This window comes from Pseudomonas sp. Hp2 (assembly GCF_006386585.1).
In the GTDB taxonomy this organism is placed as follows: domain Bacteria; phylum Pseudomonadota; class Gammaproteobacteria; order Xanthomonadales; family Xanthomonadaceae; genus Pseudomonas_S; species Pseudomonas_S boreopolis.
This window is the reverse complement of the sequence record NZ_VAHJ01000001.1, coordinates 1,141,111-1,198,781: the sequence shown is the minus strand read 5'-3', so window position 1 is coordinate 1,198,781 and position 57,671 is coordinate 1,141,111. Positions and strand designations below refer to the sequence as shown.

The window sequence follows — 57,671 nt, the reverse complement described above, 5'->3', positions numbered from 1 at the left end:
CTGGTAGTCGTTGAAGTCGTGCGCCGGGGTGACCTTGACCACGCCGGTGCCGAACTCGCGGTCCACGTAGTCGTCGGCGATCACCGGGATCTCGCGCCCGGTCAGCGGCAGCGTCACGGTCTTGCCGATCAGGTGGGCATAGCGCTCGTCGTCCGGATGCACCATCACCGCGGTGTCGCCGAGCATGGTTTCCGGGCGCGTGGTGGCCACGACCAGCTCGCCGCCGCCGTCGGACAACGGATAGCGGATCGACCACAGGAAGCCGTCTTCCTCGACGTTCTCCACCTCCAGGTCCGAGATCGCGGTCTGCAGCACCGGATCCCAGTTGACCAGGCGCTGGCCGCGGTAGATCAGTCCCTGCTCGTGCCAGCGCACGAACGCCTCGGTCACCGCCGCCGACGGCTGGGGATCCATCGTGAAGGTGCTGCGCGACCAGTCGGCCGACGTGCCCAGGCGCCGCATCTGCCGCTCGATGGTGTCGCCGGAATGCTGCTTCCATTCCCACACCTTGGCGATGAAGCCCTCGCGGCCCAGCGAATCGCGGGTCTCGCCCTTGCCCTCGGCGGCGAGATTGCGGCTGACCACCATCTCGGTGGCGATGCCGGCATGGTCGGTGCCGACCTGCCACAGCGTGTCGTAGCCGCGCATGCGGTGGTAGCGCACCAGCGCGTCCATCAGGGTCTGCTGGAAGGCATGGCCCATGTGCAGCGTGCCGGTCACGTTCGGCGGCGGCAGCAGGATCGTGTACGGCTCGCCCTTGCCTGACGGCTTGAAGCGGCCGGCGGCCTCCCACTCTGCGTACAGGCGCGATTCGAAGGACTTGGGTTCGTAGCTGGGGGCTAGGGAAGTCATTGGGGCGGGATCGGGGATTCGGGATTGGGGATTCGCAGGAGCGGGATGTCGGGACGAGGGGACGCTTCTGCGAATCCCGAATCTCCAATCCCGAATCCCCGCTTCTCGGCTACATGTCGTACTTGTTCACGTCGAGGCCGCGCGCCTTGTACTGCTTCCAGCGCTCGCGCAGCGGTTCGCGCGCGGCCGGGTCGGCGGGCACCACTTCCAGCACGCGCTCGCAGGCGCCTTCCCAGGCGGCGTCGCGCAGGTTGATCACCAGCGGGCGCGAGGGCGTGTCGCTGTCGGGCGTGGCGATCAGCACCGGGGTGATGTCGTCGTCCTCGTCGCTGCCGGCGATCTGGTGCGGGATGTAGGCATCGTCGTCGAACGCCCACAGCAGGTCGTCCAGTTCCTCGGCCTGGGCCTGGTCGCGGGCCAGGACCAGGGTCGGTTGGCCGCTGTCGTAGGCCTTGCGCGCCAGCTCGCAGACCAGCCGCAGCGGTTCGGCGAGGAAGCGCGGCTTGGCGATCAGGTAGAAGTCGGCGCGGGGCATGGAAGAAGCCGTGATTCGTGATTGGGGATTCGTGATTCGCAAAAGCGGTTCACGGCCAGCAGCGAGTGACAGGGGCGATGGGCATGGTGCTTTTACGAATCACCCATCACGAATCACCCATCACGCCGCGCCGCCCGCGGCGCGGTCCAGCAGCCACTGCGTCAGCAGGCCCACCGGCCGGCCGGTGGCCATGCCGCGCTTGCCCTCGTCGCTGGCGCTGCCGGCGATGTCCAGGTGCGCCCAGCGCTGGCCTTCGGTGAAGCGCGACAGGAAGCAGCCGGCGGTGATCGCGCCGCCCCAGCGGCCGCCGATGTTGTAGACGTCGGCGAAGGTCGAGTCCAGCAGGCCCTGGTACTCGTCCCACAGCGGCAGGCGCCAGGCGCGGTCGAACACGTGCTCGCCGGCGGCCAGCAGTTCCTCGGCCAGGTCGTCGTGCTTGCTCATCAGGCCGGTGGCCTGGTGGCCGAGCGCGACCATGCAGGCGCCGGTCAGCGTCGCCACGTCGACCAGCGCGGCCGGCTCGAAGCGTTCGGCGTAGGTCAGCGCGTCGCACAGGATCAGGCGGCCCTCGGCGTCGGTGTTGCCGACCTCGATGGTCTTGCCCGACATGCTGGTGATCACGTCGGACGGACGGTAGGCATTGCCGTCGATCGCGTTCTCCACCGCCGGCACCACCACCACCAGATTGAGCGGCAGGCGCGCCTTGACCGCGGCGACGAAGGTGCCGATCACGGTGGCGCCGCCGCACATGTCGTACTTCATCTCCTCGATGCCGCCCTGCGTCTTGAGGTTGACGCCGCCGGTGTCGAAGGTGATGCCCTTGCCGACCAGCACGTAGGGCTTGGCGTCGCCGCCGCCGTTCCACTTCAGCACCACCAGGCGCGGGCGGTTGGCCGAGCCGCGCGCGACGGAGAGCAGCGAGCCCATGCCGAGCGCCTCCATCTGCTGCTCGTCGAGGATCTCCGACTCGGCGCCCTCGTGCGCGGCCGCGAAGGCCTGCGCCTGCGTGGCCAAGTAGGCCGGGGTGCAGATGTTCGGCGGCAGGTTGCCCAGCTCGCGGGCGAACTCCACGCCCTCGGCGATCGCGATGCCCTGCGCCAGCGCCGTGGCATCGTCGCCGGCGAGCGCGAATTCGGCCAGTGCGCGCTCCTCCGGCTTGCGCTTGCCGAGCGTGGCGGTGTAGCGGTAGGCCGCGTGGTCGGCGGCGGCGACGGCCTGGCGGACGTTCCAGGCGGCGTCGCGGCCCTTGACGGCCAGCTCGGTCAAGGTCAGCAGCGCCTTGGCGACCGGGGTGCTCTTGAGCGCGCGCACCGCGTCGCCGACCGCCTTCAGGTATTGCGGCACGCCGAACTTGGCGGCGTCGCCCAGCCCGATCACCAGCACGCGCGGGGCGCCGACGTTCGGCAGGTCGTGCAGCAGGGTGCTGGCGCCGGTCTTGCAGGCGAGATCGCCGCGCGCGGACAGCGCCTTGATGCGGCCCCCGCTGGCGGCATCGAGCGCCTGTCCCGCCGGCGACAACGTGCCGTCGGCGAACGCGCCGACCACGACGCAGTCGAATTCCGCGCTGGCGGGGGCGGCTTGGTTCAGGGTGAATTGCAGGGCCATTGATCAGATTCCGTCGGCAAGTACGTACAATCGCGGACCGTCTACGCCGGGCGTGGCAGGCTGCCCGGTACCGCGAACGAATCAGAGAGTTTAAATCAACCCCACCCCATGCCGAAGCTCGATCGATACCTGCTGAGCGATTTCACCCAGAGCTTCCTGGCCACCCTGATCGTCCTGCTGGTGGTCAGCGTCGGCGGCGTGCTGGTGGACATCCTGGGCAAGATCGCCGACGGCGGCATCCCGGCGCGGCTGCTGCTGTCCCAGCTCGGCCTGCAGTTCGTGAGCTACCTGCCGCTGATCCTGCCGCTGGCGCTGATGCTGGGCCTGCTGCTGGCGCTGGCGAGGCTGTACCGGGACTCGGAAATGGCGGTGCTGACCTCGATCGGCGTCGGCCCGCGCCGGCTGCTGCGGCCGATCCTGATGCTGGTGCTGCCGCTGGTGCTGGTCACCGGCCTCTGCTCGCTCTGGCTGGGGCCATGGGCCAGCGCCACCTCGGCCAGGATGATCGAGGACGCCAACCGCAGCGTGGTGATCGCCGGGCTGGAGCCGGGCCAGTTCACGTCGTTGTCGGGCGGGGGCGTGGTCTACCTGAATACGGTATCCCAGGACGGCAAGCAGCTCGGCAAGGTGTTCATGCAGCGCGAGAAGGACGGCCGCCTGGACGTGGTCACCGCCGAGCGCGGCGAGGTCTACCTGGAGGGCCGCAGCCACCGCTTCCTGCGCCTGCACGACGGCTACCGGGTCGAGGGGCCGGCCGGCGAGGCCGGGCTGGACTACCGGTTGATACGGTTCGCGGTCAGCGAGTCGGCCCTGCCCGACAGCGCCGGCAGCCAGGACGCGAACGATCCCGAGATCATGTCCACCCCGCGCCTGGTCGCCGACCCGCGGCCGGAAGCCAAGGCCCAGCTGCACCTGCGCATCGCGCCGCCGCTGCTGGCGCTGGCGTTCGCCCTGATGACCCTGCCGCTGTCGCGCAGCGCCCCGCGGCAGCAGCGCTACGGGCGGATGATGCTGGCGTTCCTCGGCTACGTGGTCGGCAGCAACCTGTCCACGATCGGCGCGCGCTGGATCGCCGACGGGCGCATTCCCGCCGGGGCCGGCCTGTGGTGGCTCACGTTGCCGCTGCTGGCGCTGGCGATCTGGCTGTATGCCCGTGATGGCCGGCTGGGCCGCCCGCGGAGCGCCGCATGAAGCTGCTGCCGCGCATCCACGATATCTACGTCGGCCGCGCCGTGCTGACCACGGTGCTGCTCACCTGGGCGGTGCTGGTGGGCCTGTTCGTGATGATGGGCGTGTCCGACCAGTTCAAGGACATCGGCAAGGGCAGCTACACCTTCGCCCATGCCGTCGCCTACGTCGCCTATGGCGTGCCGCGCAACGCCTACAACCTGTTCCCCACCGCGGCGGTGATCGGCGCGTTGATGGGCCTGGGGCAGATGGCGGCGACCTCGGAACTGACCGCGCTGCGCGCGCTGGGCCTGTCGCGGCGCCGGCTCGGGTTGTCGGTGGCGGCGACCATCGCGATCCTGACCGCCGCGATGGTGGTCAACGGCGAGACGCTGGCGCCGTGGGCGCAGAACCAGGCCGACGTGCTCAAGGCCAATGCCAAGTACAACACCAACATGGCCACGGCGCGCTATTCCGGGCTGTGGGCGCGCGAGGGCGACACCTTCCTCAATGCCCAGGGCGGCGAGGAGAAGCTGGGCGAATCCGGTGGCACTTCGCTGCAGTTGCACGACGTGAGGCTGTACCAGGTCGGCGACGACGGGCGGCTGGAGACGCTGACCTATGCCGTCAGCGCCGAGCACGTGTCCTCCGGCTGGGTGCTGCACGGCGTGCGCCGGGATACCTTCGAGCCCCGTTCGGTCAAGCGCGAGACGTTCGAGCGGCTGCCGTGGAACTCGCGCCTGGACCCGGCGGCGCTGGCGGCGGGCCTGTCGCGGCCGCGCAACCTGTCCGTGCGCGAGCTGCACGACAGCATCGAGTACCGCCAGCGCAACGGTCTGGATGCGCGCGATTACGAGGACCAGTACTGGAGCCGCTGGTTCTATCCGGCCAACGTACTGGCGCTGTGCCTGGCGGCGGTGCCGTTCGCGTTCGGCTCGCTGCGCAGCGGCGGCATGGGCAAGCGGCTGTTCCTGGGCGTGCTGTTCGCGCTGGGTTTCTGGCTGCTGCAGCTGTTCTTCGGGCGCATGGCGGGCGCGTTGAAACTCGACTACCGCATCGCCTACGCGCTGTCGCCGGTGATGATGCTGCTGATTTCCGGCTGGCTGTTCCGGCGGCGCAGCAGTTGACCCGGGGGCAGGGGCCTGCAGGTCCCTGCCTCGTGCGGACCTAGGGGCGCTTCTGCCTGGGTCTGCGGACCAGCCTGGTCCCGCTCGCGCGGTCGTGCCAGGCCAGCCGTTCCCGGTCCAGCCAGGCCCACCAGAACCCCAGTCCGCCGGCGAGCAGCGACAGCGTGCCGACCAGGTAGCGCAGCCACAGCGCCTTCCAGGCCACCGGACCCGCGCGCTTCCCGTCGACCAGGTGCAACCGCCATGGCCGCATGCCGAGCGTCTGCCCGCCGCGGCGCCAGCTGATCGTCGCGTACAGGCCCGTGACCAGCCAGCAGCTTGCCCACAGCAGCCAGCTCAGCAGCGAGAACGGCGCGATGTTCTGGTGCGGATCGTGGTGGCCGAGGAAGGTGTAGCCGAGCGTGAACGGCACCGCGACCAGCATCCACAACGCGACGACCGGCCACGCGTCGTAGGCCAGTGCGAGCAGGCGCCAGCCGACCAGGCTGCGGGGGCGTTCGGGGAGATCGGGCGATGAGGTGGTCTGCATGCGGTGCGCAGCATACCGGCAGCTCGCGCCCGCGCGTGCGGCGCCGCGGGAGCGCGGGTCGCCGCGGCGGGTCGCGCATCCCGCGATTGCCAAGCGCACGGCCCGCTCTAAGCTGTGCGCATGACCGCATCGACCCCGGCCGAGCGCCGCCAGTTCGCCTCGCAGTTGCCCGAATTGCGCGATGAGGACGCGCGCGCGATCCAGCGCTTCCTGGACGCCATCTGGGCCGAGCAGGGGCTGGCCCGGCAGACCCTGGACAGCTACCGGCGCGACCTGGAGGGCTTCGCGCGCTGGGCGAGCTGGCGCGCTTGCGAGCCACTGGCTCGCGCGCCGGCGAGCGCCCGGCCAGGGATGGCCGGGCCGGCGTGTCCGCAAGCCGAGGAGGTCGCGCCAGGGACGGCCTCGGGAACGGGCGTGCTGGCCGGCGCCGATCGCGCCCTGCTGTCGGCCTACCTGGCCTGGCGCTTCGAGCAACGTTATTCGCCCAAGAGCAATGCGCGCCTGCTGTCCTCGCTGCGCGCGTTCTTCGGCCGGCAGCTGCTGCACGGGGAGCGCGGCGACGATCCGACCGCGCTGCTGGAACCGCCCAAGCTGCCGCGTTCGCTGCCCAAGGCCCTCACCGAGAGCCAGGTCGACGCGCTGCTGGCGGCGCCGGACATCGCCACGCCCCTGGGCCTGCGCGACCGGGCCATGCTGGAACTGATGTACGCCGCCGGCTTGCGCGTGAGCGAGCTGGTCGAACTGCCGGCAGGCGCGGTCAACCTGCGGCAGGGGGCGCTGCGGGTCACCGGCAAGGGCAGCAAGGACCGGTTGGTGCCGCTGGGCGAGGAATCCCAGCACTGGCTGCAGCGCTACCTGGACGGCGCGCGGCCGGCGCTGGCGGCGGGCAGGCCGGTGCCGCCGATGGACAACAAGCAGGTGCCGCTGTTCATCGACGCCGCGCGGCACGCGTTGACCCGGCAGGCGTTCTGGGCGCTGGTGAAACGCTATGCCGCGGCCGCCGGCATCGACCCGGCCAAGATCAGCCCGCACGGGCTGCGGCACAGCTTCGCCACCCACCTGCTCAATCGCGGCGCCGACCTGCGCGCGCTGCAGATGCTGCTCGGCCACAGCTCGCTGTCGACCACCCAGATCTACACGCTGGTGGCGCGCGAGCACCTGCAGAACCTGCATCGCCGTCACCACCCGCGCGGATAGGGCCGGCGCCCGGGGCCGCGCTTCATCGTCGCTGTGCGAGAATCGGCCCAACCGTCGCTTCCGGATGCACGAATGCTTCGTTTCGCCATCGCCGCACTGCTGGGTGCCCTGAGCCTGTCCGCCTGCGCCCAGTCCTCGGCGCCTGCCCCGGCCCCCGCCAAGGGGACCGCCACCGCCAAACCGGCCGCCGCCCCGGTCGCCCCGGCTGGCCCGGCCGACCAGAAGGTGCGCGCCGCGCTGACCACGCTGGACCCGGATTTCAAGCCCGATTACATCGGTGCCGCGCCGTTCCCTGGGTTCCGCGAGGTGGTGGTGGGCGGCCAGGTGCTGTACGTGTCCGACGACGGCCGCTACCTGATGCAGGCGCAGCCGTTCGACATCCAGAACAAGCAGTTCGCCGCCAGCGAAGGCCTGCTCGCCTATCGCCGCAAGCAGCTGGAGGCCATCCCGAAGGCCGACCGCATCGTGTTCGCGCCGCCGAACCCGAAGTACACGATCAGCGTCTTCACCGACATCGAGTGCGGCTACTGCCGCAAGCTGCACAGCGAGATCGCCGAGCTCAACAAGCAGGGCATCGCGGTGGAGTACCTGGCATTCCCGCGCATGGGCCTGGGCAGCCAGGACTACAAGGACATGGTCTCGGTCTGGTGCGCGGCCGACCGCAAGCAGGCGCTGACCGCCGCCAAGCAGGGCCAGCCGGTCTCGGCGCGCAGCTGCAAGAACCCGGTGACGATGGAATACGACCTGGGCCAGCGCCTGGGCGTGAACGGCACCCCGGCGATCTTCGCCCCGGACGGCACCCAGCTGGGCGGCTACCTGCCGCCGGCGCAGCTGCGCGCGGCGCTGGACAAGCGGGCGGCGGCGAGCGCGGGCGGCGGCCGCTGATCCGTGCTTTTCCCTTCTCCCGCGGGAGAAGGGGCTCGAAGGGCGGTGCGGGTACGGCCGAAGCCTCGCGTAGCTTGGACGTGGCCCAGGGGCTCCGCCCCCGGGCCCCCACGCCCCAACCCCGCTCCCGGAAGGGAGAGGGGTTTCGAAGCTTCGGGGAGAGGGGCTCAAGGCGAGGGGCGTGGCTGACTCCGGTACAATAGCCGGCCCGTTACCTCCACGGTTTCCCGGATGATCGTCCTCGAGGGCGCAACCGCCCTGTCGCCGTTCCGTCTCGCCCGGCTCGAATCCCGCCTGCAGTCCGTCGTTCCCGACCTGCGCATCGCCGGCGCCTGGCACGTCTACTTCATCGATCCCGAGCCCGGCCGGACGCCCGGGCTGGACACGCTGCGCCGCATCCTGCAGGCGGAAGGCGAGCCGGTCGTTCCCGCGGATGCGGCGCAGTCGCGCTTCGTGGTGCCGCGGCTGGGCACGCTGTCGCCCTGGTCGAGCAAGGCCACCGAGCTGGTGCGCGGCGCCGGCCAGCCGATCAAGCGCGTCGAACGCGGCATGCGCGTCGACCTGCTGGGCTGGCCCGCCGGTGCGGCCGAGCAGGCTGCGCTCGGCAAGTTGCTGCACGATCCGATGACCCAGTCGCTGCTGGACAGCGCGGACGCGGCGCAGGCGCTGTTCACCGCGCTGCCGCGCGGCACGGTGGAGCGCATCCCGCTGGTGGAACTGGAGCGGGCCAACGCCCGCCTCGGCCTGGCGCTGGCGGCCGACGAGATCGAGTACCTGCGCGCGCGCTACGCCGAGCTGGGGCGCGATCCGTCCGACGTCGAGCTGATGATGTTCGCGCAGGCCAATTCCGAGCACTGCCGGCACAAGATCTTCAACGCCAGCTGGACCATCGACGGCAAGGACCAGGACCGGTCCCTGTTCCGGATGATCAAGCACACCCACCAGCAGACCCCGCAGCACACGCTCAGCGCCTACAGCGACAACGCGGCGGTGATCGAGGGCCATCCGGCGGCGCGCTACCGCCCCGATCCGAAGACCGGCCGCTATCGCAGCGAGGCGGTGGTGCCGAGCGCGTTCCAGATCAAGGTCGAGACCCACAACCACCCGACCGCGATCGCGCCGTTCCCGGGCGCCTCCACCGGCGCGGGCGGCGAGATCCGCGACGAGGGCGCGACCGGCCGCGGCGGCAAGCCCAAGGCCGGCCTGACCGGGTTCAGCGTCTCGCACCTGCGCATCCCGACCCTGCCGCAGCCCTGGGAGGCGCCGCGCGCGCTGAACCCGCGCATGGCGTCGGCGCTGGACATCATGCTCGACGGCCCGCTCGGCGGCGCCGCATTCAACAACGAGTTCGGCCGGCCGAACCTGCTCGGCTACTTCCGCAGCTTCGAGCTGGCCGAGGACGGCATCGCCCGCGCCTACGACAAGCCGATCATGCTGGCCGGCGGCCTGGGCGCGATCGATCGCGTGCAGGTGGACAAGATCAAGCTGCAGCCGGGCGACGCGGTGATCGTGCTCGGCGGCCCGGCGATGCTGATCGGCCTGGGCGGCGGCGCGGCCAGCTCGGTGGCCTCCGGCGAGAGCACCGAGGACCTGGACTTCGCCAGCGTGCAGCGCGACAACCCGGAAATGGAGCGGCGCTGCCAGGAAGTCATCGACCGCTGCGTGGCGCTGGGCGCGGACAACCCGATCCACTTCTTCCACGACGTGGGCGCCGGCGGCCTGTCCAACGCGATCCCCGAGCTGCTGCACGACTCCGGCGTGGGCGGCGTGATCGACCTGGCCAGGGTGCCGACCGACGACCCGTCGCTGTCGCCGCTGGAACTGTGGTGCAACGAATCGCAGGAGCGCTACGTGCTCGGCGTGCCGGCCGACCGGCTCGAGGAGTTCGCGGCGATCTGCGCGCGCGAGCGCTGCCCGTTCGCCGCGGTCGGCGTGGCCACGGCCGAGGAGCGGCTGGTGGTGGGGTATGGGGCGACGGTCGAATCCGTCTACGGCAACGGCCCCGCGTCCGGCACACCCGGCCCGGCGAAGCTCGCCGGGCGTCCGGATGAGCCACGCGGCAATGCTCACCCCATCGACCTGCCCATGGACGTGCTCTTCGGCAAGCCGCCGAAGATGCACCGCGATACCGCGCATCCGCCGGCGCCGCGTTGGCCTGCGCTGGATACGTCCGGGCTCGACCTGCACCAGGCCGGCCTGAGGGTGCTGGCGCACCCGACCGTCGCCGCCAAGAGCTTCCTGGTGACCATCGGCGACCGCAGCGTCGGCGGCCTGACCGCGCGCGAACAGATGATCGGCCCGTGGCAGCTGCCGCTGGCCGATTGCGCGATCACCCTGGCCGGCTTCGACACCTTCGCCGGCGAGGCGATGGCGATCGGCGAGCGCACGCCCCTGGCGCTGCTGAACTCGGCCGCCGCCGCGCGCATGGCGGTGGGCGAGGCGATCACCAACCTGTGCGCCGCCCCGGTCGAGGCGCTGGACACGGTCAAGCTGTCGGCCAACTGGATGGCCGCAGCCAGCCATCCCGGCGAGGACGCGCTGCTGTTCGACGCGGTCAAGGCGGTGGGCATGGAACTGTGCCCGGCGCTGGACGTGAGCATCCCGGTCGGCAAGGATTCGCTGTCGATGCAGGCGCAATGGCAGGCCGATGGCGTCGCGCACAAGTCGGTCTCGCCGGTTTCGCTGGTGATCTCGGCCTTCGCCCCGGTCGCCGACGCGCGCCGCCAGCTGGTGCCGCTGCTGGATCGCGAGGAAGACAGCGAGCTGTGGCTGATCGGCCTGGGCGGCGGCAAGCAGCGCCTGGGCGGCTCGGTGCTGGCGCAGGTGCATGCCGGCGACGAGGCGCTGCCGGCGTTCGGCGGCGACGTGCCGGACCTGGACGATCCGCAGCGCCTGCGCGCGTTCTTCGAGCTGATCCGCGACGCGCGCGAGGCCGGGCTGTTGCTGGCCTACCACGACCGCAGCGACGGCGGCGCCTTCGCGGCGATGTGCGAGATGGCGTTCGCGTCCCGGCGCGGCCTGGACATCGTGCTGGACGGCTGGGGCGACGACGCCTTCCGCAGCCTGTTCAACGAGGAACTCGGCGCGATCGTGCAGATCGCCGCCGAGGACCGCGCCGCGTTCGCCGACCTGGTCGAGCGCCACGCCCTGACCGAATGCGCGCAGCGCATCGCTCGTCCGGTGGCCGCCCCGCGCATCCGCGTCGGCGCCGAGGGCAAGACCCTGGCCGAGTGGAGCTGGCAGGAACTGTTCGACGCCTGGTGGTCGGTGACGCATGCGATGCAGAAGCTGCGCGACAACCCGGAGAGCGCCGACGAGGAGCGCGAGGTCGCGCGCGACTTCAACGCGCCCGGGCTGAAGCCGAAGCTGGCCTTCGACCCGGCCGAGGACGTCGCGGCGCCGTACATGGATGTACAAGTGCCGCGAGCGCAGGATGCGCAAGAGCGGCCGCCGTACATCGCCACCGGCGTGCGGCCGAAGGTCGCGATCCTGCGCGAGCAGGGCGTCAACAGCCACATCGAGATGGCCAACGCCTTCGAGCGTGCCGGTTTCGACAGTTTCGACGTGCACATGAGCGACCTGATCGCAGGCCGCGTGGACCTGCGCGACTTCCGCGGCCTGGCCGCGTGCGGCGGCTTCAGCTACGGCGACGTGCTCGGGGCCGGGCGCGGCTGGGCGACCTCGATCCTGGAGCGCCCGGCGCTGCGCGATGCGTTCGCCGGGTTCTTCGCGCGCGCCGACACGTTCTCGCTGGGCGTGTGCAACGGCTGCCAGATGCTGAGCCAGCTCAAGGACATCATCCCGGGCGCGGAGCACTGGCCGCGCTTCCTGCGCAACCGCAGCGAACAGTTCGAGGCGCGCACCTCGCTGCTGGAAGTGGTGGAGTCGCCGTCGATCTTCCTGCGCGGCATGGCCGGCTCGCGGATCCCGGTGGCGGTGGCGCACGGCGAGGGCCGCGCCGAGTTCGACAACGCCGTCGACCAGGCCGCCGCGCGCGTGGCGCTGCGGTTCGTCGATGGCGAGGGCAACGTCGCCACCCGCTATCCGCTCAACCCGAACGGTTCGCCCGACGGCATCACCGGCCTGACCACGGACGATGGCCGCGCCACGATCCTGATGCCGCACCCGGAACGCACCCCGCGCAGCATCAACCTGAGCTGGTCGCCGGCCGGCTGGGGCGAGGATTCGCCCTGGTTGCGGATCTTCCGCAACGCGCGGGTCTGGTGCGGCTGATCGTCCCGGATCGCCGTTCCATCCGCCACGAAAGCCCGCCGTCCCGGCGGGCTTTTTTTGTGCGCCGCATGGCAGGAATGGGCTGTTCGTGTCTTAGGTGATTGTTTTGATTGAAATTACCGGGAAGTTGCCGTTTTTGCATAAATCGTTGATTTTTCTCGTTTTTATTGAGAAATCCGTCAAAAACTTGACGCGACTTTTTGCCGCTGTTAACACTGGGACCACGCCGCACGGTTTGCTTCTGTTCATTTTTTGACGGAGTTCGCAAAAGACGTCCAGCTTTGGCAAAGACAAGCGAACGGGCCGTGCCGCCGGACAACCTCAGGGGGATCGCATGGCTGGAAGTTGCCGTGCGGTGGTGAGTTTTTCACCAAAAAAACCAGCCTATTCGAAGGAGCAAGACGTCGATGAATCGGATTTATCGCAAGGTCTGGAACGCATCGCTGGGTCTGTGGACCGTGGCCTCGGAACTGGCCAGCGGCGACAGCAGGGGACAGGTGGCACAAGGGGGGACGACGCGCCGCGGTCGCCTGGTACTGCCCGCGGCGGTGGCCGCGGTGCTCGCCACGGGGACGCCCGGCGCGGCCATGGCGCAATCGGTCGAAGTCGGCGGCAACCAGAACTGCGTCGTGCTCGGCGGCAGCATCATCGACAGCTGCGTGGTGGACGGTAGCGCCAACGCCTCCGGCAAGAACGCGGTGGCCATCGGTGCCGGCAGCCAGGCCACTGGCGAGCACAGCGTCGCCACCGGTACCGGCGCGGTCGCCAGCGGGGCCGCGGCGGCGGCCGTGGGCGCGCTGAGCCAGGCATCCGGCACCGAATCCACCGCGCACGGCTACTACAGCACCGCCTCGGGCGAACTCAGCACCGCGATCGGCGCGGAGAGCATCGCCGCCGGCACCAGCGCGGCGGCATTCGGCTTCGGCGCGCAGGCGGGCGCGAACTACGCCACCGCGCTGGGCGGCTATGCCAGCGCGGGCGGCTTCAACAGCACCGCGGTAGGCAACTTCAGCACCGCATCCGGCTCGGGCGCGGTCGCGCTGGGCGGCGACGCGGCCGCCTCCGGGGACTACAGCACCGCGTCGGGCCAGGGCAGCATCGCCAGCGGCTACAACAGCGTCGCGGTCGGCGGTGCGCTGGCCGGCTTCCTGCCGACCGAGGCTTCCGGCGACTACTCCACCGCGGTGGGCGGTGCGGCCTGGACGCCGGGCGCCAACAGCACGGCAGTCGGCAACTACAGCACCGCGTATGCCGACGACACCGTCGCGCTGGGCGCCGATGCCACCGCCGAAGCGGTGGGGAGCGTCGCGCTGGGGCAGGGTTCCCATGCCGATCGCGCGAACACGGTCTCGGTCGGTGCGGCGGGTGCGGAGCGCCAGGTCACCAACGTAGCGGCCGGCACGGAAGCGACCGATGCGGTGAACGTGGCGCAGTTGGACGAAGTGGCGGCGGTGGCGCAGGCCACCGACAAATACTTCAAGGCCAGCGGCAGTGCCGACAGCGATGCCGGTGCCTATGTGGAAGGCGACAACGCGACCGCGGCGGGCGAGGCGAGCAACGCGATCGGTGCGGGCGCGTCGGCCTACGGCAGCGGGGCGAACGCACTGGCCGAGGGCGCCACCGCGGTCGGCCTGGATGCGCTGGCCAGTGGCGCCAACGCCGCGGCGCTGGGCAGCAACGCGCAGGCGCTGGGCGAGAACAGCAGTGCGATCGGCAATGGCGCCGTCGCCACCGAGGTCGGCGCGACCGCGACCGGCGCCGGTGCGCAGGCGGCTTCGACCTACACCACGGCGATCGGCAACGAGGCCACGGCCAGCGACAACCAGGCCACGGCGGTGGGCTTCCGCAGCGCGGCCTCGGGGATCGGTTCGACCTCGCTGGGCGGCTACAGCGAAGCGACCGGCTACCTGTCCTCGGCGCTGGGTTACGGTGCGGTGGCATCGAGCGACTACGCCACCGCGGTCGGCGTCGCGGCCACGGCCGGCGGCGCGAGCAGCGTGGCGGTGGGCGAGTTCAGCGAGGCCACGGGCGACGAGAGCGTGGTGGTCGGCGGTTCCGCGCTTGGGCTGATCTCGGCACGCGCCAGCGGCATCGGCGCGGCGGCGGTGGGCGCGGGCGCCTGGGCGACCGGCGACTACACCACGGCGATCGGCTGGAATTCCTATGCCAGCGGCGCCGATGCCACCGCGCTGGGCGAAAGCGCCTTCGCGCTGCAGCAGGATGCGACCGCGCTGGGCAGCAACAGCCGCGCCTCGGCCGCGAACGCGGTCGCGCTCGGCGCCAACTCGGTGGCGAGCCGTGCCGACACGGTGTCGGTTGGCGCAGCCGGTGCGGAACGGCAAATCACCAACGTCGCGGCGGGCACGGAAGCGACCGATGCCGTGAACGTGGCGCAGTTGGACGAAGTGGCGGCGGTGGCGCAGACCACCGATAAGTACTTCAAGGCCAGCGGCAGTGCCGGTAGCGACGCCGGTGCCTACGTCGAGGGCGACGACGCGACTGCGGCCGGCGAGGCGAGCAACGCGATCGGCATCGGCGCGTCCGCGCTCGGCAGCGGCGCCAATGCGCTGGCCGACGGCGCCACCGCGGTCGGCTACAACGCGCTGGCATCGGGACAGAACAGCGCCGCGTTCGGCCAGAACGCCCAGGCCACCGGGCCGGCCGCGGTCGCGGTCGGCGGCAATGCGGTCGACGAGAATGGCGATCCGCTGATCACCAACGGCGGCGTGCCGGTGGAGACCGGCGCGACCAGCGCGGGCGTCGGCGGCACCGCGGTCGGCGCGAGCGCGGATGCGTCGGGCTTCGCCGCGTCGGCCTACGGCGTCGGCGCATATGCGTCCGGGGCGCAAGCCTCGGCGTTCGGCGCGGTCGCCAATGCGATCGGCGATTTCAGCACCGCGGTGGGCACGCAAAGCACCGCGACCGGCACCAGCAGCGTCGCGCTGGGCGGGCCGGTCGACCTGATCCCGGGCCTGGGCCTGTACGTGTCCACCCAGGCCAGCGGCGAAGCGTCGGCCGCGCTCGGTGCCGGTGCGATCGCTTCCGGCGACTACAGCACCGCGACCGGCACGCTGACCGAGGCGTCCGGCCTGGAAGCGACCGCGCTGGGCTACTTCGCCTACGCGCCGGGGGCGGGCGCCAGCGCCTTGGGCGCCGAGTCCTGGGCCAGCGGTGAGATGAGCACGGCGGTGGGCTTCTACAGCACCGCGCGTGGGGCCAACTCGGTCGCGCTCGGCGCCAATTCGGTGGCCGATCGCGCGAACACGGTCTCGGTCGGTGCGGCGGGTGCGGAGCGCCAGGTCACCAACGTGGCGGCCGGCACGGAAGCGACCGATGCGGTGAACGTGGCGCAGTTGGACGAAGTGGCGGCGGTGGCGCAGGCCACCGACAAATACTTCAAGGCCAGCGGCAGTGCCGACAGCGATGCCGGTGCCTATGTCGAAGGCGACAACGCGACCGCGGCGGGCGAGGCGAGCAACGCGATCGGTGCGGGCGCGTCGGCCTACGGCAGCGGGGCGAACGCACTGGCCGACGGCGCCACCGCGGTCGGCCTGGATGCGCTGGCCAGCGGCGCCAACGCCGCGGCGCTGGGCAGCAACGCGCAGGCGCTGGGCGAGAACAGCAGTGCGATCGGCAATGGCGCCGTCGCCACCGAGGTCGGCGCGACCGCGACCGGCGCCGGTGCACAGGCGGCTTCGACCTACACCACCGCGCTCGGCAACGAGGCCACGGCCAGCGACAACCAGGCCACGGCGGTGGGCTTCCGCAGCGCGGCCTCGGGGATCGGTTCGACCTCGCTGGGCGGCTACAGCGAAGCGACCGGCTACCTGTCCTCGGCGCTGGGTTACGGTGCGGTGGCATCGAGCGACTACGCCACCGCGGTCGGCGTGGCGGCGACCGCAGGCGGCGCGAGCAGCGTGGCGGTGGGCGAGTTCAGCGAGGCCACGGGCGACGAGAGCGTGGTGGTCGGCGGTTCCGCGCTCGGATTGGTCTCGGCACGCGCCAGCGGCATCGGCGCGGCGGCGGTGGGCGCGGGCGCCTGGGCGACCGGCGACTACACCACGGCGATCGGCTGGAATTCCTATGCCAGCGGCGCCGATGCCACCGCGCTGGGCGCCAACGCCAGCGCGGCCGCGGCCAATTCGGTCGCGCTGGGTACCGGTTCGCGCGCGACGGTGGCGGATACGGTATCGGTCGGCAGCGGCGACGGTGCCGGCGGCCCGGCCACGCGCCGGGTCACCAACGTCGGCGACGCGGTGGACGCCAGCGATGCGGTCACCAAGCGCCAGCTCGATGCGGTCGCCACGACCGCGCAGGCCACCAGCAACGGCTTCCAGGCCAATGGCGCCGACGTCGCCGTCGCCAGCGGCACCGACAGCACCGCCGCGGGTGCCGGCGCCGTGGCCAGCGCCGCGCGCAGCACCGCGGTCGGCGCCGACAGCACCGCGTCCGGCATCGGCGGCAGCGCATTCGGCGTCGGCAGTACCGCGGTCGGCAACAACGGTACCGCGATCGGCCGGCAGACCAGCGTGCTCGGCGAGAACGGCGCGGCCGTGGGCTACAACGCGTTCGTCAACCGCGGCGGCAAGAACGGCGTGGCGCTCGGCGCGAATGCCGGTGCCAGCGGCGCCGATTCGGTCGCGCTGGGTTCCGGCGCGCGCACCTACGAAGCCAACGTGGTGTCGGTGGGCAACGGGACCGGCAACGGCGGCCCGGCCACGCGCCGCATCGTCAACGTGGGCGCCGGCAACCTCGCGGCCGGCAGCACCGATGCGATCAACGGCGGGCAGCTGTTCCAGTCGCTCGGCAACGTCGCCAGCTTCCTCGGCGGCGGCGCCGCGCTGGGCGCACAGGGCGTGTTCGTCGCGCCGACCTACGTGATCCAGGGCGCGAGCTACAACAATGTGGGCGCCGCGTTGACCGCGCTGGACCGCAAGGTCAGCGAACTGGATACGCGCACCGCGTCGGGCAGCGGCGCACCGGCACCATCGCCGCGCGCGCGGATCGCGTCGGTGGAGGCACCGGTCGAGACCGCGCAGGTGGCCAGCGTGCAGGCCACGGCGGATGCCGCATCGCCGTCGACTGGCAGTAGTGCCGCCACGTCCACCGCCCTGGGCACGGCCGCGCAGGCCAACGACGCGACCGGCACCGCGATCGGCGGCAACGCCTACGCGCACGGGCCCAACGACACCGCGATCGGCAGCAATGCGCGCGTCAACGCCGACGGCAGTACCGCGGTGGGCGCCAATGCCGGCATCGCGGCGGCGGCGACCAATGCGGTGGCGGTGGGCGAGAGCGCCAGCGTGAGCGCGGCCTCCGGGACCGCGCTCGGGCAGGGCACGTCGGTGACCGCGCAGGGGGCGGTGGCGCTGGGCCAGGGCTCGGTCGCCGACCGCGCCAACACGGTCTCGGTCGGCAGCGCCGGCAACGAGCGCCAGATCGCCAACGTCGCCGCCGGGACGCGCTCCACCGACGCGGTCAACAAGGCGCAGCTGGACAGCGGCATCGCCAGCGCCAACAGCTACACCGACAGCCGCTTCGCCGCGATGGCCGACACCTTCGAGAGCTACAAGGGCGAGATCGACGACCGCTTCCGTCGCCAGGACCGCCGCATCGATCGCCAGGGCGCGATGAACGCGGCGATGCTGAACATGGCGACGAGCGCGGCGGGCATCCGCACCGACAACCGGGTCGGCGTCGGCGTGGGCTTCCAGAGCGGCGAGTCGGCGCTGTCGGTCGGCTACCAGCGTGCGCTCAGCGAACGCGCCACGATCACCCTGGGCGGTGCGTTCAGCGGCGACGACAAGTCGGTAGGCGTCGGCGCCGGTTTCGGCTGGTGAGACACCGGGCGGCCACGCTGTGGCCGCCCGCCTCGTAGTGGCCTGTGAGGACAGGCGGCAATCCCGGCGGGGCCGGCCGGGAGGCGCATGGAAGTGAATGGCCTGGAAAACGACGACGGATCCACGAAAAACACGAGAGGACTTCAACGTGATCGACAAGCACAAGCCCCGTCCCAACGCTCTTGCCTGCGCGCTGCTGGCCGCGGCGCTGGGCGCCTCCGGCGCGCACGCCGCCGAACCGAAGCTGCTGGTCAAGGAACCCGCCAAGGCGGCGCCCGCCGGCGCCGAGGCCGCCAGCCGCATCGTGGTCCGCTACCGCGATGGCAGTTCCGCCGCCGCCAGCGCGGCGAACAAGCTTTCGGTGGTGCAATCGGCGGTGACCCGCGCCGGCGTCAAGGCCACCGCGGCCGGCCGCGCGGCCGCGGTGGCGCCGAAGGCCAGCTACGTGCGCCGGCTCGGCGTCGGCGCCGACCTGCTCAAGCTGTCGGGCAAGCTCGATCGCGCGCAACTGGACAAGCTGGTGGCCGAGCTGGCCGCCGATCCGGCGGTCGAATACGCGGTGGTCGACGCCAAGCTGCAGCGCGCGGACATCCGCCCGGCCACCGACGCGACGGCGCAGCTGGTGCCGAACGACCCGTACTACGCCAACTACCAGTGGCACTACAGCAGCCCGACCGGCGGCATCAACGCGCCCGCGGCCTGGGACGTCTCGCAGGGCGAGGGCGTGGTGGTGGCGGTGCTCGACACCGGCATCCTCTACGACCATCCGGATTTCGCCGGCACCACCATCCTGGAAGGCTACGACTTCATCTCCGACGCGGCGACCTCGCGCCGCCCGACCGACGCGCGCGTGCCCGGCGCGCTCGACTACGGCGACTGGGTCGAGAACGACAACGAGTGCTACGACGGCTCGGTGGCCGAGGACAGTTCCTGGCACGGCACGCACGTGGCCGGCACCGTCGCCGAGACCACCAACAACGGCGTCGGCATGGCCGGCGTGGCGCACAAGGCCACGGTGCTGCCGGTACGCGTGCTCGGCAAGTGCGGCGGCTACCTGTCCGACATCACCGACGCGATCACCTGGGCCTCGGGCGGCCACGTCGACGGCGTGCCGGACAACCCGACCCCGGCCGAGGTGATCAACATGAGCCTCGGCGGCGGCAGCCCGTGCGACACGCTGTACCAGACCGCGATCAACGGCGCGGTCTCGCGCGGCACCACCGTGGTGGTCGCGGCCGGCAACGACGCCAGCAACGCCTCCAACTTCCGCCCGGCCAGCTGCGACAACGTGATCGCGGTCGGCGCCACTCGCATCACCGGCGGCATCGCCTACTACTCCAACTACGGCGCCAAGGTGGACCTGGCCGCGCCGGGCGGCGGCGGCAGCGTGGACGGCAATCCGGGCGGCTACGTCTGGCAGGCGGGCTACAGTGGCGCGACCACGCCGACTTCCGGCAGCTACACCTACATGGGCATGGGCGGCACCTCGATGGCCTCGCCGCACGTGGCCGCGACGGTGGCGCTGGTGCAGAGCGCGGTGGTCGCCGCCGGCGGCGCGCCGCTCACGCCGGCCGCGATGGAGACGCTGCTGAAGCAGACGGCGCGGCCGTTCCCGGTGGCGATCCCCAGCAGCACGCCGATCGGCACCGGCATCGTCGATGCCAAGGCCGCCCTGGACAAGGCCCTGGAAGCGCCGTGCGATCCCGGCACGGAGAACTGCGGCCCCTCGGCCACGCCGCTGACCAACAAGGTCGCGATCGGCGGGCTGGCCGGCGCGGCCGGCAGCGAGGCGCTGTACAGCTTCAAGGCCGACGCCGGCAAGGTGCTGAGCATCCAGACCTACGGCGGCACCGGCAACGTCTCGCTGTACGTCAAGTTCGAGGCCGAGCCCAGCGCCAGCAGCTATGACGCCAAGTCCGCGCGCGGCGGCAACAGCGAGACCGTGCGCGTCAACAAGCCGCAGGCCGGCACCTACTACATCAAGGTGGTGGGCGAGGCGGCCTATTCGGGGGTGAGCATCGTCGCGCGCCAGTGACGCATTCATCGTCCGCGGAAAACCCCGGCCCGTGCCGGGGTTTTCCGTTTCTTGACGGTGCTCACCGCGCCGGGCGCGCGGGCCGCCGCGCCGAACTGCTAAAGTCCGCGCTTCACCGTGGGAGAGATGTGTGAACGCGCTTGCGGCGGGACGGATCGAAGAAGGTGGCGCCGAGTCGCGCGTGATCGAGCGGCTGTTGGAACGGCGCAAGCTCAAGGAGGGCGACCTGGCGCGCGCGCGCCAGCTGCAGGCCGAGTCGGACCTGGGCCTGCTCGCGCTGCTGGGCCGGTTGGGCCTGGTGTCCGAACGCGACCATGCCGAAGCCTGCGCCGAGGTGCTGGACCTGCCCCTGTTGGACGCACGGCAGCTGCCCGACACCCCGCCGGAGTCGCTGCCCGAGATCCAGGCGCTGTCGCCGCGCTTCCTGAAGCAGTTCCACGTCTGCCCGCTCGGCGAGCAGGGCGGCAGCATCGAGCTGTGGAGCGCCGATCCCTACGACGGCTACGCGACCGAGGCGGTGCGGCTGGCGACCGGATGCCAGGTGCGCCTGCGCGTGGGCCTGCGCTCGGAGATCGACGACGCGATCGAGCGCTGGTTCGGCCAGGGCCGCAGCGCGATGGGCGCGATCGTCGAGACCGCCGACGGCGATGCCGGCAACACCGACGACATCGAGACGCTGCGCGACCTCGCCTCGGAAGCGCCGGTGATCCGCCTGGTGAACCTGGTGATCCAGCGCGCGGTCGAGCTGCGCGCCTCGGACATCCACGTCGAGCCGTTCGAGAACCGGCTGAAGGTGCGCTACCGCGTCGACGGCGTGCTGGTCGAGGGCGAGAGCCCGCCGGCCAAGCTGACCGCGGCGGTGATCAGCCGCATCAAGATCATGGCCCGGCTCAACATCGCCGAGCGGCGCCTGCCGCAGGACGGGCGCATCCAGCTGCGCGTGCAGGGCAAGGAGCTGGACCTGCGCGTGAGCACGGTGCCGACCGCGCACGGCGAGAGCGTGGTGATGCGCCTGCTCGACCGCGAGACGGTGGTGTTCGACTTCCACCGGCTCGGCTTCACCGACGAGTTCCTGCCGCAGTTCCGCAAGGTGCTGGAGCTGCCGCACGGCATCCTGCTGGTGACCGGCCCGACCGGCTCGGGCAAGACCACCACGCTGTACACCGCGCTGAGCCAGCTCAACACCTCCGACGTGAAGATCATCACCGTGGAGGACCCGGTCGAGTACCAGATCGAGGGCATCAACCAGATCCAGGCCAAGCCGCAGATCGGCCTGGACTTCGCCAACGCGCTGCGCTCGATCGTGCGCCAGGACCCGGACATCATCATGATCGGCGAGATGCGCGACCTGGAGACCGCGCGCATCGCGATCCAATCGGCACTGACCGGCCACCTGGTGCTGTCCACGCTGCACACCAACAACGCCGCCGGCGGCATCACCCGCCTGCTGGACATGGGCGTTGAGGACTACCTGCTGACTTCCACCGTCAACGGCATCCTCGCCCAGCGCCTGGTGCGCCGGCTGGAGCCGTCGCACGCGGAGAGGTACCCGGCCTCGCCGGAGGAGATCGAGAAGTTCGGCCTGCGCCGGCTGCAGCCGCAGGGCGAGATCTTCCTGTACCGCCCGCGGCCGTCGGCCGCGGCGCCGACCGGCTACCTGGGCCGCACCACCATCGTCGAGTTCCTGGTGATGAACGACGAGCTGCGCCGCGCGGTGATGCGCCGCGCCGGCATGGGCGAGATCGAGCAGCTCGCGCGCGCCGCCGGCATGCGCACGATGTTCGAGGACGGCCTGGCCAAGGCGTTGCGCGGGGAGACCACGATCGAGGAAGTGCTGCGGGTGACGGAGGAGGGGTGAGGATGCGGTTGCTTCCCGATGTCCGCTGTGGAAGTCGCTGGAGCCCTGCGCAGGCGGGTACCCTGCGACCCGGAATTTCGCAAGGGAGTGCGATCCATGGAGAAACAACCGGCGACCTACATCCTCGCCAGTGGACGCAACGGCACCCTGTATGTGGGCGTCACGTCGAATCTGGTTGCCAGGATCTGGCAACACAAGCAGCATTCGGTGGAGGGATTCACGCGGCACCACAGCGTGGACATTCTCGTCTGGTACGAGCTTCAACCGACGATGGAAGCCGCCATCGTGCAGGAGAAACGACTCAAGCGGTGGAACCGCGCATGGAAAGTCCGGTTGATCGAAGAGCGCAATCCCTACTGGCGCGACCTGTGGCCGGAGATCGCGGGCTGACAGGTCGACGCGATACTTCTGTCGTCGTCCCCGCGCAGGCGGGGACCCAGCGTCTTTCGCCGGACCGAAAAGGCAAAAGCCCGAAGTCACTGGGTCCCCGCCTGCGCGGGGACGACGGTCGATAAACATCCTTTCATCACGACCCATGCCCCTCTATCGCTACAAAGCCCTCGACACCCAGGGCGAAATGCTCGAAGGCCAGATGGAAGCGGCCAGCGATGCCGAGGTCGCCGCGCGGCTGCAGGAGCAGGGACACCTGCCGGTGGAGGCGCGCCTGGCCGAAGGGGCCCCGGGTACGGCCTGGTCGTCGCTGTTCCGGCGCAAGGGCTTCGACGGGCCGGCGCTGGTGCAGTTCACCCAGCAGCTGGCGACCTTGCTCGGGGCCGGGCAGCCGCTCGACCGCGCCCTGTCGATCCTGATGGACTTGCCGGAGGACGAGCGCAGCAAGCGCGTCATCGCCGCGATCCGCGACACCGTGCGCGGCGGCGCGCCGCTGTCGTCGGCGCTGGAGCGGCAGCACGGCGTGTTCTCGCGCCTGTACGTGAACATGGTCCGCGCCGGCGAGGCCGGCGGCAGCCTGCAGGAAACGCTGCAGCGGCTGGCCGACTACATGGAGCGCAGCCGCGAGCTGAAGGGACGGGTGATCAATGCGCTGATCTATCCGGCGATCCTGCTGGCCGTGGTCGGCTGCGCGCTGCTGTTCCTGCTCGGCTACGTGGTGCCGCAGTTCGCGCAGATGTACGAGAGCCTGGACGTGGCGCTGCCGTGGTTCACCCAGGCGGTGCTGTCGGTCGGCCTGTTCGTCCGCGACTGGTGGTTCGTGCTGGTCGCGGTGCCGGCGCTGGCCCTGGTCTGGCTGGAACGGCGCCGCCGCGACCCGCAGTTCAGGCTGGCGCTCGATGGCTGGCTGCTGCAGCGCAAGCTGGTCGGGACCCTGGTGTCGAAGCTGGAGACCGCACGCCTGGCGCGCACGCTCGGCACGCTGTTGCGCAACGGCGTGCCGTTGCTGGCCGGGCTGGGCATCGCCCGCAACGTGCTGTCCAACATGGCGCTGGTCGAGGACGTCGGCGCGGCGGCCGAGGAGGTCAAGAACGGCCGTGGCCTGTCGGGCGCGCTGGCGCGCGGCGGGCGCTTCCCGCGGCTGGCCCTGCAGATGATCCAGGTCGGCGAGGAGTCCGGCGCGCTCGACAGCATGCTGCTCAAGACCGCCGATACCTTCGAGCAGGAAACCGCGCAGGCGATCGACCGGCTGCTGTCGGCCCTGGTGCCGGCGCTGACGCTGGTGCTGGCCTCGGTCGTCGGCGTGGTGATCGTGTCGGTGCTGGTGCCGCTGTACGACCTGACCAACGCCATCGGGTGAGCACGCATGCCGCCTCGCCCCATCCCATCGTGGAGCCCCGCCTGCCGCAGGGCCCGGCATGAAAATCCCCCTCGCGGCCGAGCCCGCACGATCGTCCCGCAAGCCCGCAACAGAAAACAGGAATCCGCAATGGCAAACCGACGTTCCCTGACTTCCTCGCCCTCCGCCGCGCGCCAGGCCGGCATGAGCCTGCTCGAGATCATCATCGTGATCGTGCTGATCGGCGCGGTGCTCACGCTGGTCGGCAGCCGCGTGCTCGGCGGTGCCGACCGCGGCAAGGCCAACCTGGCCAAGTCGCAGATCCAGACGCTCGCAGGCAAGGTCGAGAACTACCAGCTCGATACCGGCAAGCTGCCGAGCAAGCTGGAAGACCTGGTCACCCAGCCGGCGGGCTCCAGCGGTTGGCTCGGCCCGTACGCCAAGCCTGCCGAGCTCAACGACCCGTGGGGCCATGCGATCGAGTACCGGGTGCCGGGCGAGGGCCAGGCCTTCGACCTGATCAGCCTGGGCAAGGACGGCCGCCCGGGCGGCAGCAGCTACGACGCGGACATCAGGAACGAATAACGCCGCGATCCCGCCTGCCATGCGCCTGCCCGCCCCGCCGCGTGCCGCCCGCGGCGTGACCTTGCTGGAAATGCTGCTGGTCATCGCGCTGATCGCGGTGGCCGGGCTGCTGGCCGCAGGCGCGATGACCGGCGGCCTGGACGGCATGCGCCTGCGCTCGGCCGGCAAGCAGATCGCCGCGCAGTTGCGCTTCACGCGCACGCAGGCCCTGGCGAGCGGACAGCCGCAGCGCTTCAGCCTCGATCCGGTGGCGCGGCGCTGGCAGGCGCCTTCCGGCCACGAGGGCGAGATCCCGCCGGGGCTGGAGATCCGCTTCACCGGCGCACGCCAGGTCCAGCGGCACGCGCGGGAAGGCGCCATCGTGTTCTTCCCCGAAGGCGGCGCCACCGGCGGGCGCATCGAGCTGCAGGCACGCAAGGCGACCTGGCGCATCGACGTGTCGTGGGTGACCGGCGAGGTCGTCGCGGGGCCGCTGCGGGGAACGGACGAATGAAGCGCCAGCGCGGCTACTCGCTGATCGAGGTGATCGTCGCGTTCGCGCTGCTGGCGGGTGCGCTGACGTTGCTGCTGGGCACGCTGTCCGGTGCGGCGCGGCAAGTGCGCGACGGCGAGGTGCACAGCCGCGCCGCGCTGTACGCGCAATCGCTGCTGGCCGCGCAGGGCGTGGAGGCGCCGCTGCAGCCGGGCCGGTTGGCGGGCGACCTGGAGGGCGGCAGGTTCCACTGGACGCTGGACGTGCAGCCGTTCGTCGATCCGCGCGCGCGCGGGGGGGTGTTGCAGCCTTCCGGTCCGTCGCTGTTGCAGCTGGACCTGCAGCTCCGCTGGGGCGACGCGCCCTCGCAACAACTGCATTGGCGCACGCTGCGCCTGGCCTCGCCGGTGTCGCCGTGACGCGCGGGGCATGCCGTTCCGCTTCGCTTTTTGCCCGCGAGCGGGGTCGTGGCGGCGGGGCGTCGAAGAGCGCCCTCCGCTCCCGCGGGAGCGGCGTATCCATGGAACGGCGAACCCTTCGCCGCAACGGCGGCGCCCGTGCCGCCGGCTTCACCCTGCTCGAAGTGCTGCTCGCCACCGCGCTGCTGGCCGGCGGACTGGCGCTGGCGTTCGCGACGCTGCGCTCGGCCGGCGCCGTGGGCCAGCGGGGCGAGGCGATCGCCAGGCAAAGCGAGCGGATCCGCGCGGTGGAAGGCTTCCTGCGCCAGCGCCTGGCCAGTGCGTTGCCGGTGATGATGGAGCGCGAGCGCGAAACCGGGCAGGCGGTGCTGTTCGTCGGCGAGCCGCAGAGCATGCGCTTCGTGGCCGACGTGCCCGACTACCTCGGCCGCGGCGGTCCTTATCGGCACGCGCTGAAGGTGGAGGGACAGGCGCCGGCGCAGCGGCTGCAGCTGGAACTGGCCATGGTGCAGGCCGGCAAGGTGGTCGAGGAGGCACCGGTGTCGCCGGAGCAACTCGCCGATGCGCTGGAGGAGGTGCGCTTCGGTTACCGCGGCATCGACCCGGAGAACGGCAAACTCGGGGACTGGCAGGATCGCTGGCAATGGCACGACCGCTTGCCGGTGCTGGTACGCATCGACGTCCGCTCCGCGCAGGGCAGGTGGCCGACGCTGCTGGTCGCCTTGCCGCAGGCGGGCAATGCGGGGGCGCGGCCGTGAGGTCCGTGCGCGGCGCGGCGCTGGTGCTGGTGCTGTGGTTGATCGTGCTGCTGTCGGCGATGGTCGGCGCGTTCGCGCTGACCGCGCGCGTGGAGGCGATGCAGGCCGGCGTGCTGCGCGGTTCCGGGCAGGCGCGGGAGATCGCGCGCGCGGGCCTCGAGTACGGCTTGTCGCGGGTGCAGTCCGGCGACCCGGCCACGCGCTGGCAGGCCGATGGCCGCCGCTATCGCTGGTCGTGGGACGGCGCGCAGGTGGACATCCGCATCGTCGACGAGGCCGGCAAGGTCGATCTCAACGTGGCCGATCCGGCGCTGCTGGCCGGCCTGCTGCGCGCGCTCGGGGCCGAACCCGGCCAGGACCAGCGCTTGGCCGGCGCGATCGCCGACTGGCGCGACGTCGACGACCTGAGCCAGCCGGGCGGCGGCGCCGAGGACGGCGACTATGCCGCGGCGGGGCTGCCCTACGGCGCCAAGGACGCGCCGTTCGAGAGCCTGGGCGAGCTGCGGCTGATCCTCGGGATGACCCCGGAGCTGTATCGCCGGCTGTTGCCGAACGTCACCCTGTTCAGCGCGCGCTCGCAGCCGGATCCGCGCTTCGCGCCGGCACCGGTGCTGACCGCGATGGGCCTGGATGCGGCCGCGATCCTGGCGCGGCGCGACGCACCCGCCGGCACCGCGCCGGTCGAGGCGACCGCAGGCGGGAGCGGTACCTATAGTATTGAGAGCCGGGCACGCTGGGGGGAGGGCCGCGAGGCGGTCCTGCATGCGGTGGTGCGTACCGGCGCCTCGCCGCTGCCCGGTGCGGCCTATACCGTGTTGCGATGGGAAGAAGGAGCGGCGGTGCAATGAGCGCGTGGCGGGACAGTCTGGAACGCATCGGCGTGCAAGCCATGCCCGGCGCCGCCGGTTTCTGGCGGTGGTGGACGCGTTCCCTGCTGGCCTGGGTGCCGGCGCGCTGGCGGCAGCCGCTGGGGCTGGAGCAGGCGCGCCTGCTGCTCGCGGTCCACGGCGACACGCTGCAGGTGTCGCGCGAGCGCGGCGGGACGATCGAACCGGTCGCCGCGCTGCCGTGGCCGGTGGCGCCGCCGGACCTGGATGCGGTGCTCAAGGCGCCGCTGGACACCTTGCCGCGCTGCTGGCTGCTGGCGCCGGAACAGGTCCTGCGCCGCCGGCTGCGGCTGCCGGCCGCGGCAGCTGCGCGCCTGCACGACGTGGCGCGCTTCGAGATCGACCGGCAGACGCCGTTCTCGGCCGAGCAGGTGTACTTCGACGTGCGCGCGTCCGGGCCCGTCGAGCAGTCGTTCGTCGATGCCGAGCTGCTGGTGGTGCCGCGCCGCGCGCTCGACGGCGAACACGGCGTCCCCGAGGCCTGGCGCGCCGCGCTGGCCGGGATCGACGTCGCCGGTGCGGCGGGGCAGCCGCTGCACGCCAACCTGTTGCCGGCCGCGCAGCGGCGCGTGCGCCACGATCCGATGCGGCGCTGGAACCGCCTGCTGGCGTTGGCCGGCGTGGTGCTGGTCGCGACCGCCGGCTGGCTGCTGCTGGACAACCGGCGGGCCGCGATCGATGCGCTGCAGGCCGACGTGCAGGCGCGCGCCGAGCGCGCGCGCGTGGTGGCCGGCGAACGCCAGCAATTGGCCGACCTGGTCGACGGCGCGGCGTTCTTCGAGCGCGAACGCACCCGCCGCCCGGCCGCGATCGAAGTCTGGAACGAACTCACCCGCCGCCTGCCCGAGGGCACCTACCTGGAAAAATTCTCGATGGAAGGCTCGCAGCTGCAGCTGATCGGGCTGAGCAACGAGGCCTCCTCGCTGGTGCGCCGCCTGGAAGGCTCGCCGCTGTGGCACACGCCGTCGCTGACCGGCGTGCTGCAGAGCGATACCGGCGGCGTGGACCGCTTCACCATCACCGCCGAACTGGCCGGCGGCGAAGCGAAGGAGAAGGAGGGGGCCGATGGCGCCGCGCGTTGATCGCGACCGCTGGCTGGCGCTGGGGCTGCTGCTGGCGGTGCTGGCGCTGGCCTACCTGCTGCTGGTCCACCCGTGGTTCACCCGGCCGTTGCTGGCGATGCAGGAGGAACTGCAAGGCCTGAGCGAGCGCGACCAGCGCGTGCGCGCGCAGATCGCGCAGGCGCCGCAGGTGAGCGAGCGCCTGCGCCAGGCGCGGGCGCTGCTGGAGGCCAAGCCCAGCTTCCTGACCGAGGCCTCGGCCGAACTCGCCTCGGCGGGCCTGGTGCAGCGTCTGGAGCGCGCGGTCGCCGAGGCCAGCCCGGGCAACCGCAGCTGCGCGATCAGCAACCGCTCGCCACTGCCGGCCGACGGCAAGGGCCGCTTCACCCGGGTCGCGGTGCAGGTGCGGCTGCGCTGCGGCACGCCGGAGCTGGCGGCGGTGCTGTACGCGCTGGAAAGCGGCACCCCGCGGCTGTTCGTCGACAACCTCAACGTGATGGCGCAGCGCTACCAGCTCTCGCCCAACGAAAGCGGCAACGGCCTGGACGTGGCGTTCGAGCTGGCCGGCTACCTGCGCCCGTCCCTGGCCGTCGCGCCGCCGCCCGCGGAGGCCGCCGATGCGCGTTGAGACGATGGGCCTGCGCACCTGGCTGCTGGCCGCGTTCGCCGGCTGGGCGGCGCTGGTGTGCGTGCTGGCCTTCGCCGGCCTGGGCGGGCGCCTGGCGCTGCAGCCGGATGCCGCGCTGGCGTCGCCGCCCTTGCCGGCGCTGCCCGCGACCGGCGGCGAACGACTGGGGCCGGCCGATCGCTATGCGGATATCGCCGCGCGGCCCGTGTTCGCGCAGGACCGCCTGCCGCATCCGTTCTACCTGAGCGGCGGCAACGGCGAAGGCGCCGCCAACACCGGCCTGCGCCTGACCGGCGTGCTGATCACGCCGCAGCTGCGGATGGCGACGTTGAACACCGAACAAGGCCAGTCGCTGCGCCTGCGCCTGCAGGGCGAGGCGGTGAACGGCTGGCGCCTGCTCGAACTGGAACCGCGCAAGGCCACCGTCGAAGGCCCCGGCGGCCCCCGCACGCTGGAACTGCAGGTGTTCAACGGCCAGGGCGGGCAACCGGTCAGCGCCACGCCGGGACACGGCCCGGTGGTCGCGAACGGCAACGCCCCGCCGGCGCCGGTCCTGCCCGCCGTCGCGCCCGCGCCTGCACCGGCCGCGGCCATGGCGCCCGCGCAACCGCCCGTGGCGCCGCCGCCGGCCGCCGCATCCACCCCCGATCCTGGCACCGCAGCGCCGCCGGCGCCTTCCGACGCGCAGCTGCAGGCCATCCGCGAACGCATCGAAGCCCGTCGCCGTCAGTTGCGCGAACGCCAGCAGACCGGCCAGTAACCGTAGAGAGAACGCATGACGCCACGCCTTGTCCCGTCTCCCCTGCCGATCGTCGCCCTGCTGGTCGGCGCGCTGGCCGGATGCGCCAGCACCCCCGCGCCCGACGTGCGCCGCCCGCCGGCGCGCGCCGACGGCACGGCAGGCGTGGCGGGGGCCCAGACCACGCCCCTGGAGACGCCCGACGTGCCGGAGGGCGGCCCGCAGCCGGTGATCCGGCGCGGCAGCGGCGAAGTCATCAACCGCAGCGCCGCCAATGCCCGGGCGCCTTCGCTCGGCAGCGCCGGCAGCGGCAGCGCCACCTTCAACTTCGAGGGCGAATCGCTGCAGGCGGTGGTCAAGGCGATCCTGGGCGACATGCTCGGGCAGAACTACGTGATCGCGCCGGGCGTGCAGGGCACGGTGACCCTGGCCACGCCCAAGCCGGTCTCGCCGGCGCAGGCGCTGAACCTGCTGGAGATGGTGCTGGGCTGGAACAACGCGCGCATGGTCTACAGCGGCGGCCGCTACAACATCGTGCCGGCCGACCAGGCGCTGGCGGGCACGGTCGCGCCGAGCACGGCGCCGGCCAGCGCGGCGCGCGGGTTCGAGGTGCGGGTGGTGCCGCTGAAGTACATCTCCGCCAGCGAGATGAAGAAGGTGCTCGAGCCGTACGCGCGCCCGAATGCCATCGTCGGCGTCGACAGCGCCCGCAACGTGATCACCCTCGGCGGCACCCGCGCCGAGCTGGAGAACTACCTGCGCACCGTCGAGATCTTCGACGTGGACTGGCTGTCGGGCATGTCGGTGGGCGTGTTCCCGCTCGAGTCCGGCAAGGCCGAGCAGGTCGCCGCCGACCTGGAGAAGGTGTTCGGCGAGAGCAGCAAGACGCCCAGCGCCGGCATGTTCCGCTTCATGCCGCTGGAGAACGCCAACGCGGTGCTGGTGATCACCCCGCAGGCCCGCTACCTCGACCAGATCCGCGACTGGCTGGACCGGATCGACAGCGCGGGCGGCGGCGAGCGGCTGTTCTCCTACGAACTGAAGTACATCAAGGCCAAGGAACTGGCCGACCGCCTGGCCGAGGTGTTCGGCTCGGGCGGCGGGCGCGGCGACAGCCCAGCCTCGCTGATGCCGGGCGCGAGCGCTGGCATGCTCTTTAGCGGAGGCAGCAGCCGCGAGGGCAATACGTCAGGCGGCTTAAGCAGTGACAGCCTGGATAGTAATGCCAATGAAGGCTTGTCTTTCTCATCATCTAGCGGCAGTGTTGGCGGACTTGGTAGCGGCTCGCTACAACTGCCCACGCGTAGCCAGGGCAATGGCGCGGTGACCTTGCAGATCAAGGGCGATACCGTTGGCGTGGCCGCGGTGGAGGAGACCAACGCATTGCTGGTGCGCTCCACCCCGCAGGCATGGAAATCGATCCGCGAAGTGATCGAAAAGCTCGACGTGATGCCGATGCAGGTGCACATTGAGGCACAGGTAGCAGAGGTGGCCCTGACCGGAAACTTGGAATATGGTGTCAACTGGTTCTTTGAGAAGGCGGTCAATGCTCCATCAACTGTGGCCGAGGGCGTTGACACTGGTATTGGCATGACGGGTGCAGGTCTACCTAGTGCAGCGGGTCGAGGAATATGGGGGGACATTGCCGGTAAAGTTACTGGGAATGGCGGGACTTGGACTTTCCTAGGAAAAAATGCGGCAGCAATCATTTCCGTTCTTGATACTGTCTCGAATGTTCATTTGTTACAGACACCGTCGATTTTTGTGCGCAATAATGCTGTTGCTACACTCAATGTTGGCAGCCGTATTCCGATCTACTCTGTGTCGATTTCAAGTTTTGCCGATAATCAATATTCGACAGTGCAGTATTTGGAGACTGGTACAATCCTGAAGGTTCGTCCGCGTGTGACTAAGGATGGCATGGTATTTATGGACATCGTACAAGAAATCAGTTCGCCTGAAGGAGATCGGGATCAGAATGGTAATGTGCGAGTTAACACCCGGCGTATGCAAACGCAGGCTGCTGTACGTTCCGGAGAGACAGTAATGTTGGCTGGTTTAATCGACGACAATACAACAAATGGCTCATCAGGAATTCCAGGGCTAAGTCGTTTGCCTGTAATCGGTGCTCTATTTGGCAAAAAGACTCAGGCTAAACGACGCAACGAGGTTATCGTATTATTGACGCCAACAATCGTGCAAAACCCACAAGAAGCACGAAAACTAACTGATGAGTATATCGAGAAATTTAGAGCGGTGAGGCCAATAAACAGGGATTAATTTATTTGCAATTTAGACTATGTGGTTCGGCTAGGAGCAGGGGGGTAACAATGAGGAGGTTTTATGCATAGTTTCAAATTGACTCGGCCTAAGGGATTTTTACTGTTGTTATTTGGATTATTTTTTTCCGGTAACGTATTTGCAGGATGGGTTACAGTGACGGCAGATTTCTATGGAACTGCTAGATGGATTGGTCTTGAAAATGCGCTTGCTAAGGCAAAGGATCATGCCTATCAGCGTGCTTATTTAGAAGGCTATAGAACCTGCACATTTGTTGGTTATCAATGGTATCGGCCGGATTTTTATAATCCAAATTTGTACGAGGTGACAGCTGCTTATACTTGTACTAAACAAAGATTGGGTTGATATTTTGAGAATCCCCCGGCTTTTGCCGGGGGATTCTATAATTGTGAATATAATGTTGCCCATTGTGCTGATACCGGTCGCTGTTGATGACGCCGCGCTGGACGCGTGCCTCGGCGCCCTGGAGCAGGCCACGGCCGCCGGCACGCGGGTCTGGCTGGCCGACGATGCGCAGGCCGGCCCGCGCGGGCAGGCGGTGGTGGAGAGCTGGCTGGCGCGTACCCGCCTGCAGGCCGACTACACGCGCCGCCCGCGCATGATCGGCGAGGTGGCGCACCTGGACGAGATGCTGCGCGCCTGTGGCGACGCCGACGTGGTCGTGCTCGCGGCCGACGCGCGGCCGTTGCCGGGCTGGCTGGAGCAGTTGGCGCAGTGCCTGGCGCGCGATGCGTCGATCGCCAGCGCCGTGCCCTGGTGCAACGCCGGCGAGGCGGTCGCCTGGCCGCGCCTCGGCGAGATCAACGCGCTGCCCGACGAACCGGGCCGGCTGGCGCGCGCGTGCGCGCGGATGCCGCCGCTGCATCCGGAGCTGCCCTCGGCGGGCTGCCACGCGGTCGCCTTGCGCGGCCACGCACGGCGCAAGGCCGGCGGCCTGGATGCGAGCAGCTACGGCTCCTGGTACGCGGCATTGATCGACCTGAGCCTGCGCATGGCGGGCCTGGGCTGGCGCAACGTGCTGTGCGAGACCGCCTTCGTCGCGCGTCCGCGCGAAGGCATGCCGTTCGACGGCGACATGGATGCGCTGGCCACGCGCTGGCCGGCCTGGCACGCGCGCCTGGCGGAATTCCTGATGGGCGATCCGCTGCATGGCGCGCGCGAACGCTTGCAAGCCCTGTACGACGAACAGCCGCCGGGCGACCCGCAGCGGCCGTTGTTCGGTTGAACGAGCGGCGCGGCTGTTGTGGGAGCAACTTTAGCCGCGATGGGGCTTTCCCCACGATGGATAAGGAAGAGAGAGTCTTTGTGGGAGGGACTTCAGTCCCGACAAGCTTTCCCGGTGAAGCCCGTCGGGACTGAAGTCCCTCCCACAGGAATGCTTGTAGGGAGTGCCACGGTAGAGCCCATCGCAGACGTGGCTTTTGTGGGAGCGGCCGCTATCGGCCGAGGGGAGCCTCCGGCGCCCGTACATCCACCGTCACCGCCAGCGCATCGTGGCGCCAGGACTCGATGTCGAATTCCACGGCCTGGCCGTCGGCGGCATAGCTGACCCGCTGCAGGCGGAAGCACGCGGTGCCCGCGGTGGACTGCAGCAGCGCGGCCTGCTCGGCGTCCAGGCTGGACGGGAACATCGTCAGCCGGCTGCGCGCCTGCCGCAGGCCGAGTTGCGCCAGGATCGCGCTCAGCGAACCGGCGAGGTCGTGCTCGAACAGGGTCGGCACCCAGGAGGCGCGCAACACGTTGGTTTCCAGCAGCACGGCGCGGCGGTCGATCCAGCGCCGGCGCTGCAGCACGAACACCTCCTGGCCGGGATCGTCCAGTTCCAGCCGCCGCGCCCATTCCGTGCCGGCGGGCTGCCGGCGCGCGCCGAGCAGTTCCGTGCGCGGTTGCCGGCCCTGCTCGGCCACGAACTGCATGAAACCGGCGATGCTGGTCGGATCGTGGTGCACGCGCGCGGCGCTGACGAACCAGCCGCGGCGGTTCTCGCGATAGATGCGGCCCTCCGCTTCCAACTGCTGCAACGCTTCGCGCAGGGTGATGCGGGTGCAGCCGAACAGCTCGGCCAGCTCGCGCTCCACCGGCAGGCGCTGGTCGCCGGCCCATTCGCCGGCCTCGATGCGCGCCAGCAGCGCATCGACGATGCGCTGGCCGCGGCCGTCGGCCTGCTGGCGCTCGCTCATCCCGCGGTCCCGGCGGCCTGCCGGCGCAGGTCGGCCTGCCACAGCCGCAGCCCGTACGCGGCCAGCACCACGAAGCCGGCGTACAGCGCCGCGGTGGGGTAGAGCTGCTTGTAGAGGAAGACGCCGACGTAGAGGCAATCGAGCACGATCCACAGTCCCCAGTTGGCGATGCGCTTGCGCGCGGCCCAGAAGCTGGCGACCAGGCTGAAGGCGGTCAGCGCGGCATCCAGCCACGGCAGCGCGGCATCGGTATGGCGGTGCATCAGCCAGCCCAGCCCGAGCGCGCCGGCCGCGCCGGCCAGGATCGACCATGCGCCCTCGCGCCATGGCAGCGCACTGGCGTGGACCTTGCCGTCGTCGGACAGGCCCCGGCGCCAGCGCCACCAGCCATAGCCGAGCAGGACCACGTAGACGCCCTGCAGCAGCATGTCCGAGTAAAGCTTCCACTGGAAGAACAACCACGCATAGAGCAGCACCGCCACGATCCCGACCGGCCAGCACCAGTGTATCCGGCGCGCGGTCAGCCACACGCCGAGCACGTTGGTGATGACGGCAAGGATTTCGATGGGGGACATGGGGGGTTCGGGATTGGGGATTTGGGATTGGGGATTCGCAAGAGCCAGCTTCGCGGCATTTTCCGGTCCGAGCATCGGGATCAAGGATGCCTTTGATCCCTAATCCCTAATCCCGAATCCCGAATCCCCAGTCCCGGCTCTTCAGAAATCAAACTGCGCCGTAAAGCGTGCCGTCCGCGGCGCGCCCAGGAACAGGTAATCGTCGCCGAGGTACTCGCCGACGTCGCGCCAGTAGCGCTTGTCGGTCACGTTGTCCACGTTGAGCCGCAGCGTGGTCGGCACCGTGCCCAGGCGCGTGGCATAGCGCGCGCCGAGGTTGTACACGGTGTAGCCGCCGACCTCCACGGTTCCCAGGCGGTCGGCATACTTGCTGCCGCTGTACTGCGCACCGCCCAGCAGCGCCAGCCCTTCCGCGCCGGGCACGTCCCAGGCGGCCTGCACGCTGGCACGCACCTTGGGCACGTTGAGCGACTGGTGGCCTTCGTAGGCGGGCGTGCCGGTGTCCTCGGCGCGGGCGCGGATGCCGGCGGCGCTGGCCTGCAGGTGCAGGCGCCCGGCGATGGTGCCGTCGGCCGACAGCTCGATGCCGCGGTTGTGCAGGCGTCCTTGCTGCACGTACAGGAACGAACCGTCGGCCTGCGGCTGCGCGTACTGGTAGGCCTGGCGGATGTCGAACAAGACCGCGCCCAGCGCGAGGCCGCCGAGCTGGTACTTCACGCCGGCCTCGCGCTGGTAGGAGGCGGTCGGCGCGAACACCTCGTCGGCGTTGCTCGCGAACCACGACGCGGTGCCGCCCGGCGACAGGCCCTTGGCGAAGCTGGCGTACAGCGACAGGTCCTCCCATGGCTTGAACAGCAGCGCCGCCTGCGGCAGCAGTTCGGACTTGCGGGTACGCCGGGTCAAGATCCCGTCGCGGTCCCATACGCGTTCGTCGTAGCGGACCTGGCGCGCGCCCAGCAGCAGCTGCCAGGCCTCGCCGAAGCCGATGCGGTCGCTGGCGACCAGCGCGCGCTGGGTGCTGTCGAAGCGCCGTCGCTTGGGATCCAGCGTGGCGTCGGCCTGCGCGAACACCTGCGGATCGGCATGGATGTCGCCCGTGCCGACCCATTCGTTGATCGAACCGGTGCGCTCGATGGTGCGGTGCAGCCAGTCCAGCCCGACGCTGAGCTGGTGTTGCAGCGGGCCGGTGGCGAAGGTGCCGGCGACGGTGGCCTGCACCTGGTCGTTGCGGCGGGTGTCGCCCGGGCTGCGGTAGTCGTAGATGTCGTAGCTGCCGTCGCTGCCGAAATGGTTGGGCAGGGGATCGTCGGCGCAACTGGCCACGCCGTAGCAGGCCCACGGGAAGGCGGAGTAATCGTCGATCACCACGCGGCTGTGCGCGGCGGCCAGCTGCGCGCTCCACGCGTCGTCGAAGCGGTACTGGTAACGCAACTGGCCGTTGAGCGACTCGATCCCGACCGGCTTGGACCACGGCTGGTAGGCGAGCAGCCGGTGCACCGACACCCCGCTCGGCACGGTGGTGCCGCCGAGCAACTGGTAGCCGGGCACCGAGCGCTGCGACTTGTCCTGGTATTCCACGTCCAGCTGCAGCAGCGAGCGCGGGTCGATCTTCCAGTCGGCCGCCAGCGAGACGAAGTTGCGATGGCCGTCGGCATGGTCGACGTAGCTGCGCATGTCCTCGTGCGCGGCGTTGACGCGCACGCCGAACTGCTTGTCGGCGCCGAACCAGTCGCCCAGGTCGGCGGCGTAGTAGCGCCCGCCCTCGTCGTCGGTGCCGACCAGCAGCGTGCGCACACGCTGCGGGCGCTTGGTGACGTAGTCGATCAGGCCGGCCGGCTCGTTGATGCCCGACTGCAGCCCGGACAGGCCCTTGAGCACCTGCACCTGTTCCTTGTTCTCCAGCGCCACGTTCTGCTCGCCGACCGCGGTCAGCCCGTTGATGCGGTAGCTGTTGGCGGCGTTGAGCGAGTAGCCGCGCACCACGAAGTTCTCGTAGTAGCCGATCGGCGCATAGCTCTCGCCCACCGAAGCGTCGGCGCGCAGGGCTTCGCTCAGCAGGCGCACCTGGCGGTCGGACAGCTGCGTGCGGTCGATCACGCCGATCGAGGCCGGCGTGTCCAGCAGCGCGGCGTCCCCGTAACCGCCGAGGCTGGAGCGGTCGCGCGGGCGTTCGCCCTGGACGTTGACCGCATCCAGTTGCACCGGATTCCGTGGGGTTTCGTCGGCGGCATCCTCGGCGGCGCGTGCCGGCAGCGGAGCGGCGACCGCCAGTGCGAGTGCGAGCGTCAGCGGCGCAAGGGGAAGGGAGTGGGGCATGGGGAACCTCGGGCGGTTTAAGTCGAAAAGAAGAGAGCAGGGAGTTGGGTGGCGTGGATTTCTTGTGGGAGGGGTTTCAACCCCGACGGGCTTTGTCGGTAGAGCCTGTCGGGGTTGAAACCCCTCCCACAGGGCAGCCCTCATCGGTGGGTACGCCCGGCGCGGCGGCGCGGCTCGGTGCCTCGTCCACCACCAGCGGCAGCGAGGGATCGGCCGCCCATTCCTGCAGCGAGCCGTCGTAGAGGGCGATGTCGGTTTCGCCGACGAGCGTGAGCGCCAGTGCCTGGGCCGCGGCGCTGATGCCGCCGCCGCAGTACGGCAGCAGCGGTCGCGCGCTTGCGCGCAGCGGTGCCAGCAGTTGTTCCAGGCGGTGCACGGGCAGGTACCGGCCATCCGCGCCGAACAGGTCGCGGGCCGGCAGGTTGAGGCTGCCCGGGATGTGCCCGCGCCGTGCATAACGGGTCGGCGCGCTGCCGGCGAACAACGGCGCCGGGAGCGCGCACACCAGGGTGCCTGGTGCGCGACCGGCCACGACCGCCTCGACGTGGCGGCGGTCCGCCCAGAGTTCGGGACGCGGCCGGAGCGTGATCGTGCCGGGCTCGATATCGGCCGCGTCGCCGCTTTCCTCCGGCCATCCGGCAGCGCGCCATGCCTGCCAGCCGCCGTCGAGCACGCGCGCGTGGAGACCGAGGCTGCGCAGCATCCACCACAGGCGCGCGGCCCAGAAACCGTCGCTGCGGTCGTACACCACCACCGCGCTGTCGTCGCCGATGCCCAGCCGTTGCAGGGCGGTCGCCAGCACCGGCCAATCCGGCAGGGCGAAGCCGAAGCCGGCGCGTTTGTCGGCGAGCGCTTCCAGCAGGTCCGCATGGCGCGAACCCGGGATGTGCGCGGCGCGCCATCCTGCCAGGCCGCTGGCCGGGCGGTAGTCGCCGTCGAAGCGGGCCGCCGGCAGTTCGACGCTGGCGTCGAGCACGCGCAACCGCGGCTCGCCCAGGCGCGCGGCCAGCGTGGCGGCGTCGATCAGCGGCGAAACCTGCGCGCTCACGGCATCGCCTCCGCACGCCGCTGCAGGTGCCGCAGCAGGCGCTGGCCTTCCCCGCTGCCGAACCAGTCGGCATGGCCGAGCAGGTAGCGGTCGTAGGCGACGCCGGCATGTTCGTCCGAACCGGTGACGCCGGCGAAGTACTCGACTTCGCTGAGCGCGAAGTCCGCGTGCACCAGCGGCAGCAGCGCGGCCAGCAGGCGCAGCTGCGCAGCGTCCAGCGGCAACACGCTGGCGTAGCCGAACAGCAGCGCATCGAGCTGGTCGAGCTCGGCGACCGCGCGGCCGCCGCCATCCAGGTCCAGCCACGGGATCAGGTTGCGCTCGATCGCGGTGGCGAGGTCGAACAGCGCGAAGGTACGGTCGGACAGGCCGAAGTCGAACACCGCGCTGACCTCGGTCCCGGTGCCGGTCGTGCGCCACAGCAGGTTGGAAGCATGCCAGTCGCCGTGCGTCCACAGCGCCGGTTGCGGCTTACGCAGCGCTTCGGCCCGCGCATGCCAGGGCAGCAGGCGTGCCTGCAGGTCGCCCCGCCAATCGCGCCGCTGCAGCCATCCGGCCAGCGCGGGGCGATGCGGCAGGTCGCGTTCCAGCGCCTGCAGGGGATCGGCCTGGCCGAACAGGCGGAAGTTGGCGACCAGCAGCGAGGTGCCGCGCGGCGCGGCGGCGTAGCCGGCCGCGGCGCGATGCAGTTGCGCCAGCGCGTAGCCGGCGGCGTGCGCATGCTCGTCGTTCGCGAAGGGCGTCCAGGAGGTGGCCTGGCGATACAGGTCTTCGCCCTCGGCCGCGCGCTGCACCTCGTAGGTCCAGTCGCCGAGCTCCACCGCGCTGGCGCCATCGTGCGCGCGCAGCAGCTGCGGTACCGGCACGCCGTGCGCGCGCAGGTGCCCTATGAAGCGATGCTCCTCGCCCAAGGCCCGCGCGTCGCGCACCGATCGATGGTGGCGCTTGACGAACAGCGTGCCGGCATCCGTATCGACCTCGGCCGCCGCCGAGAACGGGCGCGGGCTGTGCCAGCGCAGTCCACGCAGGTTGCCCGCCGCTTCGAAGCGGCGCAGCAGCGACGCCACTTCGTCGGCACGCAGGGCCGGCCAGTCGGCATCGACCTGGTCGACGCCCACGCCATGCATCTGGTGGCGCGCGCTCATGCGGCGATCTCCGCGAGGAAGCGCCCGTCGGCCGCCTCGCGCCAGGCATCGGCGTCGGCCAGCACGCCGTGCTGCGCCAGCCAGTGCGCGTAGCCCTGCAGCAGCGGACGGCGCATCCGTCCCCAGCGCGCGTCGTGCAGCCAGGTCGGCGCGATCGCCTGCAGCGAGGCGGCCAGCAGGTCGCGCGGGAAGTACGGCGTGGCGCGTTCGTAGGCGTCGAGCGCGGCCAGCGGCTCGGCCGCCGCGGCGAGGAAGCCGCGTGCAGTCGCCGCCAGGAAATCGCGCACCCGCGCAGGGTGCCGTTCCAGCGTGCGCTCGTGCGCGCCGAGCAGGTAGCTGTGGTACGCCGGCGCGCCGAGCGCATCGACCCGCCAGGCCACCCGCCGGGCCGGTTCGACGCGGCTGTCCATCAGCGCCTCCCAGGCCCAGTAGCCGCCGAAGCTGGCATCGGCGATGCCGGCGGCCAGGTCCTCCGGGCGCAGCTCGCGGGCACCGGCGTCGACGATGACCACGGCGTCCGGATCGCCGCCGTCGGCCGCGACCAGGTGGCGCACCATCGCCCGCCCGCGCGGCGTCGGGTTCATCGCCAGCCGGCGCCCGGCCAGGTCCCGCGGCCGCGCGATGCCGGTGCCGGCCAGGGTCTGGATCGTTTCCAGCCCGCACTGGTTGATCGCGGCGATCGCGCGCAGCGGCTCGCCGGCGGCGCGCCGCACCAGCAGGCGGTTGCTCGGGAACACCGCGAAATCGCAATCGCCGCGCAGCAGGTGGTCGAGGCCGTCGCCGTGCCAGGAATCGGGGGTCTGCAACACCGGTTCCAGGCCGCGTTCGGCGTACCAGCCGCGTTCGCGCGCCAGGTAGAAGCCGGCGGAGTTCGGCCAGGGATGGAAGTATTCGAGCATGACGCGCAGTCGGCGCATGGCGGGAGCGGCGGGCAGGGGAGGGAACCGCATGCTCCCGTCGGCATCTGGTCTAGACCAATGACACCGGGTCCTATCGTTACATCCGATCGATATATCGGCTGAATGGGCGACGGCGCCGCCGGGCCGTCGATACGCGCGGCCACCGGCAAGCCGGCGACGGCGTCTGGATTGGGGCGGCAGCATGCAACCACGGAGGGCGCTGGCCGTCATCTCGAACGTCGGAAGTCGTGGGCCGGGCGCGACCTCTGCGCCCGGGGCGCGAAGGATGGCCGAAACGCGGCCGCCCCTCGCGGACCGAGCATTATGGAGACGATGCGGGCGCGGCGCCATGGGGCGCGGGGATCCGTCGTGGGACGCAGTGGCCCGGTCGCCACGGGGTTCTTGTGGCGCGCCGCCGCACCGATAATCGGCCGATGAGCCAAGGACAGATAGCCGCGGTGGTCGTCACCTACGAAAGCGGCAGCACCATCGACGAATGCCTGCGCCGCCTGCGCGCGGCCCGCGACGTGGCGGAAATCCGCGTGGTCGACAACCGTTCCACCGACGACACGCTCGACATCGTGCAGCGGCACGCGCTGCAGGACGCGCGCGTGCATTTCATCGCCAATCCCGACAATCCCGGCTTCGCCACCGCCTGCAACCAGGGCGCGGTGGACTCGACCGCCCCGTGGCTGGTGTTCATCAATCCCGACCTGATGGTGGAGCCGGACACGCTGGCGCGTCTGCGCGAGCGCGCCACGGGCATCGGCGAGGCCCTGCTGGGCGTGGAGCAGGTGGACGAGCACGGCCGGCCGGACGGCGCGGTGCGCCGGCGCGACCCGGACTTCGCCGCGATGCTGCGCTCGCCGCGGCGCGGCGCGCAGCTGGCGGTGCCGGCCGATCCGTCCCGGACGCTGCAGCCGGTGCCGGCGATCTCCGGGGCGCTGATGCTGATGCCGCGCGCGCTGTTCGAGCGGATCGGGCGCTGGGACGCAGGCTACCGCCTGCACGCCGAGGACCTGGACCTGTGCCGCCGCGCCCGGCAGGCCGGCGCGACGGTGGCGGTGGCCAACGACCTCAAGGTGCTGCACCTGCGCGGCGTCTCCAGCCGGTCGCGGCCGTTCTTCGTGGAATGGCACAAGCACCGCGGCCTGTGGCGCTACTTCCGCAAGTTCGAGGCGCCCTCGCGCGGCCTGGCGGTGCGGGTGGGCGTGTGGCTGGCGATCTGGGCGCACGCGCTGGTTCAGGTGCCGCGCCTGCTGCGCCAGCGGTGATCCGCCGTGGCGCTGCATAATGCCGGCATGATCATCACCTCGCTGCTCGACACCGACCTGTACAAGTTCACGATGATGCAGGCGGTGCTGCACCAGCACCCCGCCGCGCAGGTCGAATACCGCTTCCGCTGCCGCACGCCCGGCATCGACCTGGCGCGCTACCTGGACGAGATCTCCGAGCAGATCGACGCCCTGTGCTCGCTGCGCTTCCGCACCGACGAACTCGATTACCTGCGGCGGCTGCGCTTCGTGAAGCCGGATTTCGTCGATTTCCTCGGGCTGTTCCACCTGGACCGCAAGTACGTGCAACTGCGCGCCTCGGACAAGGCGCCGGGCGAGATCGAACTGGTGATCCGCGGCCCGTGGCTGCACACGATCCTGTTCGAGGTGCCGCTATTGGCGATCATCAACGAGATCTGGTTCCGCAACACCAGCGAGGCGGATTTCGCCGAGGGCCGGCGCCGCCTGCAGGCCAAGATCGACCTGCTGCGCGACGCGCCCGGCTACGAGGGCTGCCTGATCGCCGACTACGGCACCCGCCGGCGCTACTCGCGGCAATGGCACGGGGACATGCTGCCGCTGCTGGCCGAGGGCCTGGGCGCGCACTTCGTCGGCACCAGCAACGTCCATTTCGCCAAGCTGTACGGCTACACGCCGCTGGGCACGATGGCGCACGAGTACCTGCAGGCGTTCCAGGCCCTGGGGCCGCGCCTGCGCGACTCCCAGGTGGCGGCGCTGGAGTCGTGGGCGCGCGAGTACCGCGGCGACCTCGGCATCGCGCTGTCGGACGTGGTCGGCCTGGATGCGTTCCTGCGCGACTTCGACATGTACTTCTGCAAGCTGTTCGACGGCATGCGCCACGACTCGGGAGATCCGTTCGAGTGGGGCGAGCGGATCATCGCGCACCTGCAGCAGCACCGCGTCGATCCGCGCACCAAGGTGCTGGTGTTCAGCGACGGCCTCGACATCCCCAAGGTCAAGCGCCTGTACGACCACTTCAAGGGCCGCTGCCGCCTGTCCTTCGGCGTGGGCACCCACCTGACCAACGACCTGGGCCCGACGCCGCTGAACATCGTGCTCAAGATGACCCGCTGCAACGGCCAGCCGGTTGCCAAGCTCAGCGATTCGCCGGGCAAGAGCATGTGCGACGATCCGGGTTACCTGGCCTACCTGAGGCAGGTGTTCGACGTGCCGCAGGCGTCTGCTTCCTGATGTACTTGTTTCATGAACGCGTTCACCTTAACGGTCTTGGCTGAAAAAAATGTGACGATGGTCATATAATTGACTGATCTGGGGCGGGCGTATTTCGAGACGGCGCAAAGCCGTTCCTTCTGGATACGAACCGACTACGTAGCCGAGAGGACTGGACTTGCAGTCGATTTCGCTCGACATCACGGGCATGCCAGCGGAGTTCACCGGCCTCCAGGCAGGAGGCCTCTACTGGGTGGCCTGCGCCGGCGCCGACCATGCCGATCTGCTGGCGGCCGGCGTGCTGGCGCGATCCGGGACGGCCGGCCTGGCGGTCCTGGCTGGACTCGGCCGTTCGCCGGCACCGTCGCTGGAGCTGCTGCCTGCCGAGGAAGGGCCGGCGCGCGTTCGCCTCTACCAATGTCCCGCCGGCAGGGTGCGCCGGGCCCTCCCGCGCTTGGCGGACGAGATGGCCGGTGCGGCAGGCCGGATCGGTGCGTTGTGCATCGTGCAGTGCCCGGCGACCGCCCTGGAGGCGTTCGACGACGCGCGGCTGGCGCAGTGGTGCGGGCGACTGCAGCAATGGGCCCGGGCTGGCCGCTACACCGTGTTGCTGCTGTGTCACGGCGAAGTGGCCGCGCTCGCTCCGCGCCTGCTCCCGTTGCATCGCAGCTGTTCGGGCGTGGCCCAGCTGCACCCGCATCGCGGGGCGCTGCAGTACCTGGTCCATTTCTGGGCCAACCAGTCGGGCGTCGTGGCCCATCGCGAGTTCCAGGTGGAGCGCGCGGGCCGGTCATTGGGCCTGATCGCCGCCGCGGACGAGCCGGCGCCGGTGGTGCGGGAGGGCGGGGACCGCTTCCTGCACCTGGCACAGGCCCGGGCGCTGGAGGGCGCGCCGCCGTTCTCGCCCGCATGGCGGCTGTACGAAAGCTGGTCCACCCTGGTCGTGCCCGCGCTGCAGGCACAGGCCGCCAGCGTGGTGTTCGCGATCGAGGAAAACGCCCAGGTGGACGCGCTGGCGCATCTGCTCTACCGGCTCCGCAGCGAGCGCGGCAACGGCCTGAAGCTGGTCGTGAGGGAGATGGCGCCCTGCCTGCGCTATGCCGACGAACGCCTGCTGCTCCAATGCGGAGCCAGCCTGATCGTGCCGGCCAATATCCCGTTGCCGCGTTTCCTGACCTTGTTGGAGACCATCCAGGGGCAGCGCTGGTACGGGCAGCTGCCGGAGGACCCGGAACGCCTGGTCCGCGCGCACCGGCCGCCGGACGTGGAAGGCGTGGTCGACGCGCTGCGGTTCCGCCAGATCGTCGGCGACCTGTTCGCCCAGGAAGACGGCATGGTCGAGAGCGCGGTACTGGCGCTGCAGCCGGTCGCCGGCCTGCGCCCGGAACAGGTGCTGCAGCAGTTGCGGATCCGGCGGCGCGGCGACCTCGCCTGCATCCATGGCCGGCAGGTGTGGCTGTTCCTGTTCGCGTGCCGGAGCGATGGCGTCGAGCGTGCGCTGGAGAATCTGTTCCGCTTGCCGTGGCGGGAGATGTTCGATGGTTACCAGCGCCTGGCCGAGTACGACGTGGCGACGATGAATGCCATCGATGCCGATCCGGAGACGGCCCGGCCGCTGCCGGCGGCGGAGCCGGAATTCCCGCCCGCGGCCAGGCCGTTCCTGCAGCCGCGGCCGCTGCGCCTCGGAGGGCGTGAATGAACGACCAGCAGGTGTGGGGACTGATCGCGGCTTGCGCGCTTTTGATGATTCCCTTGGGCGCGATGCTGGGAGCGATCTGGCGCGCGTTGCGCGCGCGGCTGGCGCTTTGGCTCCCGCCCCGGTACTTCAGGCGGATAGGCGAACGCCGGCGCCAGGATGGCGCCCGCCGGGCGGAGGACCGGGCATGAACCGTTCGATGGCTACCTCGCCGTACGCCTGGGCCGACCTGAAGGGGTGGAACCTGTACTTCATGTCCAAGGTCGTGCTGGCCTGGATGGGCGCGTTGAACCTGCAGGTGCTGCCGAACCTGCTGCTGCTCGCCGGCTTGCTGGTGCCGCTGCCGTGGCGCTGGGCGCGCATCGCGCGCACCCTGGTCGCGCTGCCGTTCGCGGTGGCGCTGTACTACCAGGACACCTGGTGGCCGCCGTTCCAGCGGCTGCTGGCGCAACCGGGCGTGCTCGATTTTTCGGGTGCCTACCTGTGGGAGCTGCTGCAGCGCTTCATCAACTGGCCGATGGTGTCGGCGCTCGCCGTCATGGCCGGCGCCTACTGGCTGCTCAAGCCCTGGGTGCGCATGACCACGCTGAGCGTGGCCGGCATGCTCTGCATGGCGGCGCTGGCGATACCGTTGCCGGCCGATTGGCGCGAGGCCCCGGCGGCGAGCGTGGCCGGCGGCTCGGCCACGGCCGGGCGGAAGGGCGCGCCGGCGACCACCGAGGCGCTCGATGCCTACCTGGCGAGCTTCTACCAGCAGCAGGCCACGCTGAAGACGCAGTTCCCGGCACAGGGGAGCGGGGCGCCGTTCGACGTCATCGTCCTCAACATCTGCTCGCTGGCCTGGAGCGACCTCGACGAGGTCGGCCTGCGCAAGAACAACCTGCTGGACCGCATGGACGTGGTGTTCGACAACTTCAATTCCGCCACCGCCTACAGCGGCCCGGCCGCGATCCGTTTGCTGCGCGCAAGCTGCGGGCAAACCTCGCATACCCGCCTGTTCGATCCGGTGCCGGCCGATTGCCAGCTGTTCTCCAACCTGCAGCGGCTCGGGTTCCAGAACGAGCTGGCGATGAACCACGACGGGCACTTCGACGACTTCATCGGCGAGCTCGGCACCTACGGCGGCCTGCAGGCCAAACCGATGGACGTCGACGGGTTGCCGCGCGCGCTCGTCGCATTCGACAACTCGCCGTTGCGGCGCGATGCGGACGTGCTGCTGAGCTGGTGGAAGCGCCGCCTGGCCGAGCCGGCCAGCCAGGTCGCCTTGTTCTACAACACCATCTCGCTGCACGACGGCAACCGCATCGTCGCGGCCAACGGGCGGGCGGCGAGCGCCGATTACAAGGCGCGCGCCGACATGGTGCTCAACGACATGGCGGGGTTCGTCCAGGCCCTGGAGCAGAGCGGGCGCCGGGCGATGGTCGTGGTCGTGCCCGAGCACGGCGCGGCATTGCACGGGGACCGCATGCAGATCCCCGGCATGCGCGAGATCCCGAGTCCTTCCATCACCCACGTGCCGGTGGGAGTCAAGCTGATCGGCATGGGCATTCCCGCCAGCGGCGGGCCGCGCCACGTCATCGAGCCGAGCAGCTACCTGGCGATCTCCGAACTGGTGTCGCGGGTCTATGCGCTCAACGCCCAGACCCCGCCCGACGCGCGCGACTGGGATGCCCTGCTGACGGGATTGCCGGTGACCCCGTCGGTATCGGAAAACGAGGGCGCCACGGTGATCGACTACGACGGCAAGCCCTACCTGCAGTTGAAAGGCAGCCCGGGCTGGACGCCTTATCCGGAGGAGGGCCGCTGATGGCCGAGAAGCCACTGCCCGGCGCCGCCGGGCCGAACGGTGCCGTCCCGCACCCGTCCATGCCAGCCGCTTTCCCGGCCGGCGCCGGGGCCCAGGCCGCGCTCCAGCTTCCGATGGGAGAGGACGACGTCGGCTATCTGCGACGCCGGCTGGACATCCAGGACCTGCCCTACGTCGACTTCTCCGCGCGGCGCGAATGCGCCCAGGCGCTCGCGCGCTGGCCGCTGCTGGCGGAACTCTCCGCCCTCGACGAAGGCGGTGCCGGCCGATGAGCACGACGCTGTCGCTGCAGGGCGTGCGTGGCGGCGTGGGCGTCACCGCGGTACTGGCCGGGCTGGCCCTGGCATTGCATGCACAGCGCCAGCGCGTGCTGGTGGTCGACGCCAGCCCGGACAACCTGCTGGGCCTGTACATGAACCTGCCGGTATCGGAAGGACGGGGCTGGGCGCGTGCCGATCTGGACGGCGGCGACTGGCGGGACGCCGCGTTCGCCATCGACGACGGCCTGGCCCTGCTGCCGTATGGCCTGCTGGAAGACGGGGAAGCGGAGCAGGTCGAGCGCGACCTCACCGCGCGGCCCGGACGCTGGGCCGATCGCCTGGCGGCGATCGAAGCGCAGTTCGACTGGATCCTTTTCGACCTGCCGCAGCGGTGGCCGGCGCATGCGGCGGCGATCGAACACGCGGGGTGCGCGCTGCCGTTGCGGCTGACCACGGTGGACCCGGGCAGCCACGTGCTGCTGCATCGGCGGCGCGACATCGACAAGCGCTTGCTGCTGGTCAATCGCTACGATCCCGCCACGATCGTCCAGCGCGACCTCATGCAGCTGTGGTTGCGCCAGTACGCGGGCCTGATGGTCCCGCAGCCGATCCACGAGGACGCGTGCGTGCCGGAGGCCCTGGCCGGCAAGGCGCCGCTGGGCCTGCATGCGCCCGATTCCCTGGCCGCCGCCGACATCGCCAGCCTGGCGGTATGGTGCCTGGCGCAGGCGGCGCGCCTGGCGCCGGGGAGGAACGGGTGATGCGCCTGTACTACCTGAGCTGGCCGCAGTTGCGGCGCAAGCTGCAGGCCCGCCGGATCACCCTGTACTGGATCTGGCTGGCGCAACTGGTCGCCTGGGCGCTGTTGCGGCTCGAAGGCCCGGCCTGGCAGGGCATCGCGGCAAACGTGCGCCAAGCGTTCCCGCAACTGCAGTCGCGCCGGCGCTGGCGCATCGGCGATCCGTTGCGGCTTCTGATCCAGGCCGTCTGGGTGGCGCTGGTGCGCGGGGCGCCGAAGACGTCGGAACGCCGCCATCGGCTCGCGCGGGCCGGCCGCCGGAACCTGGCGACGATGCGGGGCGTGGCCGGGCGAGGCCGGGCGCGCTACTTCGGCCTGCTCCAGGGCGCGCCGTCCAGGATATGGAACAGCGCCCTCTGGCAACGCGCCCTGGCCTGGTCGGGGTCGCTGGCGCCGCGGACGCGGCGGTGGGGCACGCTCGCGGCCGGCGTGTCGACGTTGGCGCTGGCCGCGCTGTGCGTGACCCAACCGTTCAACTATCTCGCCCAGTTCGTCTTCGTCGCGCTGCTGTGGGCCATCGCCCTGCTGGTAAGGCGCATGCCCGGCCGCTACGCCACCTTGATGCTGGTGGTGCTGTCGGTGACGGTTTCGTGCCGCTACCTGTGGTGGCGCTATACCGCGACGCTGAACTGGAACAGTACCTTCGACCTGGTGTGCGGGCTCGTGCTGCTGGCCGCGGAGACCTATTCCTGGCTGGTGCTGATGCTCGGGTACGTGCAGGTGGCCTGGCCGCTGAACCGCAAGCCGGCTCCCTTGCCCGCGGACATCTCGCAGTGGCCCACGGTGGACGTGCTGATCCCCACCTACAACGAAGACCTGTCGTTGGTGCGGCACACGGTGTACGCCGCCCTGGGCCTGGACTGGCCCCAGGAGAAACTGCGCATTCACCTGCTGGACGACGGCCGCAGGCCGGCGTTCCGGGAATTCGCCGAACGCGTCGGCATCAACTACATCGCCCGCAGCGACAACCGCCACGCCAAGGCCGGCAACCTCAACCATGCGCTGACCAGGATCGACGGCGAACTGGTGGCGATCTTCGACTGCGACCACTTGCCGGTGCGTTCGTTCCTGCAGATCACGGCCGGCTGGTTCCTGCGCGACCGGCGCCTCGCGCTGGTGCAGACGCCGCACCACTTCTTCTCGCCCGACCCGTTCGAGCGCAACCTGCGGGTGTTCCGCCGGGATCCGAACGAGGGCGAGCTGTTCTATGGCCTGGTGCAGGACGGCAACGATCTCTGGAACGCCTCGTTCTTCTGCGGTTCCTGCGCCGTGATCCGGCGCGAGGCCATCGACCAGATCGGCGGGTTCGCCACCGAGACCGTGACCGAGGACGCGCACACGGCGCTGCGCCTGCACCGCAACGGCTGGAACTCCGCCTACCTGCGCATCCCGCAGGCGGCGGGCCTGGCCACCGACAGCCTCGGGGCGCACGTGAACCAGCGCATCCGCTGGGCCCGCGGCATGGTGCAGATCTTCCGGGTCGACAACCCGCTGCTCGGCAAGGGGCTGACGATCTTCCAGCGATTCTGCTACGCCAACGCGATGCTGCACTTCCTGGCGGGCATCCCCCGGCTGGTGTTCCTCACGGCGCCGCTCGCCTTCCTGCTGCTGCACGCCTACATCATCTACGCGCCGGCCCTGGCGATCCTGCTGTTCGTGCTGCCGCACATGGCGCATGCGAGCCTCGCCAACTCGCGCATCCAGGGCCAGTACCGCCGCCCGTTCTGGGGCGAGGTCTACGAGACGGTGCTGGCGTGGTACATCGCCCGGCCGACCACGGTGGCGTTGTTCAGCCCGGGGCGCGGCCGCTTCAACGTCACCGACAAGGGCGGCATGCAGGCGGCGGACCGCTTCGACTGGAAAGTGGCGCGGCCCTACTTCGTGCTGGCAGTGCTGAACGTGCTCGGGCTCTGCTTCGCGGTGTGGCGCTTCGCGCACGGGCCGGCCGACGAGCGCGGCACGGTGATCGTCAGTTCGCTGTGGGTGCTCTACAACCTGCTCATCGTCGGCGGCGCGCTGGCGGTGGCGGCCGAGGTCCAGCAGGTGCGCAAGACGCACCGCGTCAGCACGCGCTTGCCGGTGGCGGTGCAGCTGCCCGACGGCCGCGCCCTGCGCGGCACGCTGCACGACTACTCCAGTGACGGCGTGGGCATCGAACTCGCGCAGGCGCCGCAGCTGGCGGACGGGACGCCGGTCGTGCTGTTGCTCGCGCGCGGCCGCCGCGAGTTCGCCTTCCGCGGAATCGTCCAGCGCTGCGTGGGCTCCCGGCTGGGCGTGCTGCTGGACTTCGCCGGCGAGCAACAGCGCGTGGAATTCGCGCAGTGCACGTTCGCCCGCGCCGACGCGTGGCTTGACTGGCACGTGGGCTACGAGCCGATGAGCCTGCCGCGCAGCCTATGGGCGGTGATGGCGCTGGGTTGGCGCGGCTATCGCCGCGTGGGCGATTTCGCGCCGTTCGACCTCGACCGCCCCATGCACTGGAGCCGGCGCGCGCTGCGCTGGTTGGCCAGCTTCGCGCCACAACGACCGATTCCCTTCGTTCCGGCTGATGCAGCCGATGCCAGGTTCCGCCCATGAGCACCCATTCCTACCTCCGTTGGCTGATGCTGCCGTTGCTCGCACTGCCCGCCGCGCAAGGCAGCGGCGCGGCACGCATCGTCGTTCCGCCCATGCCGGCGGCCGCATCCTTGCCGGACTCGACACAAGCGCCGCCCGCGCCGGCGGGCGGCGCGGACGCTTCCCCGGCCGGCGCACCGGCCGGAGCGAGCGTGTGGACCGGCGGCCAATGGCCCTGGCAACGGAGCAGCAGCTTCGCCGATCTCGGCCGCAGGCAGGACGTGATGCTTTCCGGCGTGCGCACCACCGCCACCTACGAGTTCCAGGTGCGGCGCGATCGACTGGTGCGGCAGGCCGAGCTGCAGTTGAGCTTCACGCCGTCGCCGGCGTTGCTGCCCACGCTGTCGCACCTGCGGGTCTACCTCAACGACGCGCTGATGGACGTGGTGCCGATCGCCGGCGACCAGCTCGGCCGGCCGGTGCAGGCCAACGTGCCGCTGGACGCGCGCCTGATCGCCGATTTCAACCAGGTGCGCCTGGAGTTCGTCGGCCATTACACCGACATCTGCGAGGAGCCCACCCACAGCTCGCTGTGGGTCAACGTGTCCAGCGCCAGCACGCTGCGCCTGGGCGGGCAGCCGCTGGTCATGCAGGACGACCTGGCCAATTTCCCGCTGCCGTTCTTCGATCCGCGCGACACGGCGCGCCTGGAACTGCCGGTGGTGTTCGCCGGCACGCCGTCGCTGGCGCAGCAGCGCGCCGCCGCCGTGATGGCGTCCTACTTCGGGGCGATGGCGGGCTGGTGGCGCCAGGCCCGCTTCCCGGTCAGCTACGACCGGCTTCCCGACGCCGGGCATGCGGTCGTGTTCGCGGTCAACGGCAGGTTCCCGGCGTTCATCGCCGGCCACGCTCCCGTCCAGGGGCCGGTGGTGGAGCTCGCGTCGCTGCCGCAGGATCCGCAGCGCAAGCTGTTGCTGGTCCTCGGCCGCAACGACGAAGACCTGCAGACGGCGGTGGCGGCCATGGCATCCGGCAACGCGCTCTTCCGCGGTACCCGCGTGAGCATCGACGGGGTCAAGGAACTGGCGCCGCGCAAGCCTTACGACGCGCCCAACTGGGTCCGCACCGACCGTCCGGTGCGCCTGGCCGAACTGCTGGACTATCCGCAGCAGTTGCGCGCCTCGGGCGTTTCGCCGCAGCCGATCACCGTCAACCTCAACCTGCCGCCGGACCTGTTCATCTGGCGCAACCAGGGCATCCCGCTGAGCTTGCGCTACCGCTATACGCCGCCGTTCAGCAGCGACGAATCGCGCCTGAGCATCAGCATCAACGACCAGTTCATCTCGAGCTTCCCGTTGATCCGCCGGTCCGGCAAGCAAGGCATGGACGAAATCAGGCTGCCGGTGCTCAGCTCCGACGCCGGCAGCGGCGACGGCAAGCTGCTGATCCCGGCGCTCAAGCTCGGCGACCGCAACCAGCTCCGCTTCGATTTCAATTTCGCCAGCGTGATGGGCAGCGCGCAGCGCGACCATTGCCAGACCGTGCTGCCTCCAAACCTGCAGGCGGCGATCGAGGAAGATTCGACCATCGACTTCTCCGGTTTCCACCACTACATGGGCCTGCCGGACCTGTCCGCGTTCGCGCTGAGCGGTTTCCCGTTCACCCGCATGGCCGACCTTTCCGAAACCGTCGTGCTGATGCCGCCCAAGGCCAGTGCGGCACAGGTGGGCCTGCTGCTCGACCTGATCGGCGGCCTGGGCGTGCAGAGCGGCTACCCGGCCTATGGCCTGCGGGTGAGCGACGACTGGAAGCAAGCCAGCGCGCTGGACGCCGACTTGCTGGTGCTGGGGGCGCTGCCCGACGAGCTGCGCGGCAGCGACAAGCTTTCGTTGCTGATCGAGAACCAGCGCACCGTCCTGCTCAGCGGCCGCACCGCGGATCCCAAGGCCGCCGTCGAGGCCGCGCGCCAGGGCAACCCGCAGTCCGACGCGGCGATCAACCGCGTGGCGATGAGCGCCGATGCCCCGTTCGCGGCGATCATCGGCCTGCAATCGCCCCGGCACGCGCAGCGCAGCATCGTCTCGCTGGCGGCGACCCACGACGCCGACTACGCGCTGCTCGACGAGGCGCTCGCCGACATCGGCAAGCGCCAGGCCATCGCCGGATCGGTCGCGATCCTGCGCAGCTCCGGCATCAGCAGCCAGTTCGTCGGCGAGCATTACTTCGTCGGATCGCTGCCGTGGTGGCTGCTGCTCTGGTACCACCTGGCCGACCATCCCGCGCTGCTCGCCGCGCTCGCCGTGCTCGTGGTGCTGATGGTGGCGTTCCTGCTCTGGCGCGCGCTGCGCTGGGTCTCGCAGCGCCGCCTGGATCCGGATCGCGGATGATCTCCCGGGCTCGCTCGATGTTCGCCTTCGGCGGCGTGGCCCTGGCCGGCCTCGCCGGAGGCGTTTGCGCGCAGGCGCTGCCGGCCGTGCCGGCCGGCACGGTGCCGGAGCAGCGCCAATGGCTGCTGCAGCAGGTGCGCATCGGCGAGGCCACCGGCCGGCAGGAACTCATCGAGGATGCGCTGGCGCGGCTGCGGCTGCTGGCCCCCGACGACCGCGCGACGATGGTGGCGATCCTGGAAGTGCAGCTGTCGCGGCAGAAGCTGGACGACGCGGCGGCGACGCTGCAACGGTTGCGCGAGGCCGGGGCCGGGACGCGCGAGCTGGCCGCGGCCGAGCGCTTGTGGCGCGCCTACCGCGGCGACCAGCAGCAGGAACTGCAGCAGGCTCGCCTGTACGCCACCGGCGGTCGCACGGCCGAAGCGCTTGCGATCTACCGGCGCCTGTTCGACGACGATCCTCCCGGCCTGCAGTTGGGCATCGAGTACTGGCGCCTGCGCGGCGACGAGCGGTCCGGCCGCGCCCTGGCGATCGAGCGCCTGGCGGCGCTGGACCGCGCCTATCCCGGCAATCCCGCGCTGCTGCAGGCGCTGTCGCGCTTCCTGTTCGCCGCTGGCCGGGACGAAGAGGCATTGGCCGCCCTGCAGCGCATGGGCCGCAATCCGGAAACGCTCGCGCTCGCCGCGCAAAGCGAATGGGACTACCTGTCCGACCAGCCGGCCAACGACCGCACCGTGCGCCGCCTGCAGGCCTTCATCGCCCGCTATCCGGGCTGGGCGCAGATCGAGGACGCGCGCAAGCGCTACCAGGAACAATCCCGCCTGGTCCGCGACCCGAACTGGCGGGCGGGCCAGCGCGGCCTGCAACTGCTGGACGCCGGCCGCAACGCCGAGGCCGAGCAGGCCTTCGCGCAGGCGCTCCGCGGCTACCCGCGGGAACCGGATTTCCTCGGCGGAATGGGGCTGGCGCTGATGCGCCAGGGCCGCCGCGAACAGGCACTGGACTATTTCCAGCGTGCGCAGCGTGCATTGCCCGACGGCAGCGGCAACGACAAGTGGTACGACCTGGCCGCGAGCACGCGCTACTGGCTGCTGCTGGAGCGGGCCGACGCGGCCCTGGAGGGCGGCGATCCGGACGCGGCGGAGGCGCTCTACGCCCAGGCCCGGCGGCAGCGTCCGCGCGAGGTCAACGCCATGATCGGCCTGGCGGACGTGGCGGTCGCGCGCGGCGACGATGCCGCCGCCGAACGGCAGCTGCAGGCGGCGCGGCGGATCGCGCCGAACGACGCCAACGTGATTCGCAAGCTGGTGCAGCTGTACGGCCGGACCGCTCCCGACCGGCTCGAGGCGTTCGCCGCGACGCTGCCCGCGGCGCAGCGCTTGCCGTATGCCGAGGAGTTGCACCGGCTGCAGCTGTCGCGGTTGCGCGAACAACGTGCGCAGGCGCTGGCGCGCGGGGACGCCGCCGGCGCGCTGGCGCTCGGGGAACGACTGCGCCGGGAGCTGCCCGCCGATCCCTGGCTGGCCTATGCGTTGGCCAACGAGTTGCGTGCCGCCGGGCGCACCGGCGAAGCCGACGCGGTGATCCAGGACATGCTCGAGCATGCCGGGAACCTGCCCGTGCCGCGCTATGCGCAAGCCCTCTACCTCGCTTCGTCCGATCGCCTGCCGCAGGCGCTGCAGGCCCTCGGCCAGGTGCCGCGCGAGTCCTGGGACGCGGACATGCTGGCCCTGTCCGATCGCCTGCAGCGCCAGCAGGTCGTCGACCGCGCCTGGGAGCTGCGCGCGCAAGGACGCGAGCCCGAGGCCGTCGCGCTGCTGCGCGCGCAGCCGCACCGTGCGGAGTACACGCTCATACTCGCCGACTGGGCCCGGTTGCGCGGCGACCACGCCCAGGCCGTGCAGGCCTACGAGCAGGTGCTGGCCGAACAGCCGGACAACGTCGACGCCCAGCTCGGCCGCCTGCGGAGCTGGCTGGGGCTGGGCGAGACCGAGTGGGTCCGCCGGCAGATGGCCAGCGCGCCCCCGGCCGTCGCCAGCGACGACTTCGGGCAACAACGCCAGCTGGCGGCGATCTGGACCGACCTGCGCGAGGATGCCAAGGCGCTGGCGATCCTGCGCGACCTGCTGGCCCGCAAGAACGGCCCCGATCCCCAGGCCTGGCGCGATGCCGCCAGGCTGGTCCGGAAGGAGGATCCGCAGCAGGCGCTCGATCTGTACGCGCATGCGATGCAGGAGAACGGCCTGCTCGATCCGTCGCAGGTGCGGCCGCGCGACGATCGCGCGCTGACCAGGGCCAGCCGCGAGGCCGGGGGCGACGACTGGCTGCGGCGCAGCCTGCGCAGCGATGTCGAAACCCTGTACCGGCAGCAGAATCCGACCCTCACCGTCATGCAGGCGTCCGACCGGCGCAACGACGGGACGCCGGGCATCTCCAGGCTGTCGCGCGATACCCGCATCGCTCACCTGGACGCCCCGTTCGCCGGAGGGCTGGGGTGGGCGCGCCTGGAGCAGGTCCACATGGACACGGGGCGCTTTCGCACCGACGCCGCAGGAGCCTACGAAGACGATTTCGGTACCTGCGACCTCGACCTGGTGCTGGCCGACGGCAGCCGCCAGCGCGCGCCGGGCTGCGCCACGCACGTGCACCAGCGGCTGGACTCCGGCGTGGGCTGGGCCGTGGGCTGGCGTACCCTGGACGAACGCCTGGAAATCGACGTCGGCCATACGCCCTCGGGCTACGCGGTGGGCAATTGGCTGGGCGGGGTGACGCTCAGCGGCGACTGGGGCGTGCTCGGTTGGGGAGCGACGCTGTCGCGGCGGCCCATGACCAATTCGCTGCTGTCGCAGGCCGGTGCGATCGATCCGCGCAGCGGCATCGCGTGGGGCGGGGTTACCGCCAACGGTGCGACCTTCAGCCTCGGCTACGACCAGGGAGGACGCAACGGCGTCTGGTCGAACTGGAGCTGGCATCGGCTGACCGGCCGCAACGTGGCCGGCAACGACCGGGCCCGCGCCATGGCCGGCTGGTACCACAAGCTGATCCAGCGCCCCGACCTGCGCCTGGACGTGGGCGCCACCGCGATGTACTGGCAGTACCGGCACGACCTGGGCGGCTATTCGCTGGGGCAGGGCGGCTACTACAGTCCGCAGCGCTACGCGTCGCTGAGCCTGCCGGTGGGTTTCGCCTGGCGCAACGCGGACTGGTCGGTGCGCGTGGACGCTTCGCTTGGCGTATCCAGCGCCCGCACCGACCGCGTCAGCCGGTTCCCCGACCAGGCATCGATCGGGCGCGTGTTGGATGGCCTGGCTGCGCAGTACGGTCCCGTCGCGCTGGACGAGGCGAGCCTGTATACGAGCGACGGCCACAGCAGCGGTACCGGATATCGCGTATATGCCGCGGTCGAGCGCCGGCTGGGCGACCACTTCGTGCTCGGTGCCGCCGGGACCCTGCAACGCAGCCGCGATTTCTCGCCGAACACGTTCCAGGTCTATCTGCGCTATGCGCTGCAACCCTGGCAGGGCAACCTCCCGCTCCCCGTATCGCCGCTGGAGCCGTACGGCGAGTTCCGCTGAACCGGCACGGGCGCCTTCGTGCGCGATAATGCCGGCGAACTCTCCAGGAGGTCCCGATGATCCGGGAAATCATCCGCATGGGCGATCCGCGCCTGCTGAGGCTGGCGCCGCCGGTCGAGCGTTTCGATACGCCGGAGCTGCACGCCTTGGTGGCCGACATGTTCGAGACCATGGACGCTGCGCATGGCGTCGGCCTGGCCGCGCCGCAGATCGCGGTGGACCTGCAGCTGATGGTGTTCGGCTTCGATAGCAGCCAGCGCTATCCGGACGCCCCGCCGGTGCCGCGCACCGCGCTGGCCAACGTCGAGATCGTGCCGCTTTCCGACGAGAGGGAAGATGGCTGGGAAGGTTGCCTGTCGATCCCGGGCCTGCGCGCCGTCATTCCGCGCTGGCGCCGCATCCGTTACCGCGGCGTGTTGCCCGATGGCACCCCGCTGGAACGCGAGGCCGAGGGATTCCACGCGCGGGTGGTGCAGCACGAGCACGACCACCTGATCGGCCGGCTGTATCCCTCGCGCATCGTCGACTTCGGCAAGTTCGGCTTCGAGGACGTGCTGTCGTACGAGTTGTGAGCCGGCGCTCGTCGCCCCCGCGAGGGCGGGGCAGTGGCTTCAGCGCGATCTGGGCGAAAGTCGCTGGATCTTCGATCCCCGGCCCCCGCGCACAGCGCGAGGGCGTTCGGCCGGGTTCGAGCCGGTGGCTCGAAAGCGACCCGTCCTCACCCCGCCTGCGCGGGGATGACGGTTTGGCAAAGCCGGGGCCGCGTTGCGGCCCCGGGCCAAATCGTCACTTCAGCGCCTTGAACCGCAGGCGCTTCGGGCCGGCGTCGTCGCCGAGGCGGCGCTTCTTGTCTTCCTCGTACTCGCGGTAGTTGCCCTGGAAGAACTCCACGTGCGAGTCGCCCTCGAAGGCGAGGATGTGCGTGGCGATGCGGTCCAGGAACCAGCGGTCGTGCGAGATCACGAAGGCGTTGCCCGGGAACTCCAGCAGCGCATCCTCCAGCGCGCGCAGGGTCTCGATGTCCAGGTCGTTGGACGGCTCGTCGAGCAGCAGCACGTTGCCGCCCTGCAGCAGGGTCTTGGCCATGTGCAGCCGGCCGCGCTCGCCGCCGGACAGCGTGCCGACCAGCTTCTGCTGGTCCGGGCCCTTGAAGTTGAAGCGGCCGATGTAGGCGCGCGACTGGATCTCGATGCCGTTGATGTTGAGGATGTCCAGCCCGCCGGAAACCTCCTGGAACACCGTGTTGTTCGGTTCCAGCGCGCCGCGGCTCTGGTCCACGTAGGCCAGGTTCACGGTCGGGCCGATCACGATCTCGCCCGAGTCCGGCTTCTCCTGCCCGGTGATCATCTTGAACAGGGTCGACTTACCGGCGCCGTTCGGGCCGATGATGCCGACGATCGCGCCCGGCGGCACGATCATCGACAGGTTGTCGATCAGCAGGCGGTCGCCGAACTTCTTGGAGACGTTCTTGAACTCGATCACCGAGTTGCCCAGGCGCTCGCCCGGCGGGATGAAGATCTCGTTGGTCTCGTTGCGCTTCTGGTAGTCCTGCGATTGCAGCTCTTCCAGCCGGGCCAGGCGCGCCTTGCCCTTGGAGCGGCCGCCCTTGGCGTTCTGGCGCGACCATTCCAGTTCCTTCTGGATCGCCTTCTGGCGCGCCTTCTCCTGGTTCTCTTCCTGCTTCAGGCGCTCGTCTTTCTGCACCAGCCACTCGGTGTAGTTGCCCTTCCACGGAATGCCGCGGCCGCGGTCGAGTTCCAGGATCCACTCGGCGGCGTTGTCCAGGAAGTAGCGATCGTGGGTGACCGCCACCACGGTGCCGGTGTAGCGGGCCAGGAACTGTTCCAGCCACTCGACCGACTCGGCGTCGAGGTGGTTGGTCGGCTCGTCGAGCAGCAGCATGTCCGGCTTCTGCAGCAGCAGGCGGCACAGCGCGACGCGGCGCTTCTCGCCGCCGGACAGGTTGGCGATCTTGGCGTCCCACGGCGGCAGGCGCAGCGCGTCGGCGGCCACTTCCAGCTGGTTCTCCAGCGTGTGCGCGTCGCCGGCGGCGAGGATCGCCTCCAGGCGCTCCTGCTCCTTGGCCAGGGCGTCGAAGTCGGCGCCTTCCTCGGCATAGGCGGCGTAGACCTTCTCCAGCGCGGCCTGCGCCTGCAGCACCTCGCCGACGCCTTCCTCGACGGACTCGCGCACGGTCTTGTTGGGGTCGAGCTCCGGTTCCTGGGCCAGGTAGCCGACCTTGATGCCCGGCTGCGGGCGGGCCTCGCCCTCGAAATCGGTGTCCACGCCGGCCATGATCCTCAGCACCGTGGACTTGCCGGCGCCGTTCAGGCCCAGCAAGCCGATCTTGGCGCCCGGGAAGAACGACAGCGAGATGTCCTTGATGATCTGCCGTTTCGGCGGGACCACCTTGCTGACCCGGTTCATGGTGTAGATGTATTGCGACGACATGCAGTCTCCTGGCGCGCTTTCGGCCCGGCCCGGCGAGCGGACGGGTGGGGGATCTGAAGGGATGCGGCAA

The 57,671-nt window shown here is 70.6% G+C and carries 43 protein-coding genes (1 of these 43 running past the window's edge); 32 read left to right on the top strand and 11 right to left on the bottom strand.

Translation table 11 applies throughout. The annotated features are described in order from the left end of the window. From FD678_RS04950 to FD678_RS04940, 3 genes are all read right to left on the bottom strand, one after another. Positions 1-852: the start of a valine--tRNA ligase gene (locus FD678_RS04950; RefSeq protein ID WP_140719861.1), read on the bottom strand. 2,010 nt of this gene lie to the left of the window's left edge; only the first 852 of its 2,862 coding nucleotides appear in the window; its start codon is at positions 850-852; its stop codon lies beyond the left edge, outside the window. Positions 853-961: 109 nt separating this feature from the next. Beyond that, positions 962-1,387, bottom strand: coding sequence for a DNA polymerase III subunit chi (locus FD678_RS04945; protein ID WP_140719858.1), 426 nt, complete (start codon positions 1,385-1,387; stop codon positions 962-964). A 120-nt stretch (positions 1,388-1,507) separates the two neighbouring features. After that, positions 1,508-2,986: a leucyl aminopeptidase gene (locus FD678_RS04940; RefSeq protein WP_372237522.1), complete on the bottom strand. Its 1,479-nt coding sequence runs from the start codon at positions 2,984-2,986 to the stop codon at positions 1,508-1,510. Positions 2,987-3,100: 114 nt separating this feature from the next. Here FD678_RS04940 and lptF point away from each other — a divergent pair, with 114 nt between their 5' ends. Both lptF and lptG read left to right on the top strand, forming a co-directional pair. Next, positions 3,101-4,183 carry an LPS export ABC transporter permease LptF gene (lptF, locus tag FD678_RS04935; RefSeq protein ID WP_140719854.1) on the top strand — a complete coding sequence of 361 codons (1,083 nt, stop codon included), beginning with the start codon at positions 3,101-3,103 and terminating at the stop codon, positions 4,181-4,183. Next, complete coding sequence (gene lptG / locus FD678_RS04930; RefSeq protein WP_140719852.1) at positions 4,180-5,286, top strand: LPS export ABC transporter permease LptG; 1,107 nt, start codon at positions 4,180-4,182, stop codon at positions 5,284-5,286. Before lptF ends, lptG begins: the two co-directional genes overlap by 4 nt. A gap of 40 nt (positions 5,287-5,326) precedes the next feature. On the opposite strand, the gene FD678_RS04925 is transcribed toward lptG, so the two are convergent. Further along, complete coding sequence (locus tag FD678_RS04925; RefSeq protein WP_140719850.1) at positions 5,327-5,815, bottom strand: RDD family protein; 489 nt, start codon at positions 5,813-5,815, stop codon at positions 5,327-5,329. 120 nt (positions 5,816-5,935) lie between these two features. On the opposite strand from FD678_RS04925, the gene FD678_RS04920 reads away from it, so the two are divergent. The 19 genes from FD678_RS04920 (at position 5,936) to FD678_RS04830 (ending at position 32,667) form a co-directional block, all read left to right on the top strand. Beyond that, positions 5,936-7,012, top strand: coding sequence for a site-specific tyrosine recombinase XerD (locus FD678_RS04920; RefSeq protein ID WP_140719847.1), 1,077 nt, complete (start codon positions 5,936-5,938; stop codon positions 7,010-7,012). 72 nt (positions 7,013-7,084) lie between these two features. Further along, on the top strand, positions 7,085-7,897 hold the full coding sequence (locus FD678_RS04915; protein ID WP_140719845.1) for a DsbC family protein: 813 nt from the start codon (positions 7,085-7,087) through the stop codon (positions 7,895-7,897). 231 nt (positions 7,898-8,128) lie between these two features. Further along, positions 8,129-12,130, top strand: a complete 4,002-nt coding sequence (gene purL / locus FD678_RS04910; RefSeq protein WP_140719842.1) for a phosphoribosylformylglycinamidine synthase — start codon at positions 8,129-8,131, stop codon at positions 12,128-12,130. A gap of 407 nt (positions 12,131-12,537) precedes the next feature. After that, positions 12,538-17,970 (top strand): ESPR-type extended signal peptide-containing protein, encoded by a 5,433-nt coding sequence (locus FD678_RS04905; protein WP_140719839.1) that lies wholly within the window; start codon positions 12,538-12,540, stop codon positions 17,968-17,970. A 97-nt stretch (positions 17,971-18,067) separates the two neighbouring features. Beyond that, positions 18,068-20,005 (top strand): S8 family peptidase, encoded by a 1,938-nt coding sequence (locus FD678_RS04900; protein WP_218569495.1) that lies wholly within the window; start codon positions 18,068-18,070, stop codon positions 20,003-20,005. A 154-nt stretch (positions 20,006-20,159) separates the two neighbouring features. Next, complete coding sequence (gspE, locus tag FD678_RS04895) at positions 20,160-21,863, top strand: type II secretion system ATPase GspE (RefSeq protein WP_218569518.1); 1,704 nt, start codon at positions 20,160-20,162, stop codon at positions 21,861-21,863. 96 nt (positions 21,864-21,959) lie between these two features. After that, entirely contained in the window at positions 21,960-22,253 is a 294-nt protein-coding gene (locus FD678_RS04890; RefSeq protein WP_140719835.1) for a GIY-YIG nuclease family protein, read from the top strand. Between the two features lie 145 nt (positions 22,254-22,398). Next, positions 22,399-23,613, top strand: a complete 1,215-nt coding sequence (gene xpsF, locus FD678_RS04885) for a type II secretion system protein XpsF (protein WP_140719833.1) — start codon at positions 22,399-22,401, stop codon at positions 23,611-23,613. A 129-nt stretch (positions 23,614-23,742) separates the two neighbouring features. After that, positions 23,743-24,177 (top strand): type II secretion system major pseudopilin GspG, encoded by a 435-nt coding sequence (gspG, locus tag FD678_RS04880; RefSeq protein ID WP_140719831.1) that lies wholly within the window; start codon positions 23,743-23,745, stop codon positions 24,175-24,177. 19 nt (positions 24,178-24,196) lie between these two features. Continuing rightward, the gene (gene xpsH, locus FD678_RS04875; RefSeq protein ID WP_140719829.1) at positions 24,197-24,670 is read left to right on the top strand and encodes a type II secretion system protein XpsH; all 474 of its coding nucleotides are present in this window, start codon (positions 24,197-24,199) and stop codon (positions 24,668-24,670) included. Further along, complete coding sequence (xpsI, locus tag FD678_RS04870) at positions 24,667-25,068, top strand: type II secretion system protein XpsI (RefSeq protein ID WP_140719827.1); 402 nt, start codon at positions 24,667-24,669, stop codon at positions 25,066-25,068. Before xpsH ends, xpsI begins: the two co-directional genes overlap by 4 nt. Positions 25,069-25,169: 101 nt before the next feature. Next, entirely contained in the window at positions 25,170-25,826 is a 657-nt protein-coding gene (locus FD678_RS04865) for a type II secretion system protein J (RefSeq protein ID WP_140719825.1), read from the top strand. Next, complete coding sequence (locus FD678_RS04860; protein ID WP_140719823.1) at positions 25,823-26,674, top strand: general secretion pathway protein GspK; 852 nt, start codon at positions 25,823-25,825, stop codon at positions 26,672-26,674. The genes FD678_RS04865 and FD678_RS04860 overlap by 4 nt, the downstream gene beginning before the upstream one ends. Next, positions 26,671-27,795, top strand: coding sequence for a PilN domain-containing protein (locus tag FD678_RS04855; RefSeq protein WP_140719821.1), 1,125 nt, complete (start codon positions 26,671-26,673; stop codon positions 27,793-27,795). The genes FD678_RS04860 and FD678_RS04855 overlap by 4 nt, the downstream gene beginning before the upstream one ends. Then, positions 27,779-28,402 (top strand): type II secretion system protein GspM, encoded by a 624-nt coding sequence (gspM, locus tag FD678_RS04850; protein WP_140719819.1) that lies wholly within the window; start codon positions 27,779-27,781, stop codon positions 28,400-28,402. The genes FD678_RS04855 and gspM overlap by 17 nt, the downstream gene beginning before the upstream one ends. Further along, positions 28,392-29,162, top strand: coding sequence for a general secretion pathway protein GspN (locus FD678_RS04845; protein ID WP_140719817.1), 771 nt, complete (start codon positions 28,392-28,394; stop codon positions 29,160-29,162). Before gspM ends, FD678_RS04845 begins: the two co-directional genes overlap by 11 nt. A gap of 15 nt (positions 29,163-29,177) precedes the next feature. Then, positions 29,178-31,421 carry a type II secretion system secretin GspD gene (gene gspD, locus FD678_RS04840; protein WP_140719815.1) on the top strand — a complete coding sequence of 748 codons (2,244 nt, stop codon included), beginning with the start codon at positions 29,178-29,180 and terminating at the stop codon, positions 31,419-31,421. Between the two features lie 63 nt (positions 31,422-31,484). Then, positions 31,485-31,787 carry a hypothetical protein gene (locus FD678_RS04835; RefSeq protein WP_140719813.1) on the top strand — a complete coding sequence of 101 codons (303 nt, stop codon included), beginning with the start codon at positions 31,485-31,487 and terminating at the stop codon, positions 31,785-31,787. A gap of 52 nt (positions 31,788-31,839) precedes the next feature. Beyond that, complete coding sequence (locus FD678_RS04830) at positions 31,840-32,667, top strand: glycosyltransferase family 2 protein (RefSeq protein ID WP_140719811.1); 828 nt, start codon at positions 31,840-31,842, stop codon at positions 32,665-32,667. 211 nt (positions 32,668-32,878) lie between these two features. On the opposite strand, the gene FD678_RS04825 is transcribed toward FD678_RS04830, so the two are convergent. From FD678_RS04825 to FD678_RS04800, 6 genes are all read right to left on the bottom strand, one after another. Beyond that, positions 32,879-33,622 (bottom strand): UTRA domain-containing protein, encoded by a 744-nt coding sequence (locus FD678_RS04825; RefSeq protein WP_140719809.1) that lies wholly within the window; start codon positions 33,620-33,622, stop codon positions 32,879-32,881. Further along, complete coding sequence (gene pnuC / locus FD678_RS04820) at positions 33,619-34,197, bottom strand: nicotinamide riboside transporter PnuC (RefSeq protein WP_140719807.1); 579 nt, start codon at positions 34,195-34,197, stop codon at positions 33,619-33,621. Before pnuC ends, FD678_RS04825 begins: the two co-directional genes overlap by 4 nt. Before the next feature lie 141 nt (positions 34,198-34,338). Next, positions 34,339-36,513 carry a TonB-dependent siderophore receptor gene (locus FD678_RS04815; protein WP_140719805.1) on the bottom strand — a complete coding sequence of 725 codons (2,175 nt, stop codon included), beginning with the start codon at positions 36,511-36,513 and terminating at the stop codon, positions 34,339-34,341. 76 nt (positions 36,514-36,589) lie between these two features. Continuing rightward, the gene (locus FD678_RS04810) at positions 36,590-37,561 is read right to left on the bottom strand and encodes a sulfurtransferase (RefSeq protein ID WP_140719803.1); all 972 of its coding nucleotides are present in this window, start codon (positions 37,559-37,561) and stop codon (positions 36,590-36,592) included. After that, entirely contained in the window at positions 37,558-38,706 is a 1,149-nt protein-coding gene (locus FD678_RS04805; protein ID WP_140719801.1) for a phosphotransferase enzyme family protein, read from the bottom strand. Before FD678_RS04805 ends, FD678_RS04810 begins: the two co-directional genes overlap by 4 nt. Then, a complete protein-coding gene (locus FD678_RS04800) occupies positions 38,703-39,623 on the bottom strand; it encodes an ABC transporter substrate-binding protein (protein ID WP_140719799.1) in 921 nt (306 codons plus the stop codon). The genes FD678_RS04805 and FD678_RS04800 overlap by 4 nt, the downstream gene beginning before the upstream one ends. A 416-nt stretch (positions 39,624-40,039) precedes the next feature. Between FD678_RS04800 and FD678_RS04795 the strand changes: the two genes are divergently transcribed. The 11 genes from FD678_RS04795 to def all read left to right on the top strand — a co-directional run bounded on the left by FD678_RS04795 (position 40,040) and on the right by def (position 55,722). Further along, on the top strand, positions 40,040-40,879 hold the full coding sequence (locus tag FD678_RS04795; protein WP_140719797.1) for a glycosyltransferase family 2 protein: 840 nt from the start codon (positions 40,040-40,042) through the stop codon (positions 40,877-40,879). A 27-nt stretch (positions 40,880-40,906) separates the two neighbouring features. Beyond that, positions 40,907-42,091: a nicotinate phosphoribosyltransferase gene (gene pncB, locus FD678_RS04790; RefSeq protein WP_140719990.1), complete on the top strand. Its 1,185-nt coding sequence runs from the start codon at positions 40,907-40,909 to the stop codon at positions 42,089-42,091. Positions 42,092-42,248: 157 nt separating this feature from the next. Continuing rightward, complete coding sequence (bcsE, locus tag FD678_RS04785) at positions 42,249-43,769, top strand: cellulose biosynthesis protein BcsE (RefSeq protein WP_140719795.1); 1,521 nt, start codon at positions 42,249-42,251, stop codon at positions 43,767-43,769. Then, the gene (gene bcsF, locus FD678_RS04780; RefSeq protein ID WP_140719793.1) at positions 43,766-43,957 is read left to right on the top strand and encodes a cellulose biosynthesis protein BcsF; all 192 of its coding nucleotides are present in this window, start codon (positions 43,766-43,768) and stop codon (positions 43,955-43,957) included. The genes bcsE and bcsF overlap by 4 nt, the downstream gene beginning before the upstream one ends. Continuing rightward, the gene (gene bcsG, locus FD678_RS04775; RefSeq protein WP_218569494.1) at positions 43,954-45,573 is read left to right on the top strand and encodes a cellulose biosynthesis protein BcsG; all 1,620 of its coding nucleotides are present in this window, start codon (positions 43,954-43,956) and stop codon (positions 45,571-45,573) included. Before bcsF ends, bcsG begins: the two co-directional genes overlap by 4 nt. After that, on the top strand, positions 45,573-45,845 hold the full coding sequence (gene bcsR / locus FD678_RS04770) for a cellulose biosynthesis protein BcsR (RefSeq protein WP_140719791.1): 273 nt from the start codon (positions 45,573-45,575) through the stop codon (positions 45,843-45,845). The genes bcsG and bcsR overlap by 1 nt, the downstream gene beginning before the upstream one ends. Next, on the top strand, positions 45,842-46,594 hold the full coding sequence (bcsQ, locus tag FD678_RS04765) for a cellulose biosynthesis protein BcsQ (RefSeq protein ID WP_140719789.1): 753 nt from the start codon (positions 45,842-45,844) through the stop codon (positions 46,592-46,594). The genes bcsR and bcsQ overlap by 4 nt, the downstream gene beginning before the upstream one ends. Then, a complete protein-coding gene (gene bcsA, locus FD678_RS04760) occupies positions 46,594-49,209 on the top strand; it encodes a UDP-forming cellulose synthase catalytic subunit (protein ID WP_140719787.1) in 2,616 nt (871 codons plus the stop codon). The genes bcsQ and bcsA overlap by 1 nt, the downstream gene beginning before the upstream one ends. Next, positions 49,206-51,575: a cellulose biosynthesis cyclic di-GMP-binding regulatory protein BcsB gene (bcsB, locus tag FD678_RS04755; RefSeq protein WP_256661857.1), complete on the top strand. Its 2,370-nt coding sequence runs from the start codon at positions 49,206-49,208 to the stop codon at positions 51,573-51,575. The genes bcsA and bcsB overlap by 4 nt, the downstream gene beginning before the upstream one ends. Next, positions 51,572-55,150, top strand: a complete 3,579-nt coding sequence (gene bcsC, locus FD678_RS04750; RefSeq protein ID WP_140719785.1) for a cellulose synthase complex outer membrane protein BcsC — start codon at positions 51,572-51,574, stop codon at positions 55,148-55,150. Before bcsB ends, bcsC begins: the two co-directional genes overlap by 4 nt. Before the next feature lie 56 nt (positions 55,151-55,206). After that, positions 55,207-55,722, top strand: coding sequence for a peptide deformylase (gene def, locus FD678_RS04745; protein ID WP_140719783.1), 516 nt, complete (start codon positions 55,207-55,209; stop codon positions 55,720-55,722). 214 nt (positions 55,723-55,936) lie between these two features. Here def and ettA read toward each other — a convergent pair whose 3' ends face one another. Then, positions 55,937-57,601: an energy-dependent translational throttle protein EttA gene (gene ettA / locus FD678_RS04740; protein WP_140719781.1), complete on the bottom strand. Its 1,665-nt coding sequence runs from the start codon at positions 57,599-57,601 to the stop codon at positions 55,937-55,939. Positions 57,602-57,671 lie beyond the last annotated feature (70 nt).

Bases quoted from the DNA above. Each gene is read 5' to 3' on its own strand.
- def (WP_140719783.1), top strand. From the start codon at position 55,207: ATGATCCGGGAAATCATCCGCATGGGCGATCCGCGCCTGCTGAGGCTG.
- FD678_RS04800 (WP_140719799.1), bottom strand. From the start codon at position 39,623: ATGCGCCGACTGCGCGTCATGCTCGAATACTTCCATCCCTGGCCGAAC.
- purL (WP_140719842.1), top strand. From the start codon at position 8,129: ATGATCGTCCTCGAGGGCGCAACCGCCCTGTCGCCGTTCCGTCTCGCC.
- bcsQ (WP_140719789.1), top strand. From the start codon at position 45,842: ATGAGCACGACGCTGTCGCTGCAGGGCGTGCGTGGCGGCGTGGGCGTC.
- FD678_RS04900 (WP_218569495.1), top strand. From the start codon at position 18,068: ATGGCCTGGAAAACGACGACGGATCCACGAAAAACACGAGAGGACTTC.
- FD678_RS04815 (WP_140719805.1), bottom strand. From the start codon at position 36,513: ATGCCCCACTCCCTTCCCCTTGCGCCGCTGACGCTCGCACTCGCACTG.
- FD678_RS04795 (WP_140719797.1), top strand. From the start codon at position 40,040: ATGAGCCAAGGACAGATAGCCGCGGTGGTCGTCACCTACGAAAGCGGC.
- bcsF (WP_140719793.1), top strand. From the start codon at position 43,766: ATGAACGACCAGCAGGTGTGGGGACTGATCGCGGCTTGCGCGCTTTTG.
- FD678_RS04865 (WP_140719825.1), top strand. From the start codon at position 25,170: ATGGAACGGCGAACCCTTCGCCGCAACGGCGGCGCCCGTGCCGCCGGC.
- FD678_RS04845 (WP_140719817.1), top strand. From the start codon at position 28,392: ATGCGCGTTGAGACGATGGGCCTGCGCACCTGGCTGCTGGCCGCGTTC.
- bcsC (WP_140719785.1), top strand. From the start codon at position 51,572: ATGATCTCCCGGGCTCGCTCGATGTTCGCCTTCGGCGGCGTGGCCCTG.
- bcsA (WP_140719787.1), top strand. From the start codon at position 46,594: ATGCGCCTGTACTACCTGAGCTGGCCGCAGTTGCGGCGCAAGCTGCAG.
- xpsF (WP_140719833.1), top strand. From the start codon at position 22,399: ATGCCCCTCTATCGCTACAAAGCCCTCGACACCCAGGGCGAAATGCTC.
- FD678_RS04920 (WP_140719847.1), top strand. From the start codon at position 5,936: ATGACCGCATCGACCCCGGCCGAGCGCCGCCAGTTCGCCTCGCAGTTG.
- FD678_RS04825 (WP_140719809.1), bottom strand. From the start codon at position 33,622: ATGAGCGAGCGCCAGCAGGCCGACGGCCGCGGCCAGCGCATCGTCGAT.
- pnuC (WP_140719807.1), bottom strand. From the start codon at position 34,197: ATGTCCCCCATCGAAATCCTTGCCGTCATCACCAACGTGCTCGGCGTG.
- xpsH (WP_140719829.1), top strand. From the start codon at position 24,197: ATGCGCCTGCCCGCCCCGCCGCGTGCCGCCCGCGGCGTGACCTTGCTG.
- lptF (WP_140719854.1), top strand. From the start codon at position 3,101: ATGCCGAAGCTCGATCGATACCTGCTGAGCGATTTCACCCAGAGCTTC.
- gspD (WP_140719815.1), top strand. From the start codon at position 29,178: ATGACGCCACGCCTTGTCCCGTCTCCCCTGCCGATCGTCGCCCTGCTG.
- bcsR (WP_140719791.1), top strand. From the start codon at position 45,573: ATGGCCGAGAAGCCACTGCCCGGCGCCGCCGGGCCGAACGGTGCCGTC.
- FD678_RS04855 (WP_140719821.1), top strand. From the start codon at position 26,671: ATGAGCGCGTGGCGGGACAGTCTGGAACGCATCGGCGTGCAAGCCATG.
- xpsI (WP_140719827.1), top strand. From the start codon at position 24,667: ATGAAGCGCCAGCGCGGCTACTCGCTGATCGAGGTGATCGTCGCGTTC.
- FD678_RS04830 (WP_140719811.1), top strand. From the start codon at position 31,840: ATGTTGCCCATTGTGCTGATACCGGTCGCTGTTGATGACGCCGCGCTG.
- bcsB (WP_256661857.1), top strand. From the start codon at position 49,206: ATGAGCACCCATTCCTACCTCCGTTGGCTGATGCTGCCGTTGCTCGCA.
- FD678_RS04890 (WP_140719835.1), top strand. From the start codon at position 21,960: ATGGAGAAACAACCGGCGACCTACATCCTCGCCAGTGGACGCAACGGC.
- FD678_RS04835 (WP_140719813.1), top strand. From the start codon at position 31,485: ATGCATAGTTTCAAATTGACTCGGCCTAAGGGATTTTTACTGTTGTTA.
- FD678_RS04805 (WP_140719801.1), bottom strand. From the start codon at position 38,706: ATGAGCGCGCGCCACCAGATGCATGGCGTGGGCGTCGACCAGGTCGAT.
- ettA (WP_140719781.1), bottom strand. From the start codon at position 57,601: ATGTCGTCGCAATACATCTACACCATGAACCGGGTCAGCAAGGTGGTC.
- bcsG (WP_218569494.1), top strand. From the start codon at position 43,954: ATGAACCGTTCGATGGCTACCTCGCCGTACGCCTGGGCCGACCTGAAG.
- lptG (WP_140719852.1), top strand. From the start codon at position 4,180: ATGAAGCTGCTGCCGCGCATCCACGATATCTACGTCGGCCGCGCCGTG.
- gspG (WP_140719831.1), top strand. From the start codon at position 23,743: ATGGCAAACCGACGTTCCCTGACTTCCTCGCCCTCCGCCGCGCGCCAG.
- FD678_RS04915 (WP_140719845.1), top strand. From the start codon at position 7,085: ATGCTTCGTTTCGCCATCGCCGCACTGCTGGGTGCCCTGAGCCTGTCC.
- FD678_RS04925 (WP_140719850.1), bottom strand. From the start codon at position 5,815: ATGCAGACCACCTCATCGCCCGATCTCCCCGAACGCCCCCGCAGCCTG.
- pncB (WP_140719990.1), top strand. From the start codon at position 40,907: ATGATCATCACCTCGCTGCTCGACACCGACCTGTACAAGTTCACGATG.
- FD678_RS04945 (WP_140719858.1), bottom strand. From the start codon at position 1,387: ATGCCCCGCGCCGACTTCTACCTGATCGCCAAGCCGCGCTTCCTCGCC.
- FD678_RS04905 (WP_140719839.1), top strand. From the start codon at position 12,538: ATGAATCGGATTTATCGCAAGGTCTGGAACGCATCGCTGGGTCTGTGG.
- gspM (WP_140719819.1), top strand. From the start codon at position 27,779: ATGGCGCCGCGCGTTGATCGCGACCGCTGGCTGGCGCTGGGGCTGCTG.